54 protein-coding genes and 1 pseudogene (1 of these 55 running past the window's edge) are annotated in these 56,069 nt (G+C 59.2%); 20 read left to right on the plus strand and 35 right to left on the minus strand.

Annotated features, from left to right (window positions below; all coding sequences use genetic code 11):
- Positions 1-720: 720 nt before the first annotated feature.
- Entirely contained in the window at positions 721-981 is a 261-nt protein-coding gene (locus tag BUB62_RS19695; RefSeq protein WP_143164260.1) for a DUF1905 domain-containing protein, read from the minus strand.
- Between the two features lie 138 nt (positions 982-1,119).
- Between BUB62_RS19695 and BUB62_RS17495 the strand changes: the two genes are divergently transcribed.
- From BUB62_RS17495 to BUB62_RS17520, 6 genes are all read left to right on the plus strand, one after another.
- Positions 1,120-2,232: a sensor histidine kinase gene (locus BUB62_RS17495; protein WP_073112397.1), complete on the plus strand. Its 1,113-nt coding sequence runs from the start codon at positions 1,120-1,122 to the stop codon at positions 2,230-2,232.
- Positions 2,229-3,008 carry a LytR/AlgR family response regulator transcription factor gene (locus BUB62_RS17500; RefSeq protein ID WP_073112399.1) on the plus strand — a complete coding sequence of 260 codons (780 nt, stop codon included), beginning with the start codon at positions 2,229-2,231 and terminating at the stop codon, positions 3,006-3,008. The genes BUB62_RS17495 and BUB62_RS17500 overlap by 4 nt, the downstream gene beginning before the upstream one ends.
- Positions 3,009-3,138: 130 nt before the next feature.
- Positions 3,139-3,573 carry a CopM family metallochaperone gene (copM, locus tag BUB62_RS17505; protein WP_200799947.1) on the plus strand — a complete coding sequence of 145 codons (435 nt, stop codon included), beginning with the start codon at positions 3,139-3,141 and terminating at the stop codon, positions 3,571-3,573.
- 96 nt (positions 3,574-3,669) lie between these two features.
- Positions 3,670-5,076 (plus strand): YncE family protein, encoded by a 1,407-nt coding sequence (locus tag BUB62_RS17510; RefSeq protein ID WP_073112401.1) that lies wholly within the window; start codon positions 3,670-3,672, stop codon positions 5,074-5,076.
- 111 nt (positions 5,077-5,187) lie between these two features.
- Positions 5,188-6,417, plus strand: coding sequence for a hypothetical protein (locus BUB62_RS17515; RefSeq protein WP_073112403.1), 1,230 nt, complete (start codon positions 5,188-5,190; stop codon positions 6,415-6,417).
- A 107-nt stretch (positions 6,418-6,524) separates the two neighbouring features.
- Positions 6,525-7,997 (plus strand): beta-propeller fold lactonase family protein, encoded by a 1,473-nt coding sequence (locus BUB62_RS17520; RefSeq protein WP_084539175.1) that lies wholly within the window; start codon positions 6,525-6,527, stop codon positions 7,995-7,997.
- A gap of 102 nt (positions 7,998-8,099) precedes the next feature.
- On the opposite strand, the gene BUB62_RS17525 is transcribed toward BUB62_RS17520, so the two are convergent.
- The 13 genes from BUB62_RS17525 to BUB62_RS17585 all read right to left on the minus strand — a co-directional run bounded on the left by BUB62_RS17525 (position 8,100) and on the right by BUB62_RS17585 (position 17,404).
- Positions 8,100-8,381, minus strand: a complete 282-nt coding sequence (locus BUB62_RS17525; RefSeq protein WP_073112405.1) for a YidH family protein — start codon at positions 8,379-8,381, stop codon at positions 8,100-8,102.
- An 8-nt stretch (positions 8,382-8,389) separates the two neighbouring features.
- On the minus strand, positions 8,390-9,052 hold the full coding sequence (locus tag BUB62_RS17530; protein ID WP_073112407.1) for an MBL fold metallo-hydrolase: 663 nt from the start codon (positions 9,050-9,052) through the stop codon (positions 8,390-8,392).
- An 87-nt stretch (positions 9,053-9,139) separates the two neighbouring features.
- The gene (locus BUB62_RS17535) at positions 9,140-9,625 is read right to left on the minus strand and encodes a hypothetical protein (protein ID WP_073112409.1); all 486 of its coding nucleotides are present in this window, start codon (positions 9,623-9,625) and stop codon (positions 9,140-9,142) included.
- Positions 9,626-9,708: 83 nt separating this feature from the next.
- Positions 9,709-10,359, minus strand: coding sequence for a TMEM175 family protein (locus BUB62_RS17540; RefSeq protein WP_084539176.1), 651 nt, complete (start codon positions 10,357-10,359; stop codon positions 9,709-9,711).
- A 3-nt stretch (positions 10,360-10,362) separates the two neighbouring features.
- On the minus strand, positions 10,363-10,650 hold the full coding sequence (locus BUB62_RS17545) for a hypothetical protein (RefSeq protein WP_073112411.1): 288 nt from the start codon (positions 10,648-10,650) through the stop codon (positions 10,363-10,365).
- 65 nt (positions 10,651-10,715) lie between these two features.
- Positions 10,716-10,922: a hypothetical protein gene (locus tag BUB62_RS17550; RefSeq protein ID WP_073112413.1), complete on the minus strand. Its 207-nt coding sequence runs from the start codon at positions 10,920-10,922 to the stop codon at positions 10,716-10,718.
- Between the two features lie 116 nt (positions 10,923-11,038).
- On the minus strand, positions 11,039-11,755 hold the full coding sequence (locus BUB62_RS17555; RefSeq protein WP_084539177.1) for a substrate-binding domain-containing protein: 717 nt from the start codon (positions 11,753-11,755) through the stop codon (positions 11,039-11,041).
- 61 nt (positions 11,756-11,816) lie between these two features.
- Positions 11,817-12,773 (minus strand): molybdate ABC transporter substrate-binding protein, encoded by a 957-nt coding sequence (locus tag BUB62_RS17560; protein WP_019949220.1) that lies wholly within the window; start codon positions 12,771-12,773, stop codon positions 11,817-11,819.
- Positions 12,774-12,826: 53 nt separating this feature from the next.
- Entirely contained in the window at positions 12,827-13,321 is a 495-nt protein-coding gene (locus BUB62_RS17565; RefSeq protein WP_019949221.1) for a DsrE family protein, read from the minus strand.
- 74 nt (positions 13,322-13,395) lie between these two features.
- Entirely contained in the window at positions 13,396-14,526 is a 1,131-nt protein-coding gene (locus tag BUB62_RS17570; RefSeq protein ID WP_019949222.1) for a c-type cytochrome, read from the minus strand.
- Positions 14,527-14,666: 140 nt separating this feature from the next.
- Positions 14,667-15,737 carry a YeiH family protein gene (locus tag BUB62_RS17575; RefSeq protein ID WP_187455458.1) on the minus strand — a complete coding sequence of 357 codons (1,071 nt, stop codon included), beginning with the start codon at positions 15,735-15,737 and terminating at the stop codon, positions 14,667-14,669.
- Between the two features lie 227 nt (positions 15,738-15,964).
- The gene (locus BUB62_RS17580; protein ID WP_019949224.1) at positions 15,965-16,366 is read right to left on the minus strand and encodes a hypothetical protein; all 402 of its coding nucleotides are present in this window, start codon (positions 16,364-16,366) and stop codon (positions 15,965-15,967) included.
- A gap of 126 nt (positions 16,367-16,492) precedes the next feature.
- Positions 16,493-17,404 (minus strand): LysR substrate-binding domain-containing protein, encoded by a 912-nt coding sequence (locus BUB62_RS17585; protein ID WP_073112418.1) that lies wholly within the window; start codon positions 17,402-17,404, stop codon positions 16,493-16,495.
- Between the two features lie 104 nt (positions 17,405-17,508).
- Between BUB62_RS17585 and BUB62_RS19805 the strand changes: the two are divergent.
- From BUB62_RS19805 to BUB62_RS17615, 5 genes and pseudogenes are all read left to right on the plus strand, one after another.
- Positions 17,509-17,844, plus strand: a pseudogene (locus BUB62_RS19805) (recombinase family protein).
- Positions 17,845-18,493: 649 nt separating this feature from the next.
- The gene (locus BUB62_RS17600) at positions 18,494-18,895 is read left to right on the plus strand and encodes a hypothetical protein (protein WP_073112420.1); all 402 of its coding nucleotides are present in this window, start codon (positions 18,494-18,496) and stop codon (positions 18,893-18,895) included.
- Between the two features lie 54 nt (positions 18,896-18,949).
- Complete coding sequence (locus BUB62_RS17605; RefSeq protein ID WP_073112422.1) at positions 18,950-19,456, plus strand: hypothetical protein; 507 nt, start codon at positions 18,950-18,952, stop codon at positions 19,454-19,456.
- 150 nt (positions 19,457-19,606) lie between these two features.
- On the plus strand, positions 19,607-19,834 hold the full coding sequence (locus tag BUB62_RS17610; RefSeq protein WP_073112424.1) for a hypothetical protein: 228 nt from the start codon (positions 19,607-19,609) through the stop codon (positions 19,832-19,834).
- A gap of 17 nt (positions 19,835-19,851) precedes the next feature.
- Positions 19,852-20,814, plus strand: a complete 963-nt coding sequence (locus BUB62_RS17615; protein ID WP_262490519.1) for an ATPase — start codon at positions 19,852-19,854, stop codon at positions 20,812-20,814.
- 233 nt (positions 20,815-21,047) lie between these two features.
- Here BUB62_RS17615 and BUB62_RS19210 read toward each other — a convergent pair whose 3' ends face one another.
- Both BUB62_RS19210 and BUB62_RS17625 read right to left on the minus strand, forming a co-directional pair.
- The gene (locus tag BUB62_RS19210) at positions 21,048-21,530 is read right to left on the minus strand and encodes a hypothetical protein (protein WP_143164262.1); all 483 of its coding nucleotides are present in this window, start codon (positions 21,528-21,530) and stop codon (positions 21,048-21,050) included.
- An 84-nt stretch (positions 21,531-21,614) separates the two neighbouring features.
- Positions 21,615-22,391, minus strand: coding sequence for a ParA family protein (locus BUB62_RS17625; protein ID WP_073112430.1), 777 nt, complete (start codon positions 22,389-22,391; stop codon positions 21,615-21,617).
- A gap of 1,010 nt (positions 22,392-23,401) precedes the next feature.
- On the opposite strand from BUB62_RS17625, the gene BUB62_RS17630 reads away from it, so the two are divergent.
- The 5 genes from BUB62_RS17630 (at position 23,402) to BUB62_RS17650 (ending at position 29,068) form a co-directional block, all read left to right on the plus strand.
- On the plus strand, positions 23,402-23,926 hold the full coding sequence (locus tag BUB62_RS17630; protein WP_073112432.1) for a BfmA/BtgA family mobilization protein: 525 nt from the start codon (positions 23,402-23,404) through the stop codon (positions 23,924-23,926).
- A gap of 6 nt (positions 23,927-23,932) precedes the next feature.
- The gene (locus BUB62_RS17635) at positions 23,933-24,952 is read left to right on the plus strand and encodes a DUF5712 family protein (RefSeq protein ID WP_073112434.1); all 1,020 of its coding nucleotides are present in this window, start codon (positions 23,933-23,935) and stop codon (positions 24,950-24,952) included.
- A gap of 48 nt (positions 24,953-25,000) precedes the next feature.
- Complete coding sequence (locus BUB62_RS17640; RefSeq protein ID WP_073112436.1) at positions 25,001-27,286, plus strand: type IV secretory system conjugative DNA transfer family protein; 2,286 nt, start codon at positions 25,001-25,003, stop codon at positions 27,284-27,286.
- 102 nt (positions 27,287-27,388) lie between these two features.
- A complete protein-coding gene (locus BUB62_RS17645; RefSeq protein ID WP_073112438.1) occupies positions 27,389-27,640 on the plus strand; it encodes a hypothetical protein in 252 nt (83 codons plus the stop codon).
- Positions 27,641-27,658: 18 nt separating this feature from the next.
- Positions 27,659-29,068, plus strand: coding sequence for a Fic/DOC family protein (locus BUB62_RS17650; protein ID WP_073112440.1), 1,410 nt, complete (start codon positions 27,659-27,661; stop codon positions 29,066-29,068).
- A gap of 347 nt (positions 29,069-29,415) precedes the next feature.
- Here the strand turns inward: BUB62_RS17650 and BUB62_RS17660 are convergent, their stop codons facing one another.
- The 3 genes from BUB62_RS17660 to BUB62_RS17675 form a co-directional block, all read right to left on the minus strand.
- On the minus strand, positions 29,416-33,981 hold the full coding sequence (locus BUB62_RS17660; protein WP_159437490.1) for a DNA translocase FtsK: 4,566 nt from the start codon (positions 33,979-33,981) through the stop codon (positions 29,416-29,418).
- A 301-nt stretch (positions 33,982-34,282) separates the two neighbouring features.
- The gene (locus BUB62_RS17670) at positions 34,283-35,728 is read right to left on the minus strand and encodes a hypothetical protein (protein WP_073112447.1); all 1,446 of its coding nucleotides are present in this window, start codon (positions 35,726-35,728) and stop codon (positions 34,283-34,285) included.
- 41 nt (positions 35,729-35,769) lie between these two features.
- Positions 35,770-39,336, minus strand: a complete 3,567-nt coding sequence (locus tag BUB62_RS17675) for a Druantia anti-phage system protein DruA (RefSeq protein WP_159437491.1) — start codon at positions 39,334-39,336, stop codon at positions 35,770-35,772.
- A 186-nt stretch (positions 39,337-39,522) separates the two neighbouring features.
- Here BUB62_RS17675 and BUB62_RS17680 point away from each other — a divergent pair, with 186 nt between their 5' ends.
- Both BUB62_RS17680 and BUB62_RS17685 read left to right on the plus strand, forming a co-directional pair.
- Entirely contained in the window at positions 39,523-39,816 is a 294-nt protein-coding gene (locus tag BUB62_RS17680; protein ID WP_073112451.1) for a type II toxin-antitoxin system HigB family toxin, read from the plus strand.
- 11 nt (positions 39,817-39,827) lie between these two features.
- Entirely contained in the window at positions 39,828-40,178 is a 351-nt protein-coding gene (locus tag BUB62_RS17685; RefSeq protein WP_073112453.1) for a helix-turn-helix domain-containing protein, read from the plus strand.
- 415 nt (positions 40,179-40,593) lie between these two features.
- Here the strand turns inward: BUB62_RS17685 and BUB62_RS19220 are convergent, their stop codons facing one another.
- The 16 genes from BUB62_RS19220 to BUB62_RS17760 form a co-directional block, all read right to left on the minus strand.
- Positions 40,594-41,004, minus strand: coding sequence for a hypothetical protein (locus tag BUB62_RS19220; RefSeq protein WP_143164265.1), 411 nt, complete (start codon positions 41,002-41,004; stop codon positions 40,594-40,596).
- A gap of 6 nt (positions 41,005-41,010) precedes the next feature.
- The gene (locus BUB62_RS17690; RefSeq protein WP_143164266.1) at positions 41,011-41,742 is read right to left on the minus strand and encodes a hypothetical protein; all 732 of its coding nucleotides are present in this window, start codon (positions 41,740-41,742) and stop codon (positions 41,011-41,013) included.
- Positions 41,743-41,814: 72 nt separating this feature from the next.
- Positions 41,815-42,867 (minus strand): tyrosine-type recombinase/integrase, encoded by a 1,053-nt coding sequence (locus BUB62_RS17695; protein WP_073112457.1) that lies wholly within the window; start codon positions 42,865-42,867, stop codon positions 41,815-41,817.
- Positions 42,868-42,915: 48 nt separating this feature from the next.
- Complete coding sequence (locus BUB62_RS17700) at positions 42,916-43,215, minus strand: hypothetical protein (RefSeq protein ID WP_073112459.1); 300 nt, start codon at positions 43,213-43,215, stop codon at positions 42,916-42,918.
- Position 43,216: 1 nt separating this feature from the next.
- Positions 43,217-43,759 carry a hypothetical protein gene (locus tag BUB62_RS17705; RefSeq protein ID WP_073112461.1) on the minus strand — a complete coding sequence of 181 codons (543 nt, stop codon included), beginning with the start codon at positions 43,757-43,759 and terminating at the stop codon, positions 43,217-43,219.
- 409 nt (positions 43,760-44,168) lie between these two features.
- Positions 44,169-44,552 carry a hypothetical protein gene (locus BUB62_RS17710; protein ID WP_073112463.1) on the minus strand — a complete coding sequence of 128 codons (384 nt, stop codon included), beginning with the start codon at positions 44,550-44,552 and terminating at the stop codon, positions 44,169-44,171.
- Positions 44,553-44,568: 16 nt separating this feature from the next.
- Positions 44,569-45,108, minus strand: coding sequence for a hypothetical protein (locus BUB62_RS17715; protein WP_073112465.1), 540 nt, complete (start codon positions 45,106-45,108; stop codon positions 44,569-44,571).
- A gap of 6 nt (positions 45,109-45,114) precedes the next feature.
- Positions 45,115-46,002 (minus strand): hypothetical protein, encoded by an 888-nt coding sequence (locus BUB62_RS17720; RefSeq protein ID WP_073112467.1) that lies wholly within the window; start codon positions 46,000-46,002, stop codon positions 45,115-45,117.
- Positions 46,003-46,033: 31 nt separating this feature from the next.
- Positions 46,034-47,434 (minus strand): conjugative transposon protein TraM, encoded by a 1,401-nt coding sequence (gene traM, locus BUB62_RS17725; protein ID WP_073112469.1) that lies wholly within the window; start codon positions 47,432-47,434, stop codon positions 46,034-46,036.
- Positions 47,435-47,454: 20 nt separating this feature from the next.
- Positions 47,455-48,348 carry a DUF4138 domain-containing protein gene (locus BUB62_RS17730; protein WP_073112471.1) on the minus strand — a complete coding sequence of 298 codons (894 nt, stop codon included), beginning with the start codon at positions 48,346-48,348 and terminating at the stop codon, positions 47,455-47,457.
- Between the two features lie 21 nt (positions 48,349-48,369).
- Complete coding sequence (locus BUB62_RS17735) at positions 48,370-49,119, minus strand: hypothetical protein (RefSeq protein ID WP_073112473.1); 750 nt, start codon at positions 49,117-49,119, stop codon at positions 48,370-48,372.
- Positions 49,120-49,233: 114 nt separating this feature from the next.
- A complete protein-coding gene (locus BUB62_RS17740; RefSeq protein WP_159437492.1) occupies positions 49,234-50,379 on the minus strand; it encodes a hypothetical protein in 1,146 nt (381 codons plus the stop codon).
- Positions 50,379-52,997: a VirB4 family type IV secretion system protein gene (locus BUB62_RS18835; RefSeq protein ID WP_143164267.1), complete on the minus strand. Its 2,619-nt coding sequence runs from the start codon at positions 52,995-52,997 to the stop codon at positions 50,379-50,381. Before BUB62_RS18835 ends, BUB62_RS17740 begins: the two co-directional genes overlap by 1 nt.
- The gene (locus tag BUB62_RS17750; protein ID WP_073112477.1) at positions 52,966-53,247 is read right to left on the minus strand and encodes a hypothetical protein; all 282 of its coding nucleotides are present in this window, start codon (positions 53,245-53,247) and stop codon (positions 52,966-52,968) included. The genes BUB62_RS18835 and BUB62_RS17750 overlap by 32 nt, the downstream gene beginning before the upstream one ends.
- 64 nt (positions 53,248-53,311) lie before the next feature.
- Positions 53,312-53,692: a hypothetical protein gene (locus BUB62_RS17755; RefSeq protein WP_135398391.1), complete on the minus strand. Its 381-nt coding sequence runs from the start codon at positions 53,690-53,692 to the stop codon at positions 53,312-53,314.
- Positions 53,693-53,997: 305 nt separating this feature from the next.
- Complete coding sequence (locus BUB62_RS17760; RefSeq protein ID WP_073112480.1) at positions 53,998-54,771, minus strand: hypothetical protein; 774 nt, start codon at positions 54,769-54,771, stop codon at positions 53,998-54,000.
- A 268-nt stretch (positions 54,772-55,039) separates the two neighbouring features.
- Between BUB62_RS17760 and BUB62_RS17765 the strand changes: the two genes are divergently transcribed.
- Together BUB62_RS17765 and BUB62_RS17770 are read left to right on the plus strand one after the other, a co-directional pair.
- Positions 55,040-55,450, plus strand: a complete 411-nt coding sequence (locus tag BUB62_RS17765; RefSeq protein ID WP_073112484.1) for a hypothetical protein — start codon at positions 55,040-55,042, stop codon at positions 55,448-55,450.
- A 104-nt stretch (positions 55,451-55,554) separates the two neighbouring features.
- Positions 55,555-56,069, plus strand: the 5' portion of a protein-coding gene (locus BUB62_RS17770) for a toprim domain-containing protein (protein WP_073112486.1). The gene runs 2,083 nt beyond the window's last position; the window shows 515 of its 2,598 coding nt (coding positions 1-515); it begins with the start codon at positions 55,555-55,557; its stop codon lies beyond the right edge, outside the window.

A 56,069-nucleotide genomic window follows, 5' to 3' on the forward strand; every position in this document is an offset into this window, starting at 1 on the left:
ACCTTAAAGAAGCAGGTTTATTACCTTAAAGAAGCAGGTTTATTCGATTTACTCCTTATTAGTTACTATTAGAGTTTACCTTACTATCTTCTTAAAATAACCTACAACTTTGTTACGCGAGAACGAAAAGCATTTAGGGTATAAAACTGTGTGGACAAGTCGAGAATCAACAAAACCAGACAGTCCAAAAAAGCATATACGCGAATAAAAACTCGTTGTACTTTTTCAAGATTTAATTACCTTTTATTGCTATATGCAATTGACTGTTGTACTAGCTTAATTACTACTCCAGCCCCCACCTTACCGTCGGCCGGGACCAGTCGAGCCGGGAAGGGCCGAATTAGTGCCTCAAGAGGCTGCAGAATCGACGCGCAGCTGCTCAAGTAGCGCTGATGCCGTCTAGTCGCTAGGCCGCGCACAGAGCAAATTTTAGCTATTCTCCGATGAAGCCAAGAACGGATGCAGCATCCACTACCCCGTGGACCCTGGTTAAAGCTTTAGTCCAAAAGTTAAATGAGCAGCCACACTGCCTGCTGAAGCTACACTTCTCGTGAACTTACCCAGTAGTACTCTGCAAGTCAAGCATAGCAATCAGGGCCAGGATTTTCTTTTCCTGTCGCGTTGCGTCCGGCTGAGAAAACACCTCGTGCAGTAAAGCTCGTTGGTCTTCGGCGTTCCAAGCGCTAAACGACGTCAACACGCCGGCGTCGTCTAAGCAAGCTATACCTCGGCTTCGCGGACCAATACTGGGTTAGGCTCGCGGTAGAGCGTGACGCGCACCGTGTCGCCAGCTTGCTTGCCCAAATGCTGGCGGATGGCAGCATTCACGGAGAGCATTTTGTCTTGATTTTTGCGTGGGGCCAAATTCCGTGATTCAACCGTGGCCTTGGTTAAAAGTTTGGTACAAAGGTTAAACAGGCTAGTGAGAATTGTCTGACTCTCGGCGGGAGGCCCGCGCCTGCTACGGCTAACCTTTTTCACAAACTTCCCGTGCGCTTAGCCCCGGCGGGGTAATCGAGCTCGCCCAACACCGGCCCGAAGGCCCATTGGCCCGCCAAAAAGGCCGTCTTGAATGCCAGGACGGCGCGGTGGCGGTGGATTTGGCTACCTTTAAAGCGCATGAGTACCACTGCACGGCCCCCGGAACCGCAGAAGACCCCGCCCCTGGTGAGCGGCGCCACCATTGCCCTGGCGTGGCTGCTGTTCAGCGGGTTCATGGTGCTGCTGATTTTCGTGCAGAACCTCTCGGCCGGCACGCCCACTGACTGGCGCGAGGCCTTGGGCGGGCGCCTGCTGCACGGCCTGATTTGGGGGCTGCTCACGCCGGTGGTGTTTGCCCTGGCGGCCCGCTTCAACCTCCTCGAGAGCCGCCACCGGCTGCTGCACCTGCTGGCCCACGCGGCGGCCAGCTACGTCCTCACGCTTGCTTACCGGTTGGTGTACGCTACCGTGATGCACGGCAGCGGGGCTACGCCGGGCGCCATCTCTCTAAATACCGTCGTCGCCAACGCCAACAGCTGGGTGCCCATTTACTGGATGCTGCTCTGCATCGCCTACGCCGTGCAGTACCGCGAGCGGTACCGCGAAGGCCGGGTGCGGGCCGCCCAGCTCGAAACCCAGCTGGTGCAGGCCCAGCTGCAGGCCCTGAAAATGCAGCTCCAGCCGCACTTTCTCTTCAATTCCATGAACGCCGTGTCGGCCCTGATGACCCAGGACGTGAAAGCAGCCCGGCGCATGCTGGCCCAGCTCAGCCAGTTTCTGCGGCTGGTGCTGGAAGGCACCGACGAGCAGGAAGTGACCCTGGAACAGGAGCTGCGCCTCACCCGGCTCTACTTGGAAATCGAGCAAACCCGCTTCCCCGACCGACTGGCCGTGCGCTACGACATTGGCCCCGATACCGAGGGGGCGCTGCTGCCCGCCCTGCTGCTGCAGCCAGTGGTAGAAAACGCCGTGCGCCACGGCCTGGCGCCCCGCGCCGGGGCCGGTGAGCTGGCCGTGCGGGCCGAAAAACAGGGCGACCGGCTGCTGCTGCAAGTGCAGGACAACGGCCGGGGCGCGGCCGACACCGCCGCGCGGGGCATCGGCCTGCGCAACCTGGAAAGCCGGCTGGCCACGCTCTACGGCCCGGACTATGCCCTGGCGGTGGAGTCGGCCCCGGCGTGCGGCTACTGCCTGCGCCTGTCCATCCCGTTCCGGCGGGCGGCGGGGGGCGTTACCCCAGAGCCCGCATGAGCCCCATCCGCACGCTGCTGGTCGACGACGAGCCCCTGGCGCGCAGCCTGCTGCGCGAGCTGCTGGCCGATTTTCCGGCGCTGGCCGTAACAGGCGAAGCCGCCAACGGCACCGAGGCCCTCGCCGCCCTGCACACCGGCGCATACGACGTCGTTTTCCTTGATGTGCAGATGCCCGACCTTGATGGCGTGCAGGTGCTGCGGCGGCTGCAGGCGGCCGGCCAGCCGCTCCCGCTGGTGGTGTTCGTGACGGCCTACGACCAGTACGCGGTGCAGGCCTTCGCCCTCCACGCCGTGGATTACCTGCTCAAGCCCCTGGACCCCGACCGGTTTGCCGACTGCGTAGGCCGGGTGCAGCAGCAGCTGGCGCTGCGCCAGGACCAGGCCCGCGTCCCCGAACTGGAGGCCCTGCTGCACGGTTGGACCGCCCCGGCGGCCGACTACCAGGACCAGTTTCTGGTGAAACTGCCGGCGCGCAGCTTCTTCGTGCCGGCCGCCGAGGTGTGCTACTTCGAAGCCACCGGCAACGGCGTGCTGCTGCACGCGGCCGGCGGGCACTACCCGCTGCGCACGGCCCTGGGCCAGCTGGCCGAGCGGCTCGACCCGGCCGTGTTCCTACGCATCCACCGCTCGTGCATCGTCAACCCGGCCCACATCGTCGACTTCAAGCACTGGTCGCATGGCGAGTACCTGTTTCGCATGGCCAACGGCCAGCACGTCACCTCCTCGCGCAGCTACAGCGCCGGGGTGCAGCAACTGCTCAAGCGCTTCGCCTGAGCCCAGGCCGGGCCGTTGAAGTCCGGTTCAAACTGGTATTGGTCCAGTTGGCCCTCCGGCGGCAGTCATTTCCCCGGGTTGCGCGTTAGCCCTCCAGCCCCCCGCTCATGGGGCGGCCCCAGTGCACGACATGACCAAATCCCTCCTCTTTTTGCTGGCGCTCACCTTCGGCGGAGCCGTTGCGGCCCGCGCCCAACACCACCCGGCCAGCGCCCCCCCGATGCCGGGCATGGCCGGCATGCACATGAACCACGGCATGGCCGCCCCGGGCACCCCGGTCGCCGCCTTCCAGCACGGCATGGATTCGGTGATGGTGGTGATGGACGAGGGCATGCGCCGCATGACCGGCGCCACCCCCAACGACATCGACGCCAGCTTCGCGGCCATGATGCTGCCCCACCACCAGGGTGCCGTGGACATGGCCCGCCTGCAACTGCTCTACGGCAAAGACCCGGCCCTACGCCGCCTCGCCCAAAGCATCATCGCCGAGCAGCAGGTCGAGATTCAGCAGATGGCCGCCTGGCTGAAGCAGCATCCGGTGGCGAGCCAGAGTTCTGGCAAATAGCGCCCAATCAATCAGAACCGTCATGCTTCGACTACGGCTGCGCTCCTGGCTTGATGCGCCACATGCTCAGCATGACGTTCTTTTTCCCAATCCCAAATGAAATTTTCCCTTCTCCCCGGTCTGTTGCTCATTACCAGCGCCGCCGCGGCCCAGGCCGTGAGCCACCGCGACCGGGTGTACACCGCCGACCAGATTTCCAACACCGTTTCGGTCATCGACCCCGTCGACAACAAGCTGCTGGGCCAGATTGTGCTGGGCAAGCCGCAGCCCGATTTGCTCTCGGCGCTCTACAAAGGGCAGGCGCTGGTGCACGGCCTGGGCGCTTCGCCCGACCACAAATTGCTGGCCGTGGTGTCGGTGGGCTCCAATAACGTCACTTTCATCGAAACGGCTACGAATGCCATCCGGGGCAGCGTGTACGTGGGCCGCGCCCCGCACGAGGCTACGTTCCGGCCCGACGGCAAGGAGGCCTGGATAACGGTGCGCGGCGAGGACTACCTCTCCGTCATCGACGTGGCCACGCTGCGCGAAACCCGCCGCGTGCCCGTGCCCAACGGCCCCGGCCAGATTGCCTTCAGCCCCGACGGCAAGCGCGCCTTCGTGTGCTCCAGCTTTTCGCCCGAGCTGGCGGTGGTGGACGTGGCCACCTACAAAGTCATCAAAAAAGTCCCCGTGGTGAGCCCCTTCTCGCCCAATATCTTCCCTACCCGGGACGGCCAGCAAATCTGGTTCACGCACAAGGACGTGGGCAAGGTGTCGGTGCTGGATACCAAGACGCTCACCATCAGCGGCGTGCTGACGACCGGCCCCATCTCCAACCACGTGGCCACGGTGGACGTGGCCGCCGGCAAGCTGGCCTACGTGACGGTGGGCGGCGAGGACGTGGTGAAGGTGTACAGCCGCGCCCCGGGTTTTAAGCAGCTGGCCACCATTCCGGTGGGGGCGCTGCCGCACGGCATCTGGCCCTCGGGCGATGGCAGCCGGGTGTACGTGGGCCTGGAAAACGGCGACTCGGCCGTGGCCATCAGCACCGCGAGCAATAAAGTGCTGGCCAAAATAAAAGTCGGCCAGGCCCCGATGGCCCTGATGTACGTGCCCAACGCCGTGCCGGCCGGCGCGGCCGGCGCCACCGGCTTGGGCCGGCAGCTGGTGGACCAGCCCGCCATCGTCCGCACCCTGAAGCCGCCCACTCCCGGCCCCGCCACCGGCACCATGACCCTGCGCTCGGAAGGGCTGGTGGATTTGGCCACTTTCGCCCTGCGCGGCCTGACGCCCAACACCGACTACGACATCTTCCTGACCAGCGGCACCAAGGCACCCTACCCCCGTGACTACGCCCTGACCACCGTGCGCACCGACGCCAAAGGCGGGGCCATGGGCCAGGCGCTAGGGCCGGTGCAGCGCATCGCGGGCGGGGATTTGAATCCATCCGGCAAAACGTTTTCGCGGGTAATCGTGGCGCCCAAAGCCGCTGACAGCGAACCCGTTTTGGTGGCCGAATAGTCCGCCTTTGGACGCCCACCCAAAGGCCATTAATGGCCGCCGGGACAACCATTCCTGCTGCAATGCCGAGCTAATCTAAACTGAATTCACTTGTAACCACAACCCTACAACATGCAATCCATTTTCAATCAACACACTGGCATCAGCTCGCGGGCGCAGTCGCTCAAACGGTTTCTGCTGCCGGTGGCGGCGTGTGCGCTGCTGCTCGGCGGCTGCAAGAAAGACAACGAGGCCATCGCCGACACCAGCGCGCCGCCGGTGCTCAACATCGTCTCGCCGGTGGAGGGCGCGACCATCATGCCCGGCGGGCGGCTGGGCAACGCCACCACGGCCGACTACAACGGCACGGGCTTCGCCATCAACCTGGAAATCGTGACCAAGGACACCGTCACCATCCCCACCAAGGAAAGCCTCAACATCCGCAACACCGCCGCCCTAGGCCAGCCCAACGTGAACCTGCCCGGCTTCACGGCCAGCCTCGACGTGGACCTGATTAAGCCCGACGGCGGCACCATCCCCAAGGGAACCAACCTGGCCTCGCTCTTCAACATTGCGGGCACCGACGACACGCCCGGCCCCGGCGTGACCACCTGGGTGAGCTGGCACGTGCTGGAGTCGGTGGCGGCCGGTACTACCAGCTGCACGCTGACTACTTCCGTAACGGACCGCGCCGGCCGCAAGGTCACGGCCACCCGCTTGCTGAAGGTAGGCCCCGGACCCAACGGGGCCCTCAGCGGTGAGGCCCTGACGCCCGCCCCCAAACCCATCACTTACGGCACGGTGGACAACCCCGACGGCCCCACGGTGACCATGATTGCCCCGCGCACCCCCTCCAGCATCAGCCCCGGCATCCAGACGGCCGGCGTGCTGCCGGCCCCGCCCACCAGCGGCGCGCTGTTTTTCATCCAGGTGTCGGCGCTCGATAAGTCGCGCAACGGCATCAACGTGGCCGAAAACGGGGACGGCACCTTTGGCAAGCCCGCCGCTGACCGCGGCACGATTGAAGACAAGACGCAATCCAACGCCGGCGTGAACCGCTACGTGCCGGGCCTGAAAGTCACCTTCGACGTGCCCCTGCTCCAGCCCAACGGCAACGTGATTCCGGCCGGCGGCAACCTGGCCCCGGTGTTCAACACGGCTGGCAGCGAGTTGGACCCGAGCGGCTTCGTGCGCACCACCTTCGGCTGGAGCGTGGGCGGTACCCTGCAGCTGGGCGGCAAAACCAGCGTCACCATCAAAGCCGCCGTGACCGACGCGGCGGGCAAAACCGGCAGCGCCACGCAGGTAGTGCAAATCAGCCCCGTGGCCAACGGCCAGCTGCTGACCCCGGCCCCGCGCTAAGGCCCTGAATTTTAGGACGTAGCTCCGCAACGGCCCGAAGGCTGGCCCGTTTCACGACGAGCCAGCCTTCGTTTTTTAGCATCCCTTCCACTCCATTTTATTTTTCCATGCGCATTACTAACTTCTCCACTTTGGTCCTCGCAGCCACCCTGCTACTGGGGGCCTGCTCGAAAAAAAACAGCGAGGAAACCCTGCCCGACATGGTGGTGCCGCCCGACCCCGGCCCCATCGCGGCCAGCGCCGCCGACCGGGTGTACCTGGCCGACCAGTCGTCGAACACGGTGTCGGTGCACGACCCGAGCACCAACCGGCTGCTGGGCGTGATTCGCCTGGGCAAGGGCCGGCCCGAGTTTTTGAGCCCGCTCTACGACATGGAGTCCAACGTGCACGGGCTTGGCGTGTCGCCCGACGGCAAGACGCTGAGCGTGATTGCCACGCTCACCAACGCCGTTATCTTCATTGACCTGGCCACCAACACCGTGAAAGGCAAGGTATACGTGGACCGCAACCCCCACGAGGGCTTTTTCACGCCCGACGGCAAGCAGTTCTGGGTGGCGGTGCGCGGCAAGGACTACGTGACGGTGATTGACGTGGAGAAGCTGCAGGTGGTGAAAAACATCGCCACCGAGCACGAGCCCAGCATGGTCGTGTTCCGGCCCGATGGCAAGGTGGCGTTCGTGGACCACTCTCAAACGGCGATGCTCGACGTGATTGACGTGAAAACCCGCGAGGTGACGGCCCGCGTGCCGGTGGTGAGCAAGTTCTCGCCCAACCTAGTGGTGACCGCCGATGGCCAGCAGGTCTGGCTCACGCACAAGGACGTGGGCAAAGTCACCGTGCTAAATGCCCAGACCTACGCCGTGGAAGGCGTGATTGATACCGGCCCCGGCACCAACCACGTAAACATGGCCGGCCCCGGCGGCGGCACCCGCTTCAGCGGGGCCAGCGCCGGCGACTTCGCCTACGTGACCGTGGGCGGCGAAAACGCCGTGAAGGTGTACAGCCGGCAGCGCCAGCTGCTGGCCACTATCCCGGTAGGAGCTAACCCGCACGGCCTGTGGCCCAACGGCGACGGCAGCAAGCTCTACGTGGGCCTGGAAAACGGCGACGCGCTGGTCAGCATCGACACCAAAACGAATACCAAACTCACCGAAACCGGCAGCGGCCAGGCCCCGCAGGCCCTGCTCTACGTGGTGAAAGCCGGGGGCGGCAGCCCCGGCACGGGCAACCTCGAAGCCTTCACGCCGGTGACGCCAGTGAATATTCGGCTGGTGCCCCTGGGTACGCAGCCAGTGCCCGGCGTGGGCGGCGGGGCCACCATCCGCCCCACCGAAGACCTCGACGAAATGGTGCTGGCCCTCAAGCAGCTGGCCGCCAACACCACCTACACGCTGTACCTGTCGGACAATAAAACCACGCTGGTAGCCCCGGAGCCCGTCATTTCTTTCAAAACCGATGCTGAGGGCGCGGTCGAAGTCAACGCCTACTACCAGATTCGGCTGCGGCTGGCGGGGCGCTTTGCCGTGGTGGTGCTCGGCGACAAGAATCCGGCCGGCGCGGTCACGCTCACGCAGCCGTAAGCCGGCTGCTGACCAAAAAGGCCCTTGGTGCATGACGCATCAGGGGCCTTTTTTATGGGTGCAAACGCTTTTGCCTCGGGTAGCACCGGGGGTGTTTGTTGCTCAACTACCGCCGCCAGCCGGGAGCTGGCAGGCCGCCAGTTCCCGGCGGTGCGCCCGAAAGCGCAGCAGCCCTACCGCCAGCACCAATCCCGCCACGGCCAGCGCGGAGTACCCCAACCGGCCGCCCCGCTCGGGGTGAAATTGAAGGAGCGCCAACCCGAAGCCCACCAGTGCCAGGCTGGTGCGCACGTAGGTGAGCAAGGTCCGCTCATTGGCCAGCCGCGTGCGTTGCAGGGCCAGCCGGTCCGACAGGGCGAGGGGGTTGGTGGGGGTAAGGGGCATGGGGTGGGCTACGTGAGGGTAATGGCCGCGCCCGGTTCGGCCAGCCGGTGAAACGTGATGCCGTGCTTCTCAAAGTACGGCCCGTAGTTCGCGTATCGCTGCTGCACGAAGAAGGGCTTGATGTAGCCGTCGTGCACTGGCAGAATCTGCTGCGGCCGCATTTTCAGGGCGAAATCGGCCACCACCAGCTCCGTGAGAAAAGGCGCGGTGACGGGCAGAATGAGCAGCTCCACGCCCGCGAAGGGGAGCAGATTATGGGCAAAAGAGTCGGCCGGGTTCAGCACCGTGTCGTTCACCAGCCAGGCCGTCATCTGTGGCAAGGGGCTGTCGAGAATGGCCTCGTGCTGCACCGGAATGGCTTGCAGCTGAAACGCGCCCAACTCCAGGGGGCCTTCCTCGTGGAGTTGCACGGCCAGGCCGTGCTTTTTCAATTCGGCCGCCACCTCGCGGTTGGAAATAACCACGGCCTGGCGCAGGGCCACGATTTTCTTTAGCGCCGCCACATCAAGGTGGTCGGGGTGGTCGTGGGTAATGAGGACGACCGAGACGTCCTTAAACGCTTCCGGCTGCACCAGGCCTTCGTTGAAGGAAAACTTGCCGGGGTCGAAGAGAATTTGTTGGCCGTCGAGCTCAAACAGCAGGCAGGAATGGATGTACTTGGTGATTTTCATGACCAGACTTAATAGGGGGGCAGGACGGAAATGCGCGCCGAGAAGAGCGGAAATTTAACTAGCAAACGCTTACGGAAACCAGCGCTGCTAGACCCCTGCCGCCGCCTGCTGCTGGCGCAGGTACGCATACAGCCCGCCCAGCACCAGCCCAAACACCGCGTTGGCAACAAAAAAGTACGCCATGCCGCCGGCCGTCAGCACGTGCCCGCCCGCCAAGCCCTGCCCCAGCAGCGGCAGCACCACGAAGCCGTTGAGGACCCAGGGCAGCAGCGAAAACAGGCCGCCTTTTACCCAGCCATTGCCCGGCAGCCGGGGTTCGAACACCAGCACGTACAGCCCCACCATGCCCAGCCCCGTGAGGTAATGAAACAGCAGCTTGAAGCCCTCGGCTTTGACCACGGGCAGCGGCCCGGCCGGCAACACCGGCGTGGTATGCAGCAGCACAAGCTTGAGCAGGCCACCGCTTTCGGCGTTGACGGCCATCAGCGGGGCCGCTTTCAGCACCAGCGTATTGGCGGTGATGGCGACCACGCCGGCCAGCAGGCCCAGGTACAGGCAGGGGTGTTTTTTCATGGGAGGGAGCAGAAAGGAAATAGGACAGGCAATGGGGGAGTATACGGCCACCCACGCGGCACCATTTGGCCCCGATGGGTTCTTCAGTCGCCCAGCCAGCGGTCGGCCACCAGGCCCAACGCGTAGTTAAGCTGCACCAGCAGCAGCAGCCCCGCCCCGGCCGGCACGCTGAGCAAGCACAGGCCCGCCGCTGCCGCGTACTGCACCTGCATCAGGCCCAGGCGGCGCATCAGGGCCCGGCCCACGGCCGCGTGCTCGGGCCGCAGCAGTCCGTGGCGCTGGGCGTAGCGGTAGCTGCCCAGCAACGCCCCGCCCAGCAGCAGCAGGTTGGCCCAGTACACCAGCACGGCCCCGCGCAGGGGAAAATGGGTGGTGAGAAACGCCGTGGAAAAGGGCAGCAGCCCCACCACCAGCAGAAAGGCAATGTGCCACCAGGCCAGCCGGCGGTCGCTGCGCGCCAGGTAGGTGAACTGCGTGCTCTGGCACACCCAGAAAATGCCCAGCGAGAGAAACCCCAGCACGTAGCCCCCGATGCTGGGCAGCAGCGCCCGCAGGGCCGGCCCCACGTCGGCCTCGGTGCGCACGAGGGCGGCGGCCGGCACCCGCAGGTTGAGCACGAGCAGGGTCATGGCGATGGAAAACACGCCGTCGCTGAGCGACTCGATGCGGCGCAGGCTCTGGCCCGCTACTTCAGTGTAGGCCAGGGGCGGTGCGTGGGACGAAGACTGGGCCATCGGCTAGCGCGGCGAACCGCCCGCCCGCCGGGTTTTGCGCGGGGCGGGGGCCTGGCGATGGTCCAGCCGGTCTTCCTCCCGAACGAGCTTGGGCTCTTTGCTCAGGCTTTGGCCGTGGTTCACGCGGCCGTCGCGCATCATGCGGCGGTTTTCGCGCAGCAACTTGTCGTCGGTTTTGCCTTCTTTTTTGAGCATTTTGCCGCCTTCCTGGCCGTGACCCGGTGGGTTGATGGCGGTGAGCAGCAGGCCGGTCAGGGCGAGCAGGCCGGGGTGTTGAGCGAGACGGGTCATGGGGTTTGGATGATGGAGAAGCGGTTGCCGCAGGTACGGCGGCCCGTATTTTCAAACTTGCTTTGTTAGCCCAGCTGCAAGCGAAACAGCGTGGAAAGCGTGCCCGCCACCAGAGCCCAAGCCATGCCCGTAAGCAGGTACTGTTTGGCAATGGTCTTGGGGTCCTGGCTGAATACGTAGCGAAACAGCCAGTGCGGCGTTTCGTGGTCGGCCGGGGGGGCGGCGGGCAACGGGGTGCTAGGCACCGGCATCGGAAGCGAAGGAATAGCCATGCGAATGCGGGAAAGCAAGGTGGAATAGTGAAAACCAAGAGCCATTTGCCCGTCCTGCTGAGCGCAGCCGAAGCAGGACGTTCTTCGTGTTTGCTTTCCGGCCGCCAACGCCCGGCCTATTCCCAGCCGTTGCGGCGGAAAATGGCGTGCCCGTCGGCCGACTGCAGAAAGGCCACGAACTGCCGGGCCGCGGCGGCCTGCGTGGTGCGCTGGGTGAGGGCAATGGGCGTGCCCCGACTCACGCGCTGGTCGCGGGGCAGGCGCACGAGGGCCGAGCCGGGCAGGCGCGGCTGCCAGGAGGCATAGGTTATCCAGGCGTCGTAGTCCTGGGGCTTTTGCTGCCAGAGGGCCACGGCCTCGGCGCTGGTTTTGACCGACGTTTTGGTGTTGTGCTGCAGGTTGCTGATGAGGGCCGGGGTGCGGGCCATGTCCTCGGTCATGCCCATCTGGCCGGCCCCGTTCACGTCGAGCAGGCGCACGCCGGGCCGGGCCAGGTCTTCGAGCCGCTTGATGTGCAGCGGATTGCCCGGGCGTACCAGCACCGCCGACTCGCGGGCATACAGGCTGGTGCGGCTGGCTTCGTCGATAAAGCCGGGGTGGGCCAGCGCCGTTTGGGTGAGCATGTACTCGGCCCCGCCGTACACCAGGTCGGCGTCCTGCTGCGCCTGGGCCAGCCACTTGGGCTCGGGGCCGGCCGTGACGGCCACGTCCAGGCCGGTTTGTTTGGTGAAGGCGGCGGCGCATTCCTTCATGGCCGTGGCCGGGCCGCCGGGGCCGTACACGTGCAGGGTTTGGGCGGCGGCCGGCGCGGCCGCGAGCAGAGCAGGAGACATGAGCAATAGAGCGAAGCGGCGGAGCCGGGTAAGCGGGGATGTTTTCATGGGTATTAGCGCGTTACTTAACGGGCGGCAAAAAGCCGTATTTCTGGTACACGGCCTGCCCGTCTGGGCTGTTAAGGAAGGCCACAAAGTCTTCGGCGGCCTTGGCGTGGGGCGCGGCTTTCATCACCCCGGCCACGTAGTTGGCCATGATGTTTTCCTTGGCCGGGATGGCCACGCTTTCCACCGGGTGGCCCAGCATTTTCTGATAAAAGGCCTCCGTGTACCACACCGGGGCCGCGTCGGACTGGTCGTAGAGCACCCTCAGGGGCGACTGGCGGTGGTGAATCTGGGTCAGGTAAGTGCTGCCGGCTTTCACTTTGGTCGTCATCACGGCCGTTTTCAAGGCCGCGCCCCCGGCCTTCTCGTACGATTCCTCGATGCGCTTGCCGATGCCTTCCCATTCGGGGTTAGGCATGCTCACGCGCACCTCGGGCCGGCCCAAATCGCGCAGGCTGGTCACCTTCTTGGGGTTGCCCTGGCGCACGAGGATGGCCAGCCGGTTCTGGGCGTAGCTGGTGGTGCGGGCAAACCACTCCGGCGTCATATCCATGCGGTTTTTGCCGGCCGCGTACACGTCGGGCTTCAGCTCGATGCGCAGGTTGCCTACTACCAGGCTGCCCTGCGTAATCTGCTTAGCTAGGATGCCGGGCGGCAGCGTTTCCACGAAAATGCGCACGTACTCGGGGTGGGCCTTGCGGAACTCCTTCAGCAAATCATCGAGCACCATGAACTGGTTGCCCCCGAAAAACACCACCAACTGCGGGTCCACCACGTCGCCGTAGAGGTCGGGCGCGTTGTCGATGCCCGGCACCGTGAAGGGCACTCCAGCCTGAAACGGCGCGTTCCAGGGCGGGTCAAAGCGGTGGGCCGGCTCGGGCGGCGTGGGCTTTTGGATAGGCATGGTCTGGGCGAAAAGGGCGGCCGGGGCGGCCAGTGCCAGCGCCAGCAGCAGGTGCGGAAGGGGTTTCATGGGGTTGGGTAAGGAAAGCGGAGAAAAGCACGAAAGCAGCGGAGAGCCCGGCGCTACGGATGCACCAGCGACCAGCCCTGGGCCTGCCGGATAATAAGCTCGCCGTTGCCGCTGGGCACGTAGGAAATCAGCGGCAGCAGCTCGTCCTTGCTCATTTTCCTTTCCTTCAGCGTGTTCAGGCACTGGGCCAGAATCACGCCTTTCTGCTTGAGGGCCGTGAGCTGGGCCTCGTAGGGCTGGTCCTTGCGGTAGAGCGTGGTGCCCCCGCCGAAGGCAATCAGCTCCACGGTGAGCTTGCCTTTAAGCCGGCTGTCCTCCAGCGCGTTGCCGATGTTACGCAGCGTCTGCTGGATGAGCTTGGGGTCGTCGCTGTCGAGCTGGTAGATGACATGGTACTGGGCCTGGTCGGCCGTGGCCCCTTGGAAGGCACCTTTTTGAAAAGCTTCGCGGTCATGCATGGCGGTGGCGTTGCGGGTGGCGGGCGTCTGGGCGCGGGCCGAGAGGGTGAGGCCGGCGAGCAGCGCGGCGGTCAGCAGCAGGTGTTTCATGGCAACTGGGGAAAGGGCACCACCGAAGCAGCGCGGTGAAAACGAAAGGGGTGAAACTGGAAATCGGTGCGGGGCTACTCGCCGCCCTTTTTGCCCGCTTCCATCGCCGCGTAGGGACCAAACTGGTGCTGGTGCTGCGTAAACCGGTCGGCGTAAGGCGGGTAAGGGCAGTCGGCGGGCTTCTTTTTCAGGTTGGGGTAGTCCTTTTCCAGGTGGGCCATGCGCGGGCGGGGCAGCGAGTTGATGTAGGCCGCCACGTCGTAGGCGGCGTCATCGGTGAGGATGCTGTGCTCGGCCGTGGCGCCGAAAGGCATGTTGGCCTTGATAAAGCGGGCCGCCGTTTGCAGGCGGTGCATGCCGGCCCCGTCGTTGTAGCTGTCGGGCCCCCACAGCGGCGGGTACTGGTAGCCATCGGCGGCCAGCGTGCCGTTGAGGCGGCCCTGGCCATTGGCTCCGTGGCAGCTGGTGCACTGCTGGGCGAAGACGATTTTGCCCTGCCCGAGATTCGCCTCGCGGTTGGGCATGGTGAACTTAACAAAACCCTGGCCCTTCACCTTCTCCCCCACTGGCACCTGGCGGCCCAGCCATTTCATGTAGGTGATGATGGCCTTCATCTCCTTGCCGTCCACCGGCAGGGGCCGGCCGTTGAGGCTGCGCGTCATGCACCCATTGATGCGGTCCTCCAGGGTGCTGATGGCATCCTCGCGCCCTTTGTAGGTGGGGTAAATGCCCCAGATGCCCACGTAGGGGGCCGAAAACGCCTTCTGGCCGGCCTGCAGGTGGCAGTTCTGGCAGGCCAGGTTGCTGCCGGCCAGCCGCAGGGCCGGGTTGGCCACTTGCGGGCCGAGGTAGTGGGCGGTGTGGGCAATCAGCTCGTGGCCGTAGCGGATGAGCTGGCCCTCCGGGTCGGGCTTCACGCTGTCGAGCACGAAGCGGGCGGGCTGGAAGAAGTTGGTTTTGCTCCCCACAGCCCCCCCGGCAACGTCAGGCAAGCCCGCCGCAGGCCCACTCGCAGCGGCGGCCGTCGTGGCCGGGGCATCGGCCAGCAGGTCGGGCGTTTTGGGGTTGAAGACGACGATGTAGGCCGTCACGGCTACTACCAGCACCATCAGGGCAATCACCCAGGTCAGCAGGCCAGCGATTTTGATGAAGGCCTGCTTGTCTTCCGGCTGCAGCCGAGGCGAGGGGTCGGGAGTGGTTTCCATGAGGCCAAGGAGAGAGGTGAAACAGGCGGCAATGGCCAGCCAGCGCGCAAAACAACTTGTTTTGCGGAATGCAGACAGTCAATTAGTTAAATCGGGCAAAGCAAGCGCTACCATTCGGCCGCTCTGCCCCGTTCAGGCGGCTAGACCGTGTGCAGAATCACGTAGAGCGAGCCGGTCGAAATCACTACCCAGAGCAGAATGCCCAGCACGTAGGGCTTTATTCCCACCGAGCGCACCACCTTGGCCGAGAGGCCCGCGCCGATAAAGAACAGCGTCACCGTGAGGCCGATTTTGGCCAGGTTCACCATCACCGGGCCCAGGGGCTTGGCGGCGGGAATAAAGGTGTTGACCAGCATGGCGGCGATGAAACCAAAGATGAAGTAGGGAATTTTCACCTTCACGCCCTTCTGCTTGAATAGCATGGCCGTGCCGATGGAAATTGGGATAATCCAGAGGGCGCGGGCCAGCTTCACGGTGGTGGCCACTTCCAGGGCCTGGTTGCCGTAGGCCGCCGCCGCCCCCACCACCGAAGAGGTGTCGTGGATGGCAATGGCGCACCACAGGCCGAACTGGTTCTGCGTCATGGCCAGGGCGTGGCCGATGGGCGGGAAGGCGAATAGGGCCACGGCATTGAGCACGAACACCGTGCCCAGCGCCACCGACATTTCCTCGTCCTTGGCCCGCAGCACCGGTCCGATGGCCGCGATGGCCGAGCCGCCGCAAATGGCGGTGCCGCACGAAATCAAGTGCACCACGTGCTTGCCCAGACCCAGCCACCGGCCCACGACCAAGCCCAGCAGCAGCGTGCCGAAGATGGACACTACCGTAAACAGGATGCCTTCCTTGCCGGCCTGCACCGCCGCGTGGGCATTCATCCCAAAGCCCAGCCCGATAACCGAAAACTGGAGCAGCTTGGCCGTGGCCTGCTTGGTTTGCGTGGTGAAGGGGTTGCCGATGGTTTGGGCCAGCAGCAGGCCCAGCGCCAGGGCAATGGGCGGCGAGGCCCAGGGCGTGAGGCAGAACACGAAGAACAGCACGAACACCACCTGCTTCAAGGTGAAGTCCTGCCCGAAGGCCACCCGGGGCGTGTGCAGGTGCCGGAAGAAGCCGCTGGTTTCGTTGAATTCGGGGGCGGCGGTTTCCCCGGCCGGGGCAGGGGCGGGCAGCGGGGTGGAAGCTTGAAGCGGCGTGGGCTGAACTGGGAGGGCCATGAGCGGGAGGGGTTTGTTTCTGAGGCAAATATACGGCGTTGCCCACCGGTTGGATTATCCAATAATATTATCCTGCATAACCAAAGGTTATTGACTGCCCGGGCCGAGCCAGGGTGGCGCGTCCGTTTTGCGTGGCCAAGCCGGCCGCCGCGAGGGCTGGAAACGCCAGCGGCCGGCTCGTACACCACGAGCCGGCCGCTGGACGGATGAACTACTGGTCTGAGGGCTTAGAAGCCGGTTTGCTCGTCCTTCAAATCGAATACGTCGCCGCCAGCGTAGCGCGGGTCGTCGAGGGCGTAGGCGGCGCGCTCTTCGGCGTCGCTGCCCCCCTCGGCTGCGGCAATGGCTTCGGGGTGCTGGTTTTGCTCGACGTGCCCGCGCTGCAAATTTGGGTCAGCAATAGCACCGGGTAGGCAGTATTGCTCGGTGGCTGAGGCATTTTTGCCGCGAAACTCGCTGAACTCGTCGGGGTTGTCGTTCGAGCCGTCGTTGGTCGGGGCCTGGTAGTGGCGGGGCGCGGTGGGGTCGGCGGGGTGGCCGAAGTCGCCGTAGTGCGGGGTGCCATCGTGGGCGGCCGGTTCGGCGGCGGGTTGCGCATCGGTTGGGGCGGGCTGCGGAGTGTTTTCCATGAGGATAAGCAAGTAGGGTGAAGATGGGCGAACCACCCGGTCCGCACTACGCTGCAATGGTACGTAAGCTGCTCATAAAGTGGTGCTTTCAGCGGATACCGAATGGTTATCCGGCATCACCATTTTTTATTTGCCCCCCTTCAGCTGCCCCTGCACGAAGCTCAGGAACCGCTGCGCCGGCCGGGCCAGTGGCTGCCCCTGCACCGATACCGCCTCAAACTGCCGGGCCAGGTGCAGCCCGGCAATGGGCACGATTTCGAGCAGCCCGGCCGCCAGCTCGCGGTCCAGGGCCCGGCGCGACACGAAGCCCAGGGCGGTGGGCGCGGCTTCGAGGTAGCGCTTGATGGCCTCCGTATTGTCCAGGTAAATGGCCACGGGCAGGGCGCTGAGCTTGATGTGCTGCGCCCGCAGGGCAAATTCGAGGATTTCCAGCGTGCCCGAGCCCCGCTCGCGCAGCACCAGCGGGTGGGCCAGGGCTTCGGCCAGGGGCAGCGGGGCGGCGGGCGGGCCGCCGGGTGTGGCGCGGCGCACGGCCACCAGCTCGTCGGGCAGCAGCAGCTCGTAGTGCAGGTCGTGGCTCTTGGTGCGGCCCTCCACGAAGCCCAGGTCCAGCTCGCCGCGCAGCAGGGCCTCAGCAATGCGCTCGGAGTTGGCGTTCAGAAACGAGAGCTGCACCTGCGGGTAGCGGGCCTGGAAGGCGGGCAGCAGGCCCGGCAGCACGTACTGGCTCAGGGTGGTGCTGGCCCCCAGGCGCAGGCGGCCGGCGGCCTCGTCGGGGTCGCGCAGGGCCAGCAGCTGGTCTTCCAGCTGCTGCTGGGCGGCGGCGGCGGCATCGGCGTGGGCGTGCAGCAGGCGGCCGGCCTCGGTGAGGGTCACGCGGTTGCCGCGCCTCTCCAGCAGGCGCTGGCCGTACTGTGCTTCCAGCTCCCGGATGTGCTTGGTGACGGCCGGCTGGCTCACAAACAGCTCCTGGCCGGCCTTGGTCAGGCTCAGGTGCCGGGCCACGGCGGCAAATACGCGCAGACGGAAATCGGACATGGCGGCAAAGTACGCAGATGTGACATTTTGATATGGACAACTAAAGGTCGCGGGCGTAGACCGCCTGATTTGGGAAAAAATCAGCGGCACGCTCACAGCGCCCGGTGCTCACCGAGCGGCTGGCCACGTTGCGTGCCGGAGACACGGTGACTTTAGCCCGCCTGAACCGGCTGGGCCGCAACAGCGCCCACATCACGTAGGTGGTGGCCGCTCTGCACGCCCGGCAGGTCCGCTTCGTCGCTCTGGACCTAGTCATCGATACGGCCACCCCGGCCGGGCGGTCGGTCTTGTGCCTCTTCGCCGCGCTGGCTGGGTATGGCCGCGAGAGTATCCATGAGCGGGCGACGGCGGGCATGCGACCACCCACGCAAGCAGGCCCTTGCAAACGGCTGGTGCAGAACGTAATCGTCTGTTGGAATTGCCTTTGTCCCAACCAGTAGCTGCTTCATGCCCCGGCGGCCGAGCGCTAGTCCGTGGCAGATTGATGTGCTGCCAGCTCACGGGCGAGCTGGCAGCACATCAATCTGAACGGCGAGTTCGATTTCTCGGACGACGCCCTAAAAGATTCACTCCCCTTCGATTTGGAGGCCCTTTTTGCCTTCGACTGGGAGTTTCCTGCGGCCCCGCCCGTTTAACCTTTGTACCAAACTTTTAACCAAGGCCAACCGTGTAGTCATCTATTGTGCCCGACACCTTGATGTGACCCCACGTACCGGGAATATCACGCGAGTTCGGGATGATAAGATGATAAGTCCAAGCTCCTTTGCCCGGCCAGTGCTGAAGCACTAACTCTTGGTCTCTCACGATGTAGCTCATAGCTACCAAGACCCTCAGAACGGGGGAAATGTTGCCAGACAACCAGGATGGAGGATTGAGCAAAATCTTTCACTTGGCCACGGTCCGTCAGCTCTTGGTCCAAGCCACAATGAAACCAATACCACCATGCACTAGCCTACTTGGGGGCAGTGGGGAAAAAAGGCTGAACAATATAAGTAAAACATGCTTTTTTAAATGTATGTTTTGCAACTGAGAGTGCGCTTATTACGTTTAATAAGTATAAGCAACAACGTGAAAAACGCCCTTTTAGCCATGAAAAGTACCAATCTGTACCGCCCCGCCCGCCGCATCCCCGCCGCTCGTCTGGCTAAAATGCGCGCCACCCACGCCGCCAAGAAAGCCGCAACTGAGCAGGCCCGCCAGGAAGCGGCCCAACTGCGCCTGGCCACGCCCGAGTTTACCGCCGTGCCCAGCCTGAAAGCTTTACCGGGCGGGCTGCATTGGTCGGCCCAGCAGCCGGTGCCCCCGGTTGGGGTGTACGTGAGCGCCAACCAAGGCGGGAAGGTCGAAACAGTGAAGGTGTTGGGCTACTGTCACGCCGCCGGCTTTATCGGCCTCGTGACCCAGCCCTTCCACCCCGGCAGCCGACGTGCCCACAAGATGCACCCCCGCGCCCACTGCGTTTTCGGCAGCCAGCTTGCCCAGGCAGCCTAGCGCCAGCAGCCGGATAGCTCCCAATCTGACTTTCTCAATAGGAAATATACCGCTATGAATACCACCCCCGCGCCGAAGCAGCCCCAGATTAGCCCCTGCCAGTGGCTGAATTCCGTGACTCCTTGCCCGCAGTGGCTGGGCTATCCAACCCGCTTGAGCCTGCCCATCAACCTCGATTGGTCGGGAGATTCGGCGGTGCCTGAAATCGGCTCCCGCGTTCATATTCACATGAACGGCTTTGGTCCAGCCGTCGTGCGGGCCTATTTCCACGCCGACGGGTACTTAGGCGTAATCTGCCAGCCGGACGAAATGCCCGACTGGTACCAAAAGCAGGCACCCGGCGTAACGCTAGGCCATTTCTTCGGCCGCGAGTTGGAGCCACGCCGGCCCCAGTCCCCGCAGCAGCCTGCGCAACTCGTGCCCAACTGCCAGGCTGAGGAAGTCGTCACCGGCACCGCGCAGGATTGGATACCGGAGTATCCTCCCCAGGAGGAGCCGGACGACAACCAAGACAGCGAGGAGTACCCCGAGCATCCCGGCGACGAGCAGCGCGACCAGTAGGTAAGTCGCGGGGGCATCCCTTCCTTTTTCCCCAACTGCCCCTCCCCTCTTTCAGTACCTGCTGGCCGGTTGCTGCGCTCATTTTCTTGGGCACAATGCCACTACTTTACCGGCGCTTGCGTTATATTCGTGTACCCTTTGCCTCCTGCCATGAACTCTCCAGTAACCAACTTTCTCGCCCAGCTGACGACGCCGGAGTTTCAGAAATCCATTGGGGAGCAGTTGCGCGCTGAGGCAGCTGCCGCGAATACCTTCCTTTCCTACCGGGACGAGCAAGGCCGCTACGTGCATGAATACCCTGCCACCGGTGAAGTGTACGAGGTTTCGCTGACCCAGCCACAGACGCGCCGGCTACTGCTTGACGCTGTAGGAGCCTAGTGAGCGAAGCGCGGCCGGTGGAGCAGCAACCAGTACTCTATGTGTTCGCCGGCCCAAACGGCGCTGGGAAAAGTACCTTGTTCAATGCAATGGCTGCTCGTAGTCCATCGGTAGAACAGGTGAATGGTGACGTCCTGAAACAGCAGAACCCCCAGCTCAGCGGCTTTGACGTGGAGGCGATGACCGCCCAGCGCATCAAAGAGCTACGTGACAGCAGGGTTTCTTTCTCGGTCGAGAGCAACTTGGCCCAGACCAACGACTACAAGCTAATTCATGGCGCAAAAGCCGCCGGTTACCGCGTTGAGTTGGTGTACGTCAGCCTGGAGTCGGTGCGCGAGTGCCAGGACCGGGTACTGAGCCGCGTAGCAAAGGGAGGGCACGACGTGCCCCCGGCCATCATCGAGCAGCGGTACCACCAGTCCCTTTCCCTGCTAAAGCAGAACTATAAGGAATTTGACCGCATCGAGCTGATAGACAATACCAGCCGACCATTTCAGCCGGGTGCGCTCATCGAAAAGGGGCTGATAGCTCCTTTGCAGTCACCGCCGCCGGAGTGGGTGAAGGGTGTCGTGACCCATGTGCAACGGATGGAGCGGCTTAACCACTTGTTAGCTCAACCGGCAGTAGACGTGCAGCAGGCAACTATCCGGGTTACGGAAGCAGCGCGGGCGCCCGGTGCCCGCGGCCAGGCCGAGGCGGTACAAGCGGCCGTTCGCATGAGCGGGGCCCAGGTTAGCGACGTGCAGCCCGCTGCAGCGTCAGAGCAGGGCCAGCGGGTTAGCTATCTGAACGTGCAGTACAGCTTGAAAAGCCCGGAGCTAGAGCGCATCAGCACTACGCTTGACGCGGTGCACCGGCAGGCGGGTAGTGAAGTGATGGAAAGCGCTAAAGACCAGCAGCGCCGCCAGGCCCCAGGCCAGGCGCGGGAGGCCGGGCAGAGCCAAGCAACTGAGCGTGGCCAGGACCAGCAGGAGCGCTGACCTCTCCCCTCCCCTACTCAAGTGCATCAACAAAAAGCCCCGGCTTGTCCAAGCCGGGGCTCTTCTATGTCAGGAGGTGCGTTGCCTCAGAAAGCAGGTTTTTACTGCTGTTCCAACAACAAGGGCAGTCCTGGTAGGAACTGCCCTTGGTTGGCGCTACAGCGCCAGAAAGGAGAAGCCAGGTGCCGGCGACCAAACCGACGACTTACCCCTAACCAGTGCTGCAAATTACGCTATTTACTTTCCGCTGGCTTAGCCGGTAGCTTGCCCTGCTTGCGCAGCTGCGCCTCATAGTGCCGATGGGCGGCGACCAGGTACGCCTTTATGCTGACCGGACTATCCTCCCCTTTGGGCAGCAGCACCAGCGCCAGCCGAATCTCATTCCAGACGCTTTCCGGGATTTTTACCGAGCGCTCGGTTTCCATCAGTACGGCATCCGGGGCGGCCGGCTTGCGCCCACGCCGGGGCCGCGCAGCGGGTCTAGCTATTGGAGCGGCTGCCGGCAGCGTGGGAGCCACCGTGGCCACCGACTGAACAGGCGATGCTGGCTGGCTGGTCGATGCAGCTGAAGGCTCAGGAGCCGCTACGGGAGCCAGCGTTGGTTTGGGGGCCACCGGGGCATCGACCGGAGCCAGTGGGGCTACTGCAGGGTCGGCTATCGCCAGCGCAGCGTCAGCAGTCGTGGCACTGGTTGATTTGACTAGCTCCCCATCCATGCCCGCCCGGGCCTGATTCCGTCGCTCAGCAGAAACGGGAATACGCTGCCGAGGCTCAATTTTCGGTTTCTCGATACCCATTGCTTAGTTGATTTTAGTGGTTGACGTATTGGCCGACTCGCTGAGCTGGCTCCCGGCTTTGCGTTGGGGCAAGCCCAGGCGTTCTATCAGTTCCTCACACACGCGGCGTATTTCAGCATCCGTGTCCTTGTTGCCGCCAGCGTAGGTGCGGTAGGTAGGGTTGAGCAAGCTATAGAGCGTCGAGGCCCGGCTGTAGGCAGTGCGCAGGCCCAGGGAGGAGTTGAGGCGCGAGAGGCCCAGCCCGTCGATGTACTCATCCATGTCCTTTTCTTCGCGTCGGCCGGCGACGCGCTTGGTGGGAAGGCCGAAATATTGAAAATCCAGTTGGGCCTCCTCCGCAGACTGCTTGATAGCTTCCAGGATGCCCATAAACTCCGCCGTAGAGGCCCGGTCCAGGTAATCCGATACCAGGGGCACAATTACAGCGTCGCAGGCCGTGAGCGCGTTGAAAACATCGTCGCCATCGGCTCGGCCTGGTACGTCGATGATGATAAGGTCGTAGTCCTGATTATCGGGATTGTCAATGAACTCGAAAATCTTATCCAGGGCTAGCGGGAATACATCGTAGGGGTACTTAGCCGCCGGGTCGGTTTTCTGAAGGTTAGCCAAATTGTGCGCGTCCAGTTGAGCACGGGTTTTGACGATGCTTTGCTGATAGTCGCAATCCAGAACGGCAATCTTTAGCCCATACTCAGTGGCCAGGGGAGCGGCAAGCACGAGTAGCAGGGTTGATTTACCGGAGCCGCCTTTTTGAGTGGCAAAGCTGATAATTTTGGGCATGGGTTTACTGGTTAGGGTTAATGAACTTTGCGCCGGGTGGTCAGTCTGGCGGGTTGCACAAACATACAGCAAAAGTGGGGAAGTAGTTATGTGGTGAAGTAGCGAGGTAGCGACGAAGCGAGGTAGTTAAGTAGCGACGTAGCGATAAATCTAAGTAGTCAAGTAGCGATGTAGTGAAGTAGCGAATTAAATATGATAGTAAAAGGTAGCGAAGTATTCAAGTGGTGAAGTAGCGAGAAAATGAGAATGTTGATACAGCATCGGTAGCGAAGTAGTCAGGTAGCGAAGTAGTGAACAAATGGCAATGAACTAACAATGTAAGTAGCGAAGTAGCCAGGTGGTGAGGTAGTGAAAAATCAGATAGTACGTTGCAATGCCATTAGGTTTTATAGGTAGCGATGTAGTCAAGTAGCGAGGTAGCGAAGAAACTAAATGGCAGCTTGATGTCTAACTTTTACAGGTAGCGAAGTAGTTAAGTAGCGAGGTAGCGAATACTGATGCAATAGATGTAATCAGAGGACTGTTTAAAGTAGCGAAGTGGTGAAGTAGTGAGTAAATGATTAAAGAGGGATTACAGCGTTACCAAGGGGTTTCTGGTAGAAAGGTGGAAAGCGGTTAGTAAAAGGCCAGGCAGGCTCTTCTCCCAATAGCCCAACTGGTGCAACATATCAAATAGAAGGTGGCGCATCAGAAAAGAAGGAGAGACCCAGTCCAGGCTGTGGGGTAGTAATTCTAACTCGTAGCTTAGCGGTAGTCTTAGCAATAGTGGCAGCTGGTAATTTCACGGCCGTAGACAACATCGGGCAGGCAAAGCCGTACTGATATTCGTTCACTTCTTTTTAGCAAGAAGAGTAACACAAATACAGCTCTAAAGCATTGTATTTGTGTTACTTGAATTTCAGCAAAGCTGAAATTATGTGATTATCAGACTTAATAGTCTGATATACAGTATGTATTTGCTCACAAGATATTGTTGAATCGTAGTTTTAGCCACTATTTCAGTTGTAGAAATGGCCAGAGAGCAGAAGCCACAGATTCGGGTAAATGCAACCAGCCACGGGGCCGCCGCGAAAGCCGCCACCCGGCTGAAAATGAGTCTTGGTGAATACACCGAGGCGGCGTTGGACTACTTCACAAGCCGGCAACTCAACCCAGCGGACGATGTGGCCCGCGAGGGTCAGCTAATCATGCAGCAGGTGAAGAAGCTGGGCGACCGAGTTTTCAGCTATATGCAGGAGGAGGAGCGCAGCTTACTACTCCCCATGCTGGAAGAAATGCTGCGGTCCCGTATCACGCTGGAGCGGGTTCTACGGATGAATGAAATCCTGGTAAACAACTTGAATGGCCAGTTGAGCCTGCTTAACGAAGGCCAGCTAGCTGCGCACCGGGAGACGCTAAAGAAGCTACGGCAGCAGAATGATGAGGCCGTAGAGCGGCAGCTAAAAGAGGCACTGACCGGTGGTCAGACCGTTGGTTCTGGAAAGAGAGTAGGGGAGGGGCAGTCGGGGAAAAAAGATACCGAACCGAGCAGCTAAGCCAGCATGTACGTTAAGCTAATTAACCCCGCGACGCATGGTAAAGCCGCTTATAATAACAGCGGCAGCAGCGCGCAGACGCTCAATTATCTGAAGCAGGAAGCGGCTAAAGATGGGCAGACAGCAACGTTTTTCGGGGCTGACCGCGACGGGATAGAGGCGGCAGAACTGATGCAGGAAATCGACACTAACGTGAAAGGATTGCGGGCGGATGATGCCAAGTTTTACTCGTTGGTGATTAGCCCCAGCGCCGACGAGTTGGAGCATATCGGTAACGACGAACAGAAGCTGAAAGCCTACACGCGGGCAGTGATGGAGCAGTACGCCGGCAACTTTAATCTTAAGGAAGGACGGCAGCTGCGCAGCGAGGATTTGGTCTGGGGGGCCACCATACACCAAGACAGAAGCTACCGGGGCACTGACCCCGAGGTGGCCGCCGGCCAAGCTCAGACGGGCGAGAAGAAGTCCGGCCTGCAAACTCATATTCACGTCATCGTGAGCGCCCGCGACCGGAGCCAGAAGATAAGCCTCAACCCCGCCGGCCGCCGGCAGCGGTTCGACTTAATCAACTGGCAGACCCAGGCGGGCAAGCAGTTCGAGAAGCAGTTTACCTACACCGCGCAGGAGCATGAAAAGGTGAAGGTCAAGCCGCGTGATGCCAGCCGCGATGCCAGCCGCGCCGCCAAGATTGGAGAGCGGGTAGGGGTACTGAACAAGCAGGTGCCAAAGGCGCAGCAGCTTGACCCAGCGCGGGTACAGAAGATAGCCCAGGGCCGCGAATACGATAAGACCTTTTACCGTTCACTGGCCACCGTCGAACGCCGGGCGAAGGTGGGTGAGCCCATTGATAACGCGTACCACCTGTTGACCACCGGCCGGGAGCAGCCCCAGCAGCAGCAAGCAGCTACCAGTGCCCTCCGCGCCTTGCAACAGGCAGTCCGTTCCGGCCGGGGCCGCGACGAGCAGACCGAGAGCATCGGCGAGAAGCGAGGCCGCACGTCCGGGGAGCTTGATATTGAAATGTAGCGCCACCACCCAAAACGCTTATTCTTTCCAATAACCATCTACACAGTTATGTCTAGCCAACCACCCAGGGCTGCACCCAACACCCAGAACGTCGGGCTGATTTTCGCCCTGCTACTGCTGGCCATCATCGGCGGCGAGTATTACACGCTGCTTCATCGTGACGAGGTAGCCCAGGCCCGCGCCGTGCAGCTCACCCAGCCCGAGATAAAGGCCCTTACTCCCAAAGAAAAACTAGCCGCCCGGATTGCCGCCATCAACGAGCGCCAGCGGCAGCGCAAGATTGCCAAGGCGCAGCTCGAAGCCAGCCAGGTGGTAGGGGAGGGGGGCGCACAGGCTGCCGTGTCCGCGACTCACGCCACCGACCAGGCGCTGAGTAAAAGCGTGGCCCGCGCCGAGGCCGTAGCGAAGGCGGGCCAGGGGTTCAAGTCGAAGCTTCTGGTGAAAGCAGCCAAGTTCTACGGACCGGCCGGGGTATGGCTACGGGCACTGCTACTGCTGGCAGGCCTCGTGCTGGTGTTCGTGCAGAAGGCCCCGGCCACGGTGCCGGGCAAGCTAAAGCGCAAGCCCATCAATCAAAAGGCATTCCGCGTGGTGGCCGGAGTAGGCGCGGCCGTGTTCCTGATTGCCGGCTACGTGCTGCTGAATATGCACCACTACACGCCCGGCTTTATCACGTTCGGGTATCCGGGTGCCGCCGCGGCCGTATTGGCCAGCGGTGGGCTGGTAGGGCTGCTGTGGGCCACTACCAAGCGCCCGGCCTTCGGGCTGACCACCGAGCGCAAGAAGACAGAAACGCCGGACGGCATCTATTTCCGCACGGCGGATGGCGGTTGGATAACCATTGCCAACCCGTACCGGGGCACGCTGGTACTGGGCGGGGCCGGTGCGGGCAAGACCTTTTCGATAGGGGAGCCGATGGTAGAGCAGTTTGCCTACAAGAACTTCGCGGGCCTCATCTACGACTTTAAGTTTCCGGTGCTGGCGGAAACCGCGCAGAAAGCGTTGGTTCTGGCCGAGCGCCAGCGGGAGAAAGAGAAGCAGCAGGCGGCCAAGTATGCCGGCAGCATAATGGGCAAGGCCACGGCTAAGCTGACCACTGCCGAGCAGGAGCAGGACGAGCCGCCGGTACAGCTGCACATCATCAACTTCCGGGACCTGACGCGCAGTGAGCGGGTGAACCCGCTGCGGCCCGATGATATGCCCGTCGTGGCTTTTGCCGAGGAATACAGCCGGGCTATCATCAATAACCTGAATCCATCCAGCATCCGCAAGATGGAGTTCTTCGATACCAGCGCCGTGGCGTATCTGACCAGCATCATCTGGTTTTACCGCAAGCACTACCCGGCGCTGTGCACCATTCCCCACGTCGTCGCCACGGCGATGCACGACGACTTTAAGCACGTCCTAAGTATGCTCGATACGGACCTGGAGAGTGGCGACCTGGCCAGGTCCATTATTACCGGCGTGAAGCAGAAAGCGGAGAAGCAGATAGCCGCCGTAGTGGGCACGCTGCAGGTGATTCTAACCCGGATTAACAGCCCGCAAATCGTGTGGGTGCTGACGCCCAACGAGGCGGAGGGCGAAGGCTTCTCGCTCAATCTGAATGACCCGAAGGCCCCTAAGCTACTGTGCATCGGCAACGACCCCACCCTGAAGGAGACATTCTCGCCGGTTGTGTCGTGCGTGATAACGGTCGCGCTAAAGCTGATGAACCAGCAGCGCAAGCACCGCAGCTACGTCTTTCTCGACGAGGCCGCGACCATCTACGTGCCCGGCTTGGAGGTGATTCCGGCCACGGCCCGTAGCAACAAGGTGGCGATGGTGTACATGACGCAGGACCTGAGCCAGATGACGGATGCCTACGGCAAGGAGAAGATGCAAGTGATGGTGTCGAACCTGAACAACCAGTTTTTCGGCAAGGTGAACTCGCTGGAAACGGCCAAGTTCATTTCGGAGCTAGTAGGCCGCGAGGACAAGGAAATGATAAGCACCAGCACCGGCACGAGCCAGGGCGGTACCGGCAGCCGCAACAGCAGCTCTAATCAAAGCACCAGCTACCAGGAGCGCAACCTCGTCCGGGTGCAGGATACCATTGGCTTGCAGCAGGGGGAGTTCATCGGGCAGACGGTGGAAACCGAGAGCACCTTTTTCCAAGGTACTATCACCCGGCCCGAGTGGACGGGGGAGCAGTTTCCCTTGCACCCGATGGTGAGCTTTGGCGGACCAGACGACGACCCGGAGAAGGCCCTGGCCGACGCGGTGCAGGAAAATTTCATGCGGGTGCGCCAGGAGGTGCGGGATACGTTGGCCCTGCACGTAAATACCTTAGCATGAGGGGTAAAAATTGCTGCTGAATAACCCGAAAAAGGGCTAAAAAGCGACGTTCAAGCCCTGTTTTTCGTTTAAGTGATATCCACTCTCTCTTACCAGAATTCTATGCAAGTACCTACGTTTGCCCCCGCCGCCGCCGGCTTAACGCCCGAGCAGCTGAGCGCCCGCCAGGAGCGGGAGCGCCACGCCTCCAACTCGGTTTCTATTCTGATGAGCAACGGCCCCGCGCCCAGCGAGGAGGTAATGGCCCTGATGCAGCGCTACGTCGATGGGGAACTGACCTTAGACCAGGTGGACGAGTTGAACCGCGCCCGCCTGCAGGCCAAGTACGGCACGCCGGCAGCAACTGAGCAGTAACCCATAAGCACCAAGCGAATGGCAGCCAACGACAAGTTCAGCGACGAAAACGGGATACTACTCAACAAATTCGGCATCAAGGATGCCGAAGTGCTACGGCAGGTGGAGAATGACAGCGCCTTGCCCAAGCTGGCCAAACTCAATGAGTCGGGCGGCATCCAGGGCAGGCAGTTTGACCATGCCCACTTGAAAGAGCTACACAAAAAGCTTTTTGAGGACGTGTACCACTGGGCCGGTGAGACGCGGGCCGACCGGGGATTTCAGGGTAACAAGGCCACCTACGTTACCGGCTTCAAGGAAACTATGACCTATGCCCCGCATAAGGAGATTGAGCAGCGGCTAGGGGCCATCGGGGAGCAACTGGGTAAGGAGAACGGCTTGAAGGGCTTGGACCAGGACAAGTTCACCGAGCGGGCTGCCTACTACATGGACCAGTACAACCACACGCATGCTTTCCGCGAGGGCAACGGCCGCACCCTGCAGGCAATGGTTACCCAGTTGGGCAAGGAAGCCGGCTACCAGGTGGACTTTGGGAAAATCTCACCCGAAGTGCTGAACCGTAGCCGCGACGAGGCGATGGTACGGCTGTACCCCCCCGCCGAGGCTGATAAGAACCTCAAGCCACTCCGGGAAATGTTGCAGCAGATAACGACGCCGGCACCGGGAGCCGCGGCCGAGAAGCTGCGCGACCCCAGCCTGGCCGCCGCGACCCCGGAACTGTCGTCGGCAATGAAGGCAATGGATGCCCGGCGGGAACTGGAGGTGACGGGCTACCGGGCCGCAAACGTCATTGCCAATATTCCCGGCCATGGCAATTACGACCAGGGCGTAAAGCTGGCCCAGCGGGTTTCAGCGGTTACCCATGACCCCGCCGCCATCAAAGGCCCCGGCATTATTGAAATGCAGCTGGCCGCTGACAAGATTTTGAAGCATCCGGGCATGAAGGACATGACGTTGGACTTGGAAGACGCCAGGCGGTTGCGGGCTTCGTCGGTGCAGGTGGCGCAGCTGGCCGAGGGCAAGGAACTGGTGACACCCCAGCGGCCGCAGCAAGCCGCAGTACCGGCCGCCGCTGAGCGCACGGCCAACCCGGCTGCCATCGTGCCCAAAACCCACGAGGAGGCCCAGCCACTCTTTATCAAAGCCGCCCGCGAGGTAGCCAGGGGCTTGGAGGAAAACGGCAAGGGACTCGATGCCGCCCGCCTGCGGGAGGTAGCCAGGTTTGTGGAGCGCAGCCCGGCTATTGCGGGCATGAACCAGGAAAATGCTCACAAGGCCATGCAGGCCGCTGGCAGCATCCCGAGCCTGAGCAGCAACAAGTACACCGACGAACTGCGTAATTCCGTCAGCGTGCTGGAAAAACCACCTAAAATGAATGAGCGCAGCGGCCCCAGCGCCGGCCGCGACAGCGGCGGAATTGAACGCTAATCCTACCTAACCACCCGACCATGCAGGACGACGAGCTAAGCTTTATGGAGGATATGATAGCCGGTACCGAGTTGCTGATGTGCAGCACTTGCGGCGAGGAAACGCTCCATGCCCACGATGAGGTACTGGATGTGTCGCCCGTTGCCACGGAGTTGAAAATGCAGTGTACCTGCTGCCAAACCACTCGGACGTGGACGGACTGGACACCGCCTCATAAACGGGCTCAATCAAACTAAAAAGAGGTCCTGCTATTTATAGCAGGACCTCTTTTTAGTTGAGTCAAAAGCCGCAATTTGCGATAGTAGACACTGCAGGAGTTAGAAAGGCCAAAGTTTTGAGGCCATCCATTATGACTTCAATTGTCGAAGTTCATCTGTACTGATAAAGAAGCCTTGCAGACGCTGAATACGCCCTTCCTGACGGAGTAGCATATCGCCGTAACCAATTAGGTCTTCTGCTCCGCCCTCATCCAAAATGATGCGGCTGTCGATTCCAGAGGTGAGTTGAAAAGCTACTCGGCAGAGAAGGTTTGCCTTCAGATTTCCAAATATCACTTTTGCATCCGGGCGTTGCGTGGCAATGATAAGGTGAATGCCTACGCTCCTCGCTCTTTGGGCAACTCGGCCGAGGAGCATATCAAATGCATCCCGTTGCTTTTTGTCCATGATGCCGGACAAGTCAGCAAACTCATCAATAACCACTATCACGTAAGGCATCGCGATTTGCGGTTGAGTTTTGTGCAGGTCTTGAATATCCCGGCATCCATGCTCAACTAGTATATCGGTGCGACGTTCTAGTTCAATGTTGAGCAGGTCCTGTAACACGTCCAGTGCCTGTTGCTTATCAGTCAGAATTTCACCGTTGTAGAGGTGAGGTGACGAGCTAAAATAGTTAAAATCAGTCCGCTTGGGGTCAATCAGGACAATTTTTAACTCGTCTGGGGTATTCAGCTTCGTAAGCGAAACAATGATGCTATAGAGGAACATTGTTTTGCCCGAGCGCGAGGTACCCCCAACCAACATGTGGGGAAGAAGCGGGATGCTAAGCCACGGTACGTCGCCATCGGGGGCAACACCAGCAGGGAAAGAAATGGGAGCCAATTCTTGCTTCTTTTTTGCGCTGATTGCCAGAACATCCTTCAACAAAACAGCCTGTGGGTCAGGACGAGGAATATCTACGGCGATGTACCCCCGCAGATTGTAGATTACGGGCGGCTTTTCTAACTCCATCTCCCGTTGCAAATCCAGCGCTCTTGCTTGAATCTTGTTGAGTTGCTGGCCCACGCGGGTTACTATCTTGAAGCGGATGATAGTAGGTCCTACATCGGCTAGTTGCGGGTCAATGGGTTTTTTCGGAGTCTGCCCAAAATTCTGTAGAGCACGGTATAGCGCCGCGGCCAGTGCATCTAAGTCAGCCGTGGATTTGACGGATTGGGTAGGCTCAGCAGTTTCTTCCTCAATCAACGGTTCTTCCGGAACAGTAGGAGCAGAATTGCCTCCATTGGCCGGGGCTATAGGTGCATCCGGTGCCGGGGTGGCACCGGTCACTATCGAATCATCTTCATCCTGCTTCTCAGGAGCATCAGACTTTTTAGGTGCAACAACAGGGTCTGCAACTATAACAGTAGGTTTTAGGGTAGGCATTGCGACTACCTGCGTTCCTTTCGACGGCGCTTTTGCGGGTGCTGTAACCGTGACCGTAGGCAGATTAACTGGATTGGCCCAGTCGCTGCCAAGCAACTTTTTCACATCCGATTCGCCCAGCCGCACACGGTGTACGGGTAAGCGGTCAACTGCATTCTGCGCGTTGGCATCAGCTGGTACTATGGTTTCTTTACGTTCGATGTTATCCTCAAAGGCAACTTCAATCAACATGAGATTGACTTCAATTTTACCTTCTTTGAGCAACAACTCACCATCTAGGGTATCATTCAAAAGTTGAATCCAGTTCCCCCATTCTTTGGTCGTGACCCCTTCTTTAGGGAACGTAAGTTGACCCTCTCTGAATAGTTGTTCACGCAGTAGTTCACGCCGACAGTCGGTTAGCAAATCACCGCCTTTGCCCTCAAGTACAGGAAATAGTGCCCGCGCTACAGCGCGTAGCTGTTCGCCCGGATGCCCGTCTCCTTCTATGTTGGCTCCGACTTTATAGGACTTGACTTCAATTAGGTCGATGCTTAGACGCCCATCTTTCAAGCGGCGCATGCCCAGCAAATCGTTTCGGCGGTCAGAATCACGCTTTTCCAGCCAACGCTTGGCTAGTTCGGAATCTAGGCTAACTGTCAGATGTCGTGGGTCATTGCCGGCGAGTGCCAAATACCAACCCAAGGCTACTGCTAAACCAAACTGCCCTTTCAGTTCAGGCGGGGAAAATCCGCCCACACCGGTATCACTGATTGTTTTGAAAAGACCGGTTTCACCCACAGTTTCCAAACGCTTCAGTAAGCGCAATACCCCCGCCGCATCCGGCTGGTAGTTCAGTTCCCGCAGCATGTATTCGACGCCTTTGACGAAGCGTTTGGGGTAGTGAGTTACTACCACGTCCCCATCAATGCCTCCTTCACGGGCCAACACTTGTGCTCCCTCAACGCCGGTTGCTCCCGCCAGCAGCATGAAGACGGCGTGAGGCATCAGGATGGTCTGACTTCCATTGTTCTCTTGCTGAACTAAAGTCCCTGATAGTTCCTGCTGCGGCTGTCCCCCCAGCGCAGCGGCGAGGGCATGGTAGGAGCCAAAGGGCTGGCTAGCGCCGTTGCTTGAACCTTGCTGACTGCGAGGCTGCAGGCTGATAGTCTTCTTAAACTGATTAAACTGAAGCAGTCGCGGCAGACTAAGGGGATGGATGTTACTTGCTTGGCGACCGATACGGGTTGGCTGCAAATAGCGCTGCCCTGGCAATACCAGTATGTGTACCGGGTTTTCAACTAACCACGGAACAATCTCATCGGCATCAACCGCCGGTTTCAGTTCAGGAGTAACCAAGCCCTCGCTGATAAAGCTGTTCAAGCCATCTAACTTGATAGGCGTATCCGGGTGATGGGTGATAATTAATTGAACATGCTCGAAAGGAGTATGCCCTTTTTTAGCTGCGAAAAGATGCCTCAGAACTTCGGTTACGCGCTCAAGGCTTTCTGGATGATGTAGGAAGAGGCGGAGATATTGACGTACCGGAGGGTAGAGTATTGCAATCTTCTCAGCAGCCCGTTCCAGCAAGCGAATGCTTACAGTAACGTTTACTAGCCCCGCAGGACGATATACCGCCCAAGAACCCAGACGGTCAGCGTATGCCAACGCGGTGTCAGTATAAGCCTCATCAATGGGGAGCATTAGGGCTCTCAGAGGCTCTGCAAAAAGGCTAAGCCGACCAATCAATAACCGCAATTCGGCCGCGTTGCCAGCTAGTACCTCATCCGCTAGCTCAATGTTTTTCCATAAAATTAGCGGATGGAAGGGGGCTAACAATCCTGCTCGTCCCCCTACGCCATCACGTACTTCCACCAGGTCCAGGCGCAGCAGTAGCCCCCCCAATAGTTGGGCACCATCTTCCTGTTGTAGTTGGGCGAAGTGGCTGCTAATGTGCTCCATTAACCCTTCGTAAGCGGCTACTGTATCACGGGCCGCTTGTAGGATATCAGGCTGAGCCAGTAAAGTAGTAAGGGGGGCAGCCGTAAGCATATCGGCCACTGGGACCAATTGTGCCCTACACTCCAAGTAGTATTCAAGCCGCGAAATACCTTCAAAACCGGGTGGAAGGAGTTCTTCAGCCGTCGTTAAGTATTCACGCAACTGGCTCAACCACGTTGCATCAAAAATGGGATTAGCAGCGGGCAACCCTTCAGATAAGGATGCCAATGCTTCTTCTAAAGAGGTAGCTTGCCCTACCGTAATGATTCCGCCAAAACGCTGGGTATCCAATAACTCTTCCGTCAAAAGCAGGGCTCCAGGTTCCGTGCGATGGTCACACTCCGTCCGGATTCCAATAAGCATATTGCTTCCTTCCGGCTCCTTTCGCAAGGCGGAAAAAAGCTTGGTCACTTCCTGGTCCCAACTTTCAGCATAGCGGGGGTCAGATGCAATTGCTAAGACCGCTTCATCGAGTAGCCCCTCTCGGAAGGACTCCCGAAGTGGTTTTCCACCAGACGGACCGCCCCCAGGAGGAGTGGGCCGAATTGGCTCAGGCTCAGGTTCGGGTTCAGGCTTGGGTTCGGGCTCAGGATTTGGTCCTGGCCCTGGTCTTGGTTCCGGCTCTGGTTCGGGCTCTGGTTCGGGCTCAGGCTCAGGCTCAGGCTCGGGCTCCGGTTGTGGATTGGGGGGTGGGTTTACCGGGGGAAGGCTGCTTTCCCCAAACAGCATTTTCACCGCTTCAAACTTAAACCCTTCCAATTGGGAAGATAGCTCAGCAGCTGGGTCCAATTTGCGAAAACGACCATAGCTCTCCCGGAGCAGGTCCGTAATCGGATTGCCTGCATCTGCAGCTTTACGGTACGTATCGTAAGCCTTGTCAACATCCTCTGAGTCGCGCAGTAGCAACCGCCCGGTTAGTGTTGCATTCAGTTCCAGGCGTGGCGCTATTTCTGCAACGGTGGTCCGATAGTCGTTGAATAGGACAGGGTCTGGTAGCAGTTCAAGTATGTGCAAAGCCTCCCGTGGCTCGGCACCTCCCTCTCTATAGACCTCATTGTAAAACTGAATCAGTGCCCCAAGTTCGGTTGGTGACTTCATAGTCGCCAACACCTCCCACAGGGAGCGCGAGGGCGTGTTAGTCGATTTTGCCTTGCCCTTACGGGCTATTTCCCGGACAATTTTTTCAACGCTTAGAATTCCGTAATCCCGCAGCGAGTTCATACGGGGCTCGGTTTTTAGCACAATGACTAACCTGCGCGCTTTGTCGGACAACTCCAAGTCGTTGCGCATCTCCACAGCGTGAGTTGCCGTCAATCCAAAGTGTGGGCCAACCAAAGACTGAAGGGCCAAGGTCTTTGTTGGGTCGGCGCCCACGACAGTTACATAGTACCTGCTATCATCTGCTAGCCTACGCAGTAATTCGGGTAACCAATCCGTAGTCGGTAACGGCAAATTAGGGAGCAGTAGCCCAGTTGGTGTTATAGGGTACTCCTGTTCAAGCAGTTCAAATAGAGTAGCGAAGAGTATATCGTTCGAGGGCATCACAGGCACTGTAAAAGCGAAAAGGAGAGTAAAAAAGCCAATTTGCTGGTTACCACATGGCGCTAATCAGCGTCACGTCGTCGGCATAAGTTCGAGCGTAACCCAAGCGGGTTAAATCTTCAATAATGCCGCGGGCATTCGCCGCTAGTTGCGCCGACGTAACATTGCGGATTCCCAAACGAGCAAGACGCTCTCCATCAACTTCCGGTAGAGCACCGCATATCAGTCCGAACCGCTTGTATGCCAACTCCCAAAAAACCTCTGCTTGTATCACTTCTTTATGGTGAAGCAGGCTTGTCACCAAAGCGTCGTAGACAGCTCCAACAGGCATTAGGTAGCGCTCACCACGCCCATGCTTGCGGGGCCACTGCAAGCCAATGCGACGCCCCAAATGTTTGCTACAGCCTTCCGGGGTGACACTGTCCTGCCCCGATTTGGTCCTGCCAATTATAGCCATTGCCGGACCTGTTAGAGCACGAACCGCTGCTTCAAAGTGAGTTTCACCAGCCAGCAACTCCTGCTCATACTCTAAGGCGTAACGCTGAATTTGGTCGGCAGTGAAGGATTCAGCCGGGAGCCAAGTTGAAGCCCAGTCACGGTATTCCTCTTCGCTAAGTTTATGGTCACCCCGTTGAATAAGCTCCTGACGCAATGAATCTCCAAACACACTACGCAGACGCCGCCGGGCCAGAGCCAAGGTATGACGGCTAGCTTCTCTGACTGCCATTGGATGGTCAGAGGCACAAAGCAGTAAGGGCTGACAAGTGTCTGAATTTCCGTTGAACAGATGAAGTAGCAAGCCAAAGCCCGCTAGGGTCACTGTACGCTGTAGTAAGGCCGTTTTATCCAAATACGGTTCGTATTCTGCCAATGTAGTGAAGCTTTCCTGCAGGTTCTTCAGTACACACGATTCCTGCGCTTTCTGCTGAATATCACTGTCTGGGGCAGGGAACGCAGGCAACTCGTCCTCTTGATTTCCCAATAGGGGGGCGGTCAGCCGGTAAACGGCGTCATCGTTTTTTGACAAGGCTCCCCGAATTGCTAAGGCTGCAGCACGTTCTGGGGCACCCAACAAAACGTGTGCGAGCAGGTGGCCAGCTCGTTGGTCTGAGGGGTCTTTGGTGAGGTGGTGCCAGTGGGAGAGGGTAGGCGTAGAGGTTGAGCCTTCATAGAAAGCGCCATCCTGATTGAGCACGACATCAAGGGCCTTGCGCAACTGTGTCACTGCTCCCTCAGCTACTGCGGTACTGAGAGGTAACTCAGATGCGGCCCTAAAATCGGCGATTTCGATAATCTCAGTAGAAGATTTCTGCGTTTTGCCTCGCATGGTAGCTACGACCTTCTTCAGCAAAGCTAAATCCGGTTCGATTGGGCCAGCAAGCGCCCGAAACATACCGTTCGCTAAATGGACAGGCTTAATGTCACGCGCAGGAACAAAACCCCATGTAGCATTGGCAACGCGTTCGGCTACTTCAGCAAGTAAAAGCTCAGGCATAATATCAACTTAGGATTGGTCAGAACGGAAATAGGAAGATGTTAAAGCACGTATTTTACTTTGGTATGCCCGTTCTTATCAACCGGCTGTGCTTCTAAGCCGACTGCGTATGTATGACCTGCTTCAACGTCGTGGATTCGTATTTTTCCTGTTTCGTCAGCCGTGCTAAACGCGGCTAATTCCGATAAAAAACGTCCTACTCGGCGGCCTGCCTCTTCCGAGCGGAATTGTAAAGGCAATCCACGAGAAACCTGCCCTAATGCAGTCCAAAGTTCCAAATCAAGTAATAAAGCGGGAGCACCTGCTTTACGGCTTAGGGTTAACCGGACATGGTCAGGCTCATAATCCAGCAAACTTGCGAGAGCGGGAGATAGGGAAGGCAACTGTACTGCCACGTCCGTCTCACGTAAACTTGCCGCAGCTATCAAGGCAGTAGCTGGACCAACCGCGTCATAACGTAGCGATGTCCATAGGTACAGTTCTGGCGCAGTTGCGTTGGAACTTCCATCGTGACTTTTTGTGCCGGTCTCAATTTTCTGGTTAGCGAAACGTGCTAGAGCCGTCAACAGCTTGCGCCGAGCTTGACCGGTGCCGCCAGAAACCAAGTCAGCAAAACTTGCTCGGTCAGGAGGAATGGATTTCAGCAAGTCTTTGCCTTGCGTGGCTTCAAAATAGTATTGCCTTTTCAGTGACCTGAACCAACGCACAGCTTCATCTTTATCAGAACTTGAACCCGGAGCAGGATGGGCCGGACTGGTCAGCCATTGGCCAGCTGAGGCCGGGGAATCCCAGAGCTTATGCGTGTCTAAATGCGCGTGAGGTGAACGTGCCGGGTCCAATTCTCGAAGCGTAGCCGAAAGAGCACTTCCTTCAATTTTCTCGAAAATTGCTTCATAGTAAGGGTGTGCATTTTGTGCCCGTGCCGGTAAGGGTGACCCCCCGGTAATCATGCGCGCTAGCAACCCCAGCAGTTGATGCATAGTGACATGGGTACCGCCCTGGCTGACCAACTTTAGCAATTCACCGAGTCGTTGTTGAACCAAGTGATGGCCTAATGCCTGAACATTCGCTCTTACGCGTTCAGGAGCACTATCATAATCTACTTTGCGCAGAGCAATCTGCAGCGCCTTCTCAAGCAACTCGTGGGTTAATACTTGCCGAGAGCCAAGGTGAACAAGGAGCACTTCTGGAATTTCTGGCTCGTCTACAGTACCGGCATCGTAGACGAATGGAGTTGCCAGTTGCTCACGCAACATGCTAGCCTCAGACTCAGGCAGGTCAAGCAGAATCTGACGCAAAGGGCCTTCATTTACTGCTACCAGTACCGGCCGTTTGTCGATAATGGCCTGTTTTAATTCAGCCACCAGCTTTTCTTGATTCTCTGCACTTGCATCCCAATGGACGAACGTATTGCTCGGCCAGTTATCGTTATCCTCCGATAAGCGACGAATTAGGTGTGTCTTTCCATCCCCTGGATTGCCAGTTAAGTAGACCCGTCGGTTCGAGTTGAGCAAGCCAAGAATTCCAGCTTCTAGCTTTTTGGACTCGATATGAAAAATCTCTAGTTCCGCTGGCTTCAACTTCTCAGCAAAACTTGTGCGTCCGCCATTGAATAAGGCGAATACCGACCAGTCTATTTTGGGTGGCATATTATCTCCTAGAAAAAAAAAAGACCCCTGCTGTTTTCGGGCAGCCTCGGTTTCGTGGTCGGTGATTTGAGTTAGTGAGGCAATCTTTTCCGCCGTAAGCAGACGGGCAACGATTTCCGGGTTTTGGGCACGCTTGATGAACCAGCGTTGTTTCCAATGCTCAACGATAGCGGCCGTTTCCTGAACATAATTGTCAAGGTCCGAAAAAAGCCATTCGGGCTCCTGGTCCTCTCCCAAAAGGTAGCGCTGCCAGTTCTTAGCCGTAGGGGTGAGATAGACTAGGCGAGGGGTTGCGTGCTTCTGTAGCTTTTGCAGACCCAGCATGTTAAATGCTGAGGCGATAGAGCGCAACTTATAGTTTACCCCGGCCGCAAAAGTGTAACTCTGGCTGTTCTGCGCCGGGTCTTCGCGCAGCATTTCCTGAATCACATCGTAGGTCTGACGCGATAGGTGGACACTGCCGAACCCTTCTGTTTTGCCAATGAGTTTGTACTCGATTTCACCTTTGGCAGTGGGAAACTTGATGCGGTTGTATTGACTGCTTCCAACGTGGTACAGGCTGCTGGTTCCCAGGAGAACGAGATTAGCATCACGATTTACAATTTCGCCACGCATACGGCTGGCAATCACGCTGGAGCTATCGGTGTACCGTGCTTTATACTCTGCTACTACTTGAGGGCTTGCCATCAGCATAGCAACGAGTTTGCCGCCTAGTAACTCGCCGTAGGGGGGGATGGCACCGCACGTAGTGATTTCCATAATGGAAGCCGCTACATGCCGCTTTTTGATGCTTTTAATGGCAATGCGCAGTGCTTTTAAGCCCTCTGGCGATGCTAGCAAGTGGGCTAATCGTTCGGGGGCAGGCAGGTGGTCACTCTGCTGAAACACTTGGCGGGCAGAAAGCAGCCCGCTTAGTGTCTCGGCCCGCTTACGCCGGTAAAGGTCTGAGCGTGCCTCTGCTTCCAGGTCGTTTGCTAATCCACGGTGCGCCGTTCGGCTGGCAACTGGTAAGTCCCGAGCTGCGCGGTCCAAATTGTCGAAGGTAGCCGCAGTGGGTTGTACCAGTTCTGCTAACTCCAGTATGCCTTCTTCAACAAAATCCTCTGCGAATATTTCATCAACTGCGCGGGCTAGCTCAAAGTCCAGAGCACGTAGCCGACTTGTGGGGTCGGCGCAATTCTGCAAGGATTTGACGGACCATCCAACGTATTCATCCCGAACGGTTATCTGAACGACAGCTGAACCCAGGGCGCCAATGCCGATAATGGGATGCAGGGGCCGGGCGGCATCGCGCACCAAGTAGAACATGCGCCGGCCTGGCTGCGTCTGGAAAGGAAGGCTCCAAGTGTAGCGGCAGTAACGCCAGATGTCGAGCAGTCGAAGACCAGTATGTTCATCGACTGCTTCCGTGGCCAACTGCAAATAAGGCTGTACCAAAGAGCCAATCAACTCAGCGCGATTGGCTTCAGGGGCGGCCAGGCAAGTTTGCAATTCAGCAGCTAGGGTCCTTGGGTTGACCAATAAGTTGCGCACGTTCAACATGCGGCCGGCATGTCGTCGAGGCAATTCCATGCGTCGTATAAAGCGCTGATTATCGGGGTCACGTAATTGCTCGTCGCGGTTTGCGACCAGCGATGCCCGTAGAACTTGCTTTACTTCGGCAGGTGAGGTAGCAGTTTGACCAGGACGGACCGTTGTATCCGGGGACAAAGCGCGTAAGATGGTTGCAGTTTCGCTGGCACAGGAAAAGTGCCATCCCTGGCTGGCAAGGTCCATAAGCACGCGACCAAAAACCCGTAAGCGTAAGTAGTCAGCATGAGGCAATGCCTCGTCATTCAACATACTCAGCCACCCACGCAGATAATCAGCCAACACTGTTGGTAGGGGGGCTTTAGCAAGAACGGCCCATAGCCGGCGTATAGCGGCGTTTGAAGGCAGTTTTGGAGTTAATTCGTACACAAGTAGGCGTTCGGGGGACTCAAAAAATCTACGAAGCTACAGCAAAGCTTTGCGGTTTCAAACCAGAATTCGTTGCTGTTGCTAGTCAATACCCCCACGATTCAGGGTTGAGCAAATGTAGCACGTATATTACCAAAATCAGAATAAAATTGCGCTAAATGTAATCAAAGTGACTAGATTTGCGTTATGGTTATTCTGACCGAGCGGACCCTACGTGAGTTTGGAGAAAAACATGCTGATGCAAAGGAGGCGCTCAAGGTATGGTATGCTCAGGTCGAGTACGCCGAATGGGCTACTTGGTCAGACGTCAAGGCTAGTTATCCATCAGCGGATTATGTAGGAAACGACCGCTACGTTTTCAACATACGTGGCAACCGCTACCGCCTCATCGCTAGGATACATTTCAATATTCGTACAGTATATATTCGATTCATTGGAACACACGCCGCCTACGATAAAGTGAACGCCTCAACCGTATAACCTGCTTAGTCATGACGTTGCACACCGAAGCTGAATACTTGGCGGCTTTACGCCAGTTTGATGAATTGCTTGATACTGATTCGGGCAATACTGCTGCGCTATTGCCCCTGCGAGATGCCATTCACACCTATGAAAAGGCACAAGATTTTCACCCTGGGCCTCCCCAGACCATAGCGGGACGCATCGAGGTAGAAATGTTTCGGCGACGTATGAAGCAGAAGGAGTTGGCAGCTCTCTTGGAAATCACTCCTTCACGTCTCAATGAGGTGTTGAAGGGTAAGCGGCAAATCAATCTTGACTTAGCACGCCGTCTATACCAGAAGCTTCAGATACCCGCTGATTTTATCTTGGATGCCGCATAAGGGCTGCAACTCCCTCTTCGCTAGCATAGCGCCTCAAAGGAACACTTGTGACAGCTACATCGACAAAATCTCATCCGCATATTACCTTACAAGAGTTGGTTACTGGTCTTGCCGACCCTGCGAACCATTACATTGTAAAGGCGCATTCATATGAGTCAGAGGGGCGCGTGTGGTATTTAGCAGTACTGTATCTTCATCAAACCGTTGTGTGGAACGTGGAGTTGAATGGCAACACCCTTTCCTGCGAAATCTTATTAAGTAGATATCAACCGCAGAATAAGTCCCGCATTACCGTTGACTGCACTCAAGTTTGGAGTATCGCCAGTGGCCCAGATGCGAAATGTGACAACGAAGCCAACCGGCTTTTCTTCTGTTCAGAAACACTAGCGGATTACCCTTTAGCAGCTGAGTGCAATTAGTAAGCTGTCTGGGTTCGCCTGAGCAGTTGGCGAATCTCTGCAGCTGCTGCTTCCGCAGAACCCTTCGTGCGATTTGCCCACTTACCGTACAATGCGGTATGCCGGTATACTGACGGAATCGGGAGGCGGTATAGATGCAGGTACAAGTAGAGCATGTCGTACCAGTCTACAAATTGCGCCTCTGGAAGCCATCCTTGGTGATGAAATCCACGGTGTAAGAGAAAGTTGACTGTGAGCCCGTCTTCTGCTTTTGCAGGCAATTTGCCAGTTTCGCGCAACAAATTCAGATATTTGGCTCCGTTCGGGTGTTGTCCCAGCCAAACTTTTTCGGCATACCGGTATCCGTCGAAAGCGTGAGCAAACTCAATAATGGTTTGCTCTGTAGTTGAAGTAAGGCCTGTATTCACAGAAGATTAGTTAATGGCCTCGGCCTTTATTTCGTATAAGTTATACTTTGGGCTGAGTGGGTTCCAATTCTGAACGTTGATGAGAAATAGCTTTAGCTTCTCCGCGCCTACTGGGGCCGCCAAACGAAAATTAGTTTGTTGAAGCCCGAGCATATCACTGGATATATCCAGCCACTCATCAATTTCTTCTAGATTCTTTCGCGGATTAGCTCCATGCTCGTCTAACAAGGATGATATATTCACGCCTTTCACTTGAATCAGTAGTGGTGATGGGTTTGATTCAATCAGACCAAATACTTTTAGGTTTTTCCTGTACAAAGTGGTTTTGACATATTGGATATTCAAAGCCAATAATTCTTTTAGGAAGTCGATTGTATAGGTTAATAACTCAGAGCCATAACGCTTGCTTATGGCATATCTCGCAGCTGTCTGCTTAGCAGGAGATACATAAGTGTCGCCATGCTGAAAGTTGAATGAGCCCCCATTGGACTGTTTAATCATCTGCTGAAAAGATGGAGCACTGAGTTGAAAGAGGTGTGTTTCTCTTAAATGCTGCTCGCTCAACGTGTATACTTCCTTGCTTAATTCTAATAGTTTCCAATCTGTTACCGGATTGATACCTCCCAATCCGTTCTTCAATATACTATCCAGAAATAGGGTTGAAGTGCCGTGATATAAGTCAATGGTAAGTTGATTCGTGGCATCTACCATGCGCAGTGTTCTCTCAGAACTATTCATAAGTTTCTCCCAGTATTTTAAAATTCTGACGTGCCCAAAAAGTGCTCGTCTAAAAAGTAGTATGGCTTGGTTTCACAACCCCAGTGCCTGAGCAGCATTATAAGAAACCACGTTGTTGAGCTGCGTGTAGCGCTCAATCATAGCATCCGTTTTCTGCTTGGTCTGGTTCTTAATGGCTTTGTGAGACTGCCCATTAAGCACAGCTACGGTTACAAAGGACACGCGCAGTGAGTGAGCTGAGTAAGCCGGGCCGAGGCGCTTTTGCACCAACTTGTTGATGGAAATGTCCGAGAGCCGCTTGTCCGAGGGAGCGGCCATCTGCCCCGGAGTCGCCCGCGGAATCTTCACGAACAGCGGCCCCGTGGTCCGGCCCAGCAGATTAAGCCAGGCCCGGAGGCAGCGCACGGGGCAGAAATCCGCATTGGGGGCGTAGAAAATGGCTTTGTCCTCTACCGCGCCGTACTGATTGGTCTTGCTTTTGGCCAGATGCACCAGCAAGGCCCGCTCCGTAAATTCCAACTGCTCGATGTTGAGGTCCACCAGCTCGGAGCGCCGGAAAGCCCCCGCGAAGCCGACCAGCAGCAGCGCCCGGTCCCGCAGGCCTGCCGTCGTTTCCAGGTCGATGCTACGAATGGCTTGTTTCAACTCCTCGACGGTAAAAGCCAGCGCCTGGTCCTGCCGCTTGCCCAGGGTGCGGGCAATGCCTTCCATGACGATGTTGAGCGCATCCACCGTCGCCGGCATCGGGTGGCCGCTGAGCTGATGCGCCTTGCGGATGGCGGCCAGGTGCCGCCGGATAGTGGCCAGCGCGTGCGGCCCAGTGAGGGGTTGTTGCCCCTTCTTTTTCTCCCTACCGCCCCCAGTATCTGAAGTCGGCTTTTCAGAAGCCAGGTATGCCACGTATTCCGTCAGGGTGGTGACGTCGGCTGGCACCGCCGTAAATCCGTGCAGCGCGCAAAACTCGGCGTAAGTATTCAGGTCCGACTTATAAGCCCGCTCCGTGTTGGCGGCACCCTGCAGGCCCGTTTCCAGGAAGCCGGCTACTTTGGACGAAGCCCGCGCCAGGTTGGCAGCGACTGCTGACCCCGTCGTTACGGCTGGCACGTTGCGTAGGGATTTACTCATGGTTCGGGGTGAAGGGCAAAGTTGAGCAACGCATGGACAAGGCCATACTTAGAAGGTGGTATCGTCCATGAAGTTCACCCAGCGCAGGTAATCTGTTTCACTAAGCTGGTGGGCCATATAGTCGTGTACCGAGTGGCCCCGCTGGGTGAGGATGAAATCCTGAAACGAGGGGGAGCCGCCCGCCCAGCACGCGGCCATGCCCCGCCGCAACAGTAGTACCCGAATGGCCGAGGGGTGACTATCCACCCACTTGATGTATTCTTCCGGCGTAGGCTTATAAGCGCGGGCTTGCTGCAGGTAGGCCAGCGCCTGGGTTGTCACGCGCTCAACAAATTCCAACTGACTCATATTACTTAACAGTCCAATGATAGCCGCGCCGGTAAGCCCAAAGCACAAGGTTGGGGGCAATGTCTTCCGTGAAGCGGTAGCGGGAATACGTGTAGAGGGCGAACAGTCCCGGCACCACCCACACCAAAACCGGGTGAGCGGCTTTGACGGTATGCACGATGAACAGGTGCAGCAGCAGCGACGGGACGACGCAAGCCACCAGCAAACACAGCGTGAACGGCAGCAGCCAGTGCCGGGTGCCGCGCAGGCGCAGGCCGATAGCCACTCCTTTAAGTAAATAGAGCAGCGCGTAGAAGCCGTAGGCCAGCGCCCCGATGCTCAATAGCCGGGTATACCCGAAACCCGGTCCGAGAAAATCCAGGTTGGTTGTCAGCACCAGACCCAGCACCAGGAACGGAGCCAGCACCAGCGTTTCGACTACCAAGCGAAAGCCCAGGCCCAGCACCACGGCTAGCCCGTTGCCAATAGCCTTACCGTTTTGATAGGACTGTCGAATGTTGGGCGCGTTGCGGCCAGCCTCGTAGCCATCTTCGTAGTCAGACATGCTGTTATAAATTGCGGGTGAGAGTCGCATAGGGATAGAAGCTTTTACCAGTAGTATTTGCCTTTAGTTGAGATAAAAAAAACAAGTTATGATAATTGGGTCTTATCATAACTTGTTTTCAAACGTACGGCAAATAAAAATACCCGGCCAGAAATCGGCCGGGTATCCATTAGCTACTGACAATATTTCTCCGCACTATTTGTGGCGACAGAATAGAGTTGAAAGCAATTGGGTAGGCTGAGCGTGAGGTACCGCGCAGTTGGTGCCAATAAGGAAGCGGCGCGGGCAGCGTCGGTTGGTGACCACGCGGCCGAGCAGCTACAACCGTGACCATGCCGACAGCACCGGCTGACAGCCCGATGAACGGGAGCAGGCGTGAATTGAGGTTGGTCAGCATAAGTAGGAAGAGCTATTCCCCGATAACGTACACCGGCACGGCCTGCGCATCGACGCCCCGACCGGTTTCCTTCTTAACCTCTTTGCCATCCAGCAAGATGGAACAGGTGATTTCCGAGGCCGCCGTGCCCCCGTCAATGCTGGCTAGGATGGTCAGGTTGTCGCCCTGCTTCATGGTGCGCTTAAACTTGTAGCTCGCCGGTAGTGGCGTGTTGCTGAGCGTCGTATTGCCGCCGCTTTCGTTGGTGTAGCTCAGGTAATCCGATACCGTGGCATTGGAAGTAACCTTGTATTCTACCTGATACTCTTTTGGCCCCGAGGGCGTAGCATCGTTGTCTTTCGAGCAGCTGGTGGCCAGGGCCGCGCAGCTCAGCAGTAGATAGGCAAGTCGTTTCATAAGTCAGAAAGGGTGGTTAGCGGAAGTGATACCGCAGGCCGGCACTCGCGTTGCCGGGCCATTGGTCGATTAAAGGGTTGTTGAACAGGTAGCCTTTCGTGCCGGTGGCCACGAGGGAAAGGCGGTTGCCGAGGAAGAAATCAACTTCGGCCCCGGCTTGCGGGCCATAGGTGAAGCGTTGCGGCTCGTTGGCATCGGCAGCCAGCTCGCCCGTGCGATTCTCGTTGGTGCGTTCGTAGCCGGCCCCCGCCCCGATAAGCAGATGCACGTAGGCAAACTCTCCGATTCGGAATAGCTGCGGGGCGATGAACAGCCGGCCCTGATAGGTCGAGTATTCACCCTGAGCGCCGAGGGTGCCGGCATCCCGCAGACCACTGGCCCGCAGGGCCAGCTTGTTGGTGAGCATAGCATTGTAGCTCAACTCGTAGTAGTCGCCCTTTTCGGAGCGCCCGAGGTGGGCACCCCAGCTGGAAATGTGTTTAACGTGGCGTTGAGCCAGGGCCGGCGATGTGCCGGCCCCAGCTAGTGCAAGCGCCACAAGCAGGAGCTTTTTCATGCGGGTTTAGCGACGGGGACGGGCGCGGTCCATTTTAATGAGTGACTGTTGAACCAACACGTCGGCGTACACCAGCTCCGCAGCTTGGCGCGAGGGACCCGGCTGCGAGGATTCGGCCAACAGCCGGTCGGCTTCCTGGCGCAGCTGCATCGCCTTTATCATGTTGTCGTTTGAGGAGTTGAGGGCGGCCATCCGCTCGCCTTCCGTCATGGCGTAGCGGCCCGGATTCTTGAGTGTGGCATTCATTTCAATGCTTTGCTGCGTCATTTCGTCGGCAATCTTGTAGTAGCCGAAGGCAGTAGCAATCTTCTTCTTCTGCATCATCTCCTCGTAGGCGAAGGTCGAAACGGCGGCTTCTTCGCGCTTGGCCTGATACTGGGAAGAACTCATGCGGTTGTTGCCGGCCGTGGCCCCCGCGCCAAAGCGGGAAAACACGTCGTACACGGTGTTCAAATCCTGCTGGGGGTTGTTAAGCTGCAGGGCCTGCCGCAGGCGTTCAGCTTTCTGAAACACGGGCATGTACTGGTTGCTCTGGCCCCGGCCCGACATGGACAGCGCCCGCGCAAACAGCTCCTGCGGGTTGGAGAGGCGCAAATCCTGAATGCTTTGCACCTTCCGTAAGTCGGCCTGCACCTGCCGCTGCAGCTGCAGCGTCTGGTCAGTAATGTCCTTTACCTGACCGGTAATATCCTTGGTGACGCCGGCAATCTGCCGGGCATCTTTTACTACCTGGTAGTTCTTGACGGTTTCGGTCCACTGGGCCAGCCGTTTGGCGAAGTCGCCAATGTGAATGCCCATGTGCAGCGGGTCATTTACTACGGCTTGCGCGGAGGCCTCCTTAGTGGAGAAAACCAGCGTAACGGCCAGCAAAGCGGGCAAAAGGAGCTTTTTCATAGTCGTAAGCTTTTAGGTGAACGGAAAGTAATCAGCGGCCACTCGCGGCTTCCGGCCCCAACTGGCCGGCCGCCGCCGTGGTAATCAGGATGGGGTAGCCATCGGGGAGCAGCACGTCGCGCAACTTGGTGCGCGTTTTGGGCCGGGAGAGCACCGTCGCCGCGACGCGGCCCCCGACGCCCACCACCGAGTTAGCGGCCGACGCCGAGCGGTCAATGGCGGTACTGATTTCCTGCGTGGTCTGCTGCTGCAGGTCGCTGCCGGCCATGGAGGCATCTTTGGCAATGCGCTTCACCGGGTCAATCATGATGCCGGGCATGTAGTTGAAGTCGTAGATGTCGGCATCGACTCGCGTTGGCCCGAGTCGGTTTACTTCCAGCGTCACGTTGTTATTGCCCACCGTAGCCACGGCCGCGAAGACCATGTTTTTGGGGAAGGTCACGCCACTGACTACGGCATCTTCCAGCAAGCGCAGAATGACCACCGAGCCGGTGCGGACCTTCTGCTCCCCGTTGATGACGCACTTAAAAAACACGTCGGGAGTGAGCTGCTGTTGCTGCTGGTAGTTGCCCTGCGCCATCATGCGCGAGGAGTTGCCCACCTTGACGGTATTGAAGCCATCCATGCCAGGGGCATTCATCCGGGTTGCCAGCAGCTGCGCGGTCTGGTTGGGGTCCCGGTAGCGTTTGCCCGTCATGCGCTCGTATGCAGCGCGGGTTTCGGGCGGGGAGCTAGCCAGCATCGCCAACACGTCCGGGTCGGTTTCAAACGGGGTACCGTCCGCGTCCCGTGCCGGCACCAGGCTACGGGCAGCCGAAGAGGAGCGCCGCCGGCCACCGCCGCTGCTGGCCGTGATACGGCGACGGGGCACCACCAGCGTTTCCGAGCGGTAAGAGCCGGTACTCGGGTCTTGAATAGTCGTCTCGATGGTATCTACGTCGGCCGCGGCCACGCGGGCGGCCTCGGCCCGGCGGGCTGCCGCCTGCGCGAAAGCCTGAGCGCGCCGCCGCCGACGCAGCGCCTGCCCGGTCGTATCAACGGCAAACACATCAACCACATCTTCATCGGTCGGGGTAGCCGGGGCCGATTTGGCATCCATCTCGGCGCGACGCTGGGCCTCGATTTGGGCCGAAGGCGAGGCGACGGGCGAAACCGGCGAGGTTTCGGGCGAAGCAATTTCCGGCTCAATGTTCGCCGAGGCCGCCGCTACCGGCTCCTTTTCCTGTTGGGCAGCTTCCTTCGCGGACTTAAGCCACAGGAACAGGCCCCCGACTACGAGCACCAGCAGCAGGCCGGCAAAGGCCATCCAGTTGGTGCGCAGAATTTCGGTAGGCGTACGTTTCCCGGCCACGGCCGCTGGCCGCTGCTCCGGCTCATTATCGGGGTTCGGCGGTCGAACGGCCGGTTGATTTTGGGAGGTGATGGGTTCCATAGGGATGGGGGCCGGCGGCCTTAAATGGTGGAGGCGCGGTTAATCACCCGCGAGGGCACCGGCAGCACCAGCACCCGTGCCCCGTTGAGTTCGCGCAGGGTTACTTCCAGGTAGCCGCGTTCCGTGGCGGCGTACAGGGGAATGGCATAGGTCAGGTAGCCGGTGGTGCGGCCGGTGATAATCTGATTGGCCAGCCCGCCCGAGGGAGCCAGCGGCCGGCGCGCTTCGTTCTTTTTGCGGGCCAGAAACTTCTTCTGAGCGTTTTCCACCAACTGGAAGTCGGTGAAATCGACGTTGTAGTCGATGTTGGTCTTGTTGATGACCTTGAAGCGCAGGTAGGTGAAATCCTTGTCGTTGCGCACGTTGGCCAGCGACAGCACCAGGTCATTATCCACCACGGCTACCGCCTGATGCTCTTCCTTGGCCTTGCGCAGCTTACTGAGTTTGCCCTCGACCCTGCTTTTCTTCTCCTCTTCCTTATCAAGTGCCAGCTCGTTTTCCGGGGCCGAGCCGGCCGCCGTGCCGATGCCGCTCATGCCCAGGGCCCCATCCTTTTGAAAGTCGTAGAGTTGCAGAACCGGCCGGTTGACAAACACGAGACGCCCCATCCAATACTTCGAGCCGTAGCGAATCAGCATGGGCGTAGGCGGCGCATTCTTGCGTTTGGCGCGCACGAACACGGCATTTGCTTCGATTTTGACCAGGTAGTTATTGGCCATGCCCACATCGACGAGCGACACCGGGCCACTGAACACGAGGTAGGTAGTGGAGCTGTCCGAAACGGCCACGTCCAGCAGAGTTTCATTGGCTACTACCACCGAGGAGGGCGGGCGCTGGGTGCGGGCGGTTTGGGCCGAGGCGCCGGCAGCGGAAAAAAGCAGGCCCAGCAGGGCCGGCAGGATATAGTTAGGCATGATTGACATCAGGTTTAGGGGTTAGCGAGGAGCCGGGCCAGCCGGCGCGGGAGTGGTAGCGCCCGGAGCCGGGGCCTCATCGGGGGCCGGGGCCAGGCCACTTTGCGCTTCCTGCAGGCGACGCTGCCGGTCGGCTTCCTGCGACTGCAGCAGCTCCGTTTCTTCCCGCGTCAGCGTGGGCGTGTAGGGGATGTAGTCGAAGTTGGTAATCAGCAGCCCGTAGGGGTTGGCATCCGAGCGGTTGGTTTCTTCCAGGTTGAACTTGGCGGCCAGCGGCAGCGGCTCTTTCTGCTGGCCGCCGATGAAAATGCGCTGCTTGATGTAGACCTGACCGGCCCAAGGACGCTTGCTCATGTCCACCAGCACACTATCCACCGTCACGACGTTGCGGGCGGCGTATCGCTCGTAGTTCTGCAGCACCTGGCCCCGCGTGAAGCCCTCGTAAATTCGGCGGCCCCCGCGCCCCTCAATCAGCGGCAGGGCCGCATCCAGGTTGGCCTTGTAAGTGTATTGGTCGTGGCCGAACATGGTTTGCATGAACTGGCGCACCAGGTTGCGGGCCTCGTAGGCGGTGTGGGCATCCGTGCCGGCCGAAAGGGCCGCCACCGAGCCGGTTTGCGAGACGACGTACACGCGCTTACCGCTGTTCTCGTAGGCCCGGTACACCAGGAAGCCCGAGGCCAGGGCGACCAGCAGCAGGGCTAAAACACTCCCCAGCGCCAGGTTGCGCATGGTGGAGAAGGAGGTACTCAAATCTTTGGCGGAATCCATCGTATAACTGGTTAGAAGGTCAGGCTGGAAGGGTGAAATCAGGTCGCTTGGGCATTTTCTTCCCTACCGCCCCATCATGTGAGCAGTAGACAAAACCCTATCAGAAGAGGGGATTTAGGTAGTCCAGAGGCCGGAGGCCCGCTGCCGGTAGGAAGGGTTCAGCGCGTCCGACATGGTAATGGATGGCAGGCCCGAGGAGGCGGAGCTACTGGCTTCACCGCCACCCCCACTGCTGCTGCCACCGCCATTAGGGCTGCCTGCGCTGCCACCACCACTGCCGCCACCGCTACCACTGCTACCGCCGCCGCCAGCGTTGCCCATTGCCCGACCCACGGCCGAGGCCAGACCGCCGCCGCCGGGAGCCGCCACCCCGGCTACCGTCGTAGCCGCACCCATTGCCATACCAGCCATCTGGCCGGCGAAGCCCTGCACGGCCGAGGAGCCGATGAACATGGACGTGAGGTAGGGCACGATGATGTAGAGCATCACGAAGGCCACCGACATGAGCATGAACTTGGTGTCATCCACCGATTGGGCCGGCCCGCCGCTGGCCAGGATGCCGCCCGCGACCCGCTGGGTATCGGCAAAAAAGCCGTACATGGTATCCAGCAGCACGAACGTGAGCCCCCACATCTGCACGGCGATGAAGTTCTGCAGCCACTTCATAGCTAGCTGACCAAAGGCCGGAATGACGGAAAGCGTCATGGCGATAGGGCCGGAAACGTAGAGGAAGCCCAGGATGAACTGTTGCAGGAACGTCATTATTTCCCGGACGATAAGCACGGTGGTAGCCGTGAAAAGCCGCGTCATAATGCCCGAGAAGGTAAAGGAGCTGAGCGTGTCGGAGATGCTGCTAATCATAGCCGCCGCCCCCGATACAATGTCGCCCATCCCGATATTGTCATTGCTGGCCGCTGCCGCCACCGCCGGCGGCGTGGTCAGGGCGCTGAGGGCTTCGGCCGCGGACTGGTCGGTAGAGAATAGGGCCGTAAAGGCCGCAATGCCGGTACCCAGGGTATCAATCAGGCTCTGGTAGAAGAAGAGCAGGAAAAATATCCAGGTAGCCTTGATAATCGGCCCCCAGTCCATTGCCAGGCCGCTACCGCTGATAAAGCCGCGCCCGATGGTGTAGAGCAGGGCGATGCCCATCAGCGAGGGCGTCAGAAACCGGCAGGCCGTGAGCACAATGGCTAAGGTCTGGTCACAGGCGCGCAGAAACCCCGGGTCGATGCCGTAGGCCACCATTAGAAAGTTGCCCATCATTTCCCCCCGAGCTTGCGGCTCTGCTTATCTTCGACAAACTGGTCCACGGCGTAGTCGAGGCGCTGCACTTTCACGTCCTCGTACTGTATCTCCCCATCGGTGCCGACCACGAGCTGGCCGGCCTTGTCCACTTTAGGGCGGCGGTTGGTCTGCTGGTAGAACTTTACCAGCTTGTTGAGGTGGTTGCGCTCCACCGGCTTGGACGTCAGGATGGCATCGAGCTGGGGTGAGGCCTCCAGGGCAAATACCTTCCCTTTGGCTCCCTGCTTGATGAAGAACTCGCGCAGGGCATCAGTCGAGCGCACCGACTTAATCAAATCCATCTCGTGGCCCGTCAGACCGAGTGGCGCCTGCAACTGGGCAAGCGAGTCCGGGTTGATGTGGCGCAGGATAATTTTGGTAGCCGAGTTGTTGATGATGGCCGGGCCAATCTTGCTGCTGGTAATCTCGGTAATGCCCTGGGTGATGATGGTCACCGAGCCGTTGGTTTTCCGAATCGTGCGGTACATGGATTCAATGAACTCCGAGAGCACCCCGCTGAGCATCGTCCAGGCTTCGTCCAGGGCGATGTACTTCACGTCATCCGGGAACTTGCGGAACAGGTCCAGGCTCAACTCGGTGATGAGCATGGCCACCACCGGGTACAGGTCGGGGTCGGCCTGAACTTTGGCTAGGTCGAAGCAGATGAGGCGGTACTCGCTCAAATCCACGTCGCGCTTGGCGTTGAGCACCCGCTCGTAGCGCCCGCCGGTGATGTACTGACCCAGCACCAGGAAGAACTGGTGCATGTCGATGTACTTCATGTTTTTCTGGTACTGCCGGCGCGCCCCGTCCAGCGGGTCTGCTTCCTGCCCTTCGCCGGGTACCGATACCGGCTTTTGCATAGCGGCGTCGTAGCGCTCCACGAAGCGGTAGAAGCTCTCCATGCCGGGAAACTCCTCATCCTTCTGGCCCAGCTTGTCGTGCTCGTTGAGATACACGTAGTATTCAATCAGAAACCGGCTGAGGATGGTGCGCTCCGACTTATCTAGGCCTGTATCCTTGCCCCCTTTCCAGAGGGCGGCAATCAGGGCCAGATGGAAGTTGGTTTTCTCATCGTTGTAGAGCCACTTGTTGCCGTTGGCTTTGTCTCGGGGCACGATGAAGGGGTTGAACTCAATCGGGCGCTGGGGGTCGTACTCGAAGTAGGTGTTGTCGAAATCCTCCCCGTTCAGGGACTGCAGCACGTTGCGGTAGGTGCCGCCCACGTCCATGATAATCTGCCGCGCCCCCTTCTCGTAGCGCTGCACAATCAGGTTGCCGAAGGTGTAGGACTTGCCCGAGCCGGAAGGCCCGATAACCATAGCGTTCTGATTGTCCAGCGCCGTGTTGAACAGGTTGACCTGCACCAGATTGCGGAAGCGGTCCGTGAGGTACTCTCCTACCGGGTCGGTTTTGTAGGTAGCGGTCCAGTGCATGTAGCAGGCCCCCCGGTCGGCGGTGGTGGTCAGCCAGCGGTCCGGCACCTGGTTGGCGTTGCCCGGCAGCAGGCCGAAGAACACCGGCAGGGCCAGGTAGCTTTCCACGACGCTTTCCGTGCCGAACATATAGCGGAAGGCGGCCGTGGCCCGCTCGACGTTTTCCCGCCGGCTGGTATCGTTGGTATCCCACAGCATAACCGAGAGGTGCAGACCCACAATCTGCTTATTTTCGGCCCGAACCTCGGCGGTGAACTCCTCGACTTCGGCCGCCCGCAGGTGGTTATCCTGGGTGGCCAGGAAGGAGAGCGAGGCGTTTAGCTTGCGGTCGGTATCCAGGCTGCTTAGCTCAGCGCGGGTATCCTGAATCATCAGGGCCTGCGTGAGCACGTGCGGGCACTGGAGAATATGCGTGAGCGGGTAGAGCATGGGCGCGGTGACACCGTAGCTGTTTTTCACGGCCGGGTAAGCGTCCGAGCCTTGCCCCACCATCGACAGGACATTGACCTTCTGCTCGCCCACGCTGAACGTGCCCATATCGTTGCCCATCTCGCGTTCCTGCCGGGTGGGCTGGCCGTCGAAATTGAGGTTGAAATACTGCAGGTACAGCTGGTGGATTTCCTGGCTGCTGAGCCGCTCGAAGGCGACGCCGCCCAGGTTCTTGATGCCCTGAATGAATTCGACCGCGCCGCTTTCGGCTACCTCCAGGGTTTGCACCAGCTGCGCAAAGGGATTCTTGAGCACGGCCTCGCCGGCGCGGGCTACCAGGGCATTGACCGCGTTGGTTTTGGGCGACTTTACCGACGCTGGCGCAAACGAGATGAACAAGTAGGACTTCTGGAACAGCACCAGCCGCTCGTAGAAGTGCTTGTTCATCTTGTTCTCAAAGTAGGTCTGCTGGGTTTTGTCTTCGCGGTAGGGCCGGTCGTAGTAGATGTCGGTTTTCTGCACGATGCTGCCCACCGGCAGGGCCCGCAGCACCCCGACGAGGGCGGCCTGGAAGGCCTCGTAGTCTTCGATGGTCCAGCTTTCCATTTCGGCCGGCTCGACCAGGAAACCTACGCCGACGCGCCCATCCTTGAACACGACCTTGTCGCCCTCGAAGCTATGCACCGGCATCACCGCGCTAAACGCGGTGGTTTTTGGCTTTTTTGTCATGAGCGGGAGTTGGTAAAGGCCCCACGGCCAGGCGGCGGGGCTGAATGAAGGTGAAGGAGAGCCACCCCATCAAAAAGCCGGGCGCTTGCTTGCGGCTCAGGTAGCGCAGGCCCATAATGAGGCCCAGTTCTGCGACGATGACGAGCAGGTAGATAATGCGGGGGATTTTGACCGCCATCCCCAGAAATCCGAGCAGCAGCACGGAACCGATGAACAGGCCAACCATGATGCCCAGGTCCTGAATATTCATTCCCAGGACCTGGGCTGGTCGCTCTATAGACTTGTAGGAGCGCATGAGAGCGGAAACTCAGGGCTTAGCGTACGCCCCCTTCGCCGCCGCCTACGGCCCCTACCAAATCGTCCTTGAACAGCTGGAAGCCGAACCACAGAATGACCCCGCCGACAAGCCAGCCCAAAGAGCCGAGCGCATCCGGGGCACCCTGCACGAACTTCATGACCACGCGAATCAGGCCGATAATCAGGATAATGGCGAAGATGACCTGCACGATGCCCACGACGGTTTCCTGCACTCCTTCGAGGGCGCCCTGAGCGCTACCGCTTTGGGCAAAAGCCGCCCGGTTAGATAACGCCAGGGCCGTCAGCATGGCGTAGGCGCGTTTTTCTGCTTTGGATGGTTGGTAGGCGTGTCCGGCAACAGCCAATTTCTTGGCCAGGGAAAGGGGGTTGGTGAACATGGGGGAAAGGGTGTTGGAAATGGAGTGTGAGGGCGCTTATCTCCCCGGAAGCGGTGGAAAACGGATTAGGCGCAGCGCAACAGCGGCTGGCTTACTGGCGCAGGGCTGGCACGCGGCAGCGCCCGGGCCAGACAGGTCTGGCCTGGTGCTTAAAAGCAGTTGGGGGCGGCTGGGGCGGGCACTGGAAGAAGTGGGAAGGCCGGGGCGGCGGGTAGCGGGGATGAGTGAGGTAGCATAGCGGGAGGGTAGAAATGAGAATGAGTAGTTGCTCGTAAGTAGGCCGGGTGCCGGCAGCCGGGGCCGGCTTACTTTCCGGGATACAGCCCCGTCAGCGCCGCTTTCTGGCTGGCATTCTTGGCCGCGAGGGCTGCCCGCTTGCGCTGGCGTAGCTCTACCTGCTTCAGCTGATTGGCTTGGTCATTTTTGGTCGGGGCGGCCGTCGTAATCGGGTTGTCATAAAGGGATTCCGGCACGGCATCATCTGCCGCAGATTCTGGGGCTGAATGCGCAGTTTCAGCCCCAGTGGCCGTTTCAGTAGCTGGAACTGCCGCTGCTTCCTTGCCCGCAGTGGTCGGGCTTTCCGGCTCGTCGATACCCAGCCTATCAAAAACCGACACTGCCGCCGTACCTAGCGCGTGAACCGAAGAGACTACCGGTGGCGCAGCATCGGCCGGCGTAGCCTCTGACTCCTCAGTGGCCGGCACCTCTGCTGGTATAGCGGCCTCATTCTCAGCTGCAGCATCCACCGCAGATTCCGTAGCCGCCAGCTCCCGCGCCGTGATTTGGTCGGCTTCCATGCGGTCCGCTTCCGCCTGTAGCTCCTGCTCCTCCTTGGCCCGGAAATCCTCTTCGGGCATCAAGCGCGAGATGGGGTTGTCGGCCGACAAGGGCGGCGCGGCTTCGGCCGGCGCGGGCGCTGGCTTTGGCCCATAGTGAAAGGAGCGCACCGACCGGTGGTTGCTGGTGGCTACCAGCACCTCCGGCTCGCCTTTGCCGTTGCCGGTGAAGCGCCACCACACCAGCCCCAACAGGGCCGCGAGGGGCAGAAGTACCAACAGGAAGAACAGGGCAGCTTGCATACTGGCGATGCTTTACGCCCGGTGTTCTGATAAAGTTCTGAAAGATTTCTAAAGTAATTCTTTTAAACTTCTTAAGAGTTTCTGCGTTAGCCGCAGTAGTCCGTTTCCGCAGCCTCCGCACCCATTAAGCTGACCGGCGGCTAATCGTACTATTTTGGCTTTTTGAGTTACCTGTTTGCAGCGTTTAGCTGCAATTTGTGTCTTTGTGGATTCTTTGCGTAAGCATCTGTCCACTCACACCTTTTGCACTATAACACCAACTGTTTACATGGTACCATCTCCACACATTTCGGCCCCGCTGGGCTTCCCCGACCTAAAGCTTTCCGTCCCCTATGCCGACGCCATCCGCTACGCCCAATTCCGCCTGTTGATGCTGGCCAAAGGGGAGTTGAAGTCGTTCTGCGAACAGCATGAACTGCCCTACACCAGCATCGTGGGCCTGAAAAACAACTCCCTCAAACGCGAAGAGCCGCGCTTACTGCAGCGCCTGCTCCGCAGCCTGGCCGTCGATACGGAGGTAATCCGCATCCCCCCCAACAGCCAGAGTCCCCGCTTCCTGTTTCCCACGGTTGAAGCCCTGACCACTTTTCAGCAGCAGCTCAAGTGCTTTGACAGTGGCAACCCTCCCCTTCCCGAATCCGAAGCCGCCACGGGCGGCGCGGAATCCCCTACCCCGTAACCACGACCGGATAGCCTTCCTGGTAGCTGAGCGGTACTTCTCACCGCTTTTCTTTCCCCGCCCGGAGCTACTGGTCATTTAAGACCACCAGTAAGCTACCCGCGATGAATGCACCCCGTGAGAACGACCCCAACGAGCTTGACCGGTTCAAGCGTGATATTGACCTCGTAGACTACGCCGAGCGGCAGGGCTACCAGATAAAAAAGGAAGGCAAGCGCGGCGACTGGCACCAGCTCGAAAAAGACGGAGAGGTGCTCATCGTCACGCGCAAAGACGACCATCAGGTGTACCTCAATACCGGCGACGACCGGGATAGGGGCAGCGTCATTGATTTTGCGAAAACCCGGGGCGGTGATGGCCACGGGCTGAATTTGGGGCAGGTCCGCCAGCAGCTACGCGAGTATCTGAATGATGGGCCTGCCCCAACTCGTGCCTATGCCCCGGCGGCCGACGTGGCCCGTCTTAACGCGTTGCCCGTCGGCAACCCCGACCACGAGCGCCAGGCCGAGGAAGACCGCCGGACGCGGCTGATTTCCGAGGTGCTGGGCGTGAAGCGGGAACTGACCGACCGCACGTACCTGCACGGCCGGGGCATCGAGGACCAGACTATCGACAGCCC

This window comes from Hymenobacter daecheongensis DSM 21074 (assembly GCF_900141805.1).
GTDB classification, from domain to species: Bacteria; Bacteroidota; Bacteroidia; order Cytophagales; family Hymenobacteraceae; genus Hymenobacter; species Hymenobacter daecheongensis.

Excerpts from the sequence above, each read along its gene's own strand:
- BUB62_RS17715 (WP_073112465.1), bottom strand. The coding sequence starts at position 45,108 with ATGAAAAAGCTCCTGCTTGTGGCGCTTGCACTAGCTGGGGCCGGCACA.
- BUB62_RS17640 (WP_073112436.1), top strand. The coding sequence starts at position 25,001 with ATGTCTAGCCAACCACCCAGGGCTGCACCCAACACCCAGAACGTCGGG.
- BUB62_RS17760 (WP_073112480.1), bottom strand. The coding sequence starts at position 54,771 with ATGCAAGCTGCCCTGTTCTTCCTGTTGGTACTTCTGCCCCTCGCGGCC.
- BUB62_RS17520 (WP_084539175.1), top strand. The coding sequence starts at position 6,525 with ATGCGCATTACTAACTTCTCCACTTTGGTCCTCGCAGCCACCCTGCTA.
- BUB62_RS17585 (WP_073112418.1), bottom strand. The coding sequence starts at position 17,404 with ATGTCCGATTTCCGTCTGCGCGTATTTGCCGCCGTGGCCCGGCACCTG.
- BUB62_RS17515 (WP_073112403.1), top strand. The coding sequence starts at position 5,188 with ATGCAATCCATTTTCAATCAACACACTGGCATCAGCTCGCGGGCGCAG.
- BUB62_RS17580 (WP_019949224.1), bottom strand. The coding sequence starts at position 16,366 with ATGGAAAACACTCCGCAGCCCGCCCCAACCGATGCGCAACCCGCCGCC.
- traM (WP_073112469.1), bottom strand. The coding sequence starts at position 47,434 with ATGGAACCCATCACCTCCCAAAATCAACCGGCCGTTCGACCGCCGAAC.
- BUB62_RS17755 (WP_135398391.1), bottom strand. The coding sequence starts at position 53,692 with ATGTTCACCAACCCCCTTTCCCTGGCCAAGAAATTGGCTGTTGCCGGA.
- BUB62_RS17500 (WP_073112399.1), top strand. The coding sequence starts at position 2,229 with ATGAGCCCCATCCGCACGCTGCTGGTCGACGACGAGCCCCTGGCGCGC.
- BUB62_RS17540 (WP_084539176.1), bottom strand. The coding sequence starts at position 10,359 with ATGGCCCAGTCTTCGTCCCACGCACCGCCCCTGGCCTACACTGAAGTA.
- BUB62_RS17600 (WP_073112420.1), top strand. The coding sequence starts at position 18,494 with ATGAAAAGTACCAATCTGTACCGCCCCGCCCGCCGCATCCCCGCCGCT.
- copM (WP_200799947.1), top strand. The coding sequence starts at position 3,139 with ATGACCAAATCCCTCCTCTTTTTGCTGGCGCTCACCTTCGGCGGAGCC.
- BUB62_RS17525 (WP_073112405.1), bottom strand. The coding sequence starts at position 8,381 with ATGCCCCTTACCCCCACCAACCCCCTCGCCCTGTCGGACCGGCTGGCC.
- BUB62_RS17720 (WP_073112467.1), bottom strand. The coding sequence starts at position 46,002 with ATGAAAAAGCTCCTTTTGCCCGCTTTGCTGGCCGTTACGCTGGTTTTC.
- BUB62_RS18835 (WP_143164267.1), bottom strand. The coding sequence starts at position 52,997 with ATGACAAAAAAGCCAAAAACCACCGCGTTTAGCGCGGTGATGCCGGTG.
- BUB62_RS17710 (WP_073112463.1), bottom strand. The coding sequence starts at position 44,552 with ATGAAACGACTTGCCTATCTACTGCTGAGCTGCGCGGCCCTGGCCACC.
- BUB62_RS17555 (WP_084539177.1), bottom strand. The coding sequence starts at position 11,755 with ATGTCTCCTGCTCTGCTCGCGGCCGCGCCGGCCGCCGCCCAAACCCTG.
- BUB62_RS17495 (WP_073112397.1), top strand. The coding sequence starts at position 1,120 with ATGAGTACCACTGCACGGCCCCCGGAACCGCAGAAGACCCCGCCCCTG.
- BUB62_RS17570 (WP_019949222.1), bottom strand. The coding sequence starts at position 14,526 with ATGGAAACCACTCCCGACCCCTCGCCTCGGCTGCAGCCGGAAGACAAG.
- BUB62_RS17750 (WP_073112477.1), bottom strand. The coding sequence starts at position 53,247 with ATGAATATTCAGGACCTGGGCATCATGGTTGGCCTGTTCATCGGTTCC.
- BUB62_RS17650 (WP_073112440.1), top strand. The coding sequence starts at position 27,659 with ATGGCAGCCAACGACAAGTTCAGCGACGAAAACGGGATACTACTCAAC.
- BUB62_RS17700 (WP_073112459.1), bottom strand. The coding sequence starts at position 43,215 with ATGAGTCAGTTGGAATTTGTTGAGCGCGTGACAACCCAGGCGCTGGCC.
- BUB62_RS17735 (WP_073112473.1), bottom strand. The coding sequence starts at position 49,119 with ATGGATTCCGCCAAAGATTTGAGTACCTCCTTCTCCACCATGCGCAAC.
- BUB62_RS17510 (WP_073112401.1), top strand. The coding sequence starts at position 3,670 with ATGAAATTTTCCCTTCTCCCCGGTCTGTTGCTCATTACCAGCGCCGCC.
- BUB62_RS17630 (WP_073112432.1), top strand. The coding sequence starts at position 23,402 with ATGGCCAGAGAGCAGAAGCCACAGATTCGGGTAAATGCAACCAGCCAC.
- BUB62_RS17705 (WP_073112461.1), bottom strand. The coding sequence starts at position 43,759 with ATGTCTGACTACGAAGATGGCTACGAGGCTGGCCGCAACGCGCCCAAC.
- BUB62_RS19210 (WP_143164262.1), bottom strand. The coding sequence starts at position 21,530 with ATGGATGGGGAGCTAGTCAAATCAACCAGTGCCACGACTGCTGACGCT.
- BUB62_RS17660 (WP_159437490.1), bottom strand. The coding sequence starts at position 33,981 with ATGCGCAACGACTTGGAGTTGTCCGACAAAGCGCGCAGGTTAGTCATT.
- BUB62_RS17565 (WP_019949221.1), bottom strand. The coding sequence starts at position 13,321 with ATGAAACACCTGCTGCTGACCGCCGCGCTGCTCGCCGGCCTCACCCTC.
- BUB62_RS17740 (WP_159437492.1), bottom strand. The coding sequence starts at position 50,379 with ATGGGCAACTTTCTAATGGTGGCCTACGGCATCGACCCGGGGTTTCTG.
- BUB62_RS17610 (WP_073112424.1), top strand. The coding sequence starts at position 19,607 with ATGAACTCTCCAGTAACCAACTTTCTCGCCCAGCTGACGACGCCGGAG.
- BUB62_RS17670 (WP_073112447.1), bottom strand. The coding sequence starts at position 35,728 with ATGCCTGAGCTTTTACTTGCTGAAGTAGCCGAACGCGTTGCCAATGCT.
- BUB62_RS17765 (WP_073112484.1), top strand. The coding sequence starts at position 55,040 with ATGGTACCATCTCCACACATTTCGGCCCCGCTGGGCTTCCCCGACCTA.
- BUB62_RS17680 (WP_073112451.1), top strand. The coding sequence starts at position 39,523 with ATGGTTATTCTGACCGAGCGGACCCTACGTGAGTTTGGAGAAAAACAT.
- BUB62_RS17645 (WP_073112438.1), top strand. The coding sequence starts at position 27,389 with ATGCAAGTACCTACGTTTGCCCCCGCCGCCGCCGGCTTAACGCCCGAG.
- BUB62_RS17605 (WP_073112422.1), top strand. The coding sequence starts at position 18,950 with ATGAATACCACCCCCGCGCCGAAGCAGCCCCAGATTAGCCCCTGCCAG.
- BUB62_RS17530 (WP_073112407.1), bottom strand. The coding sequence starts at position 9,052 with ATGAAAATCACCAAGTACATCCATTCCTGCCTGCTGTTTGAGCTCGAC.
- BUB62_RS17685 (WP_073112453.1), top strand. The coding sequence starts at position 39,828 with ATGACGTTGCACACCGAAGCTGAATACTTGGCGGCTTTACGCCAGTTT.
- BUB62_RS17545 (WP_073112411.1), bottom strand. The coding sequence starts at position 10,650 with ATGACCCGTCTCGCTCAACACCCCGGCCTGCTCGCCCTGACCGGCCTG.
- BUB62_RS17695 (WP_073112457.1), bottom strand. The coding sequence starts at position 42,867 with ATGAGTAAATCCCTACGCAACGTGCCAGCCGTAACGACGGGGTCAGCA.
- BUB62_RS17730 (WP_073112471.1), bottom strand. The coding sequence starts at position 48,348 with ATGCCTAACTATATCCTGCCGGCCCTGCTGGGCCTGCTTTTTTCCGCT.
- BUB62_RS17690 (WP_143164266.1), bottom strand. The coding sequence starts at position 41,742 with ATGAATAGTTCTGAGAGAACACTGCGCATGGTAGATGCCACGAATCAA.
- BUB62_RS17550 (WP_073112413.1), bottom strand. The coding sequence starts at position 10,922 with ATGGCTATTCCTTCGCTTCCGATGCCGGTGCCTAGCACCCCGTTGCCC.
- BUB62_RS17535 (WP_073112409.1), bottom strand. The coding sequence starts at position 9,625 with ATGAAAAAACACCCCTGCCTGTACCTGGGCCTGCTGGCCGGCGTGGTC.
- BUB62_RS17575 (WP_187455458.1), bottom strand. The coding sequence starts at position 15,737 with ATGGCCCTCCCAGTTCAGCCCACGCCGCTTCAAGCTTCCACCCCGCTG.
- BUB62_RS17635 (WP_073112434.1), top strand. The coding sequence starts at position 23,933 with ATGTACGTTAAGCTAATTAACCCCGCGACGCATGGTAAAGCCGCTTAT.
- BUB62_RS17625 (WP_073112430.1), bottom strand. The coding sequence starts at position 22,391 with ATGCCCAAAATTATCAGCTTTGCCACTCAAAAAGGCGGCTCCGGTAAA.
- BUB62_RS17560 (WP_019949220.1), bottom strand. The coding sequence starts at position 12,773 with ATGAAACCCCTTCCGCACCTGCTGCTGGCGCTGGCACTGGCCGCCCCG.